Source organism: Levilactobacillus namurensis DSM 19117, from assembly GCF_001434785.1.
GTDB lineage: Bacteria > Bacillota > Bacilli > Lactobacillales > Lactobacillaceae > Levilactobacillus > Levilactobacillus namurensis.
In genome coordinates, this window is record NZ_AZDT01000064.1 from 1 (window position 1) to 57,470 (window position 57,470).

The 57,470-nt window shown below is 53.0% G+C and carries 58 protein-coding genes and 1 tRNA gene (1 of these 59 running past the window's edge); 40 read left to right on the plus strand and 19 right to left on the minus strand.

The window, feature by feature from the left end:
* Positions 1-2,304, minus strand: a 2,304-nt coding sequence (locus FD30_RS10005; protein ID WP_156652562.1) for a glycoside hydrolase family 3 C-terminal domain-containing protein, incomplete at its 3' end; no start/stop codon positions are given.
* A 535-nt stretch (positions 2,305-2,839) separates the two neighbouring features.
* Here FD30_RS10005 and FD30_RS10010 point away from each other — a divergent pair.
* The 7 genes from FD30_RS10010 (at position 2,840) to FD30_RS10040 (ending at position 10,064) form a co-directional block, all read left to right on the plus strand.
* Positions 2,840-4,480 (plus strand): peptide ABC transporter substrate-binding protein, encoded by a 1,641-nt coding sequence (locus tag FD30_RS10010; protein ID WP_056944910.1) that lies wholly within the window; start codon positions 2,840-2,842, stop codon positions 4,478-4,480.
* 42 nt (positions 4,481-4,522) lie between these two features.
* Complete coding sequence (locus FD30_RS10015) at positions 4,523-5,077, plus strand: DNA-3-methyladenine glycosylase I (protein ID WP_056944911.1); 555 nt, start codon at positions 4,523-4,525, stop codon at positions 5,075-5,077.
* A 499-nt stretch (positions 5,078-5,576) separates the two neighbouring features.
* Entirely contained in the window at positions 5,577-6,398 is an 822-nt protein-coding gene (locus FD30_RS10020; protein WP_056944912.1) for a MetQ/NlpA family ABC transporter substrate-binding protein, read from the plus strand.
* A 56-nt stretch (positions 6,399-6,454) separates the two neighbouring features.
* Positions 6,455-7,504 (plus strand): methionine ABC transporter ATP-binding protein, encoded by a 1,050-nt coding sequence (locus FD30_RS10025; RefSeq protein ID WP_056944958.1) that lies wholly within the window; start codon positions 6,455-6,457, stop codon positions 7,502-7,504.
* On the plus strand, positions 7,505-8,188 hold the full coding sequence (locus tag FD30_RS10030; RefSeq protein ID WP_024746578.1) for a methionine ABC transporter permease: 684 nt from the start codon (positions 7,505-7,507) through the stop codon (positions 8,186-8,188).
* A 314-nt stretch (positions 8,189-8,502) separates the two neighbouring features.
* Positions 8,503-9,435 (plus strand): DMT family transporter, encoded by a 933-nt coding sequence (locus FD30_RS10035; RefSeq protein WP_056944959.1) that lies wholly within the window; start codon positions 8,503-8,505, stop codon positions 9,433-9,435.
* Between the two features lie 14 nt (positions 9,436-9,449).
* Positions 9,450-10,064: a histidine phosphatase family protein gene (locus FD30_RS10040; RefSeq protein ID WP_056944913.1), complete on the plus strand. Its 615-nt coding sequence runs from the start codon at positions 9,450-9,452 to the stop codon at positions 10,062-10,064.
* Positions 10,065-10,203: 139 nt separating this feature from the next.
* Here the strand turns inward: FD30_RS10040 and FD30_RS10045 are convergent, their stop codons facing one another.
* On the minus strand, positions 10,204-10,419 hold the full coding sequence (locus tag FD30_RS10045) for a P8 family protein (protein WP_024746581.1): 216 nt from the start codon (positions 10,417-10,419) through the stop codon (positions 10,204-10,206).
* Positions 10,420-10,559: 140 nt separating this feature from the next.
* Positions 10,560-10,943 carry a glycine cleavage system H family protein gene (locus FD30_RS10050; protein WP_056944914.1) on the minus strand — a complete coding sequence of 128 codons (384 nt, stop codon included), beginning with the start codon at positions 10,941-10,943 and terminating at the stop codon, positions 10,560-10,562.
* A 184-nt stretch (positions 10,944-11,127) separates the two neighbouring features.
* Here FD30_RS10050 and FD30_RS10055 point away from each other — a divergent pair, with 184 nt between their 5' ends.
* Both FD30_RS10055 and FD30_RS10060 read left to right on the plus strand, forming a co-directional pair.
* Entirely contained in the window at positions 11,128-12,174 is a 1,047-nt protein-coding gene (locus tag FD30_RS10055; RefSeq protein ID WP_056944915.1) for a lipoate--protein ligase, read from the plus strand.
* Positions 12,164-12,478: a DUF7671 family protein gene (locus FD30_RS10060; RefSeq protein WP_056944916.1), complete on the plus strand. Its 315-nt coding sequence runs from the start codon at positions 12,164-12,166 to the stop codon at positions 12,476-12,478. Before FD30_RS10055 ends, FD30_RS10060 begins: the two co-directional genes overlap by 11 nt.
* A gap of 146 nt (positions 12,479-12,624) precedes the next feature.
* Here the strand turns inward: FD30_RS10060 and FD30_RS10065 are convergent, their stop codons facing one another.
* A complete protein-coding gene (locus FD30_RS10065; RefSeq protein ID WP_225426457.1) occupies positions 12,625-14,265 on the minus strand; it encodes a peptide ABC transporter substrate-binding protein in 1,641 nt (546 codons plus the stop codon).
* Positions 14,266-14,406: 141 nt separating this feature from the next.
* On the opposite strand from FD30_RS10065, the gene mutY reads away from it, so the two are divergent.
* The 5 genes from mutY (at position 14,407) to FD30_RS10090 (ending at position 18,450) form a co-directional block, all read left to right on the plus strand.
* Positions 14,407-15,528 (plus strand): A/G-specific adenine glycosylase, encoded by a 1,122-nt coding sequence (gene mutY, locus FD30_RS10070; protein ID WP_056944917.1) that lies wholly within the window; start codon positions 14,407-14,409, stop codon positions 15,526-15,528.
* A 13-nt stretch (positions 15,529-15,541) separates the two neighbouring features.
* Positions 15,542-15,862: a hypothetical protein gene (locus FD30_RS10075; protein ID WP_056944918.1), complete on the plus strand. Its 321-nt coding sequence runs from the start codon at positions 15,542-15,544 to the stop codon at positions 15,860-15,862.
* Positions 15,863-15,876: 14 nt separating this feature from the next.
* Positions 15,877-16,497, plus strand: coding sequence for an alpha/beta hydrolase (locus FD30_RS10080; RefSeq protein ID WP_056944919.1), 621 nt, complete (start codon positions 15,877-15,879; stop codon positions 16,495-16,497).
* 255 nt (positions 16,498-16,752) lie between these two features.
* Positions 16,753-16,956, plus strand: coding sequence for a cold-shock protein (locus tag FD30_RS10085; protein WP_024746588.1), 204 nt, complete (start codon positions 16,753-16,755; stop codon positions 16,954-16,956).
* A gap of 156 nt (positions 16,957-17,112) precedes the next feature.
* A complete protein-coding gene (locus FD30_RS10090; RefSeq protein ID WP_056944920.1) occupies positions 17,113-18,450 on the plus strand; it encodes an MATE family efflux transporter in 1,338 nt (445 codons plus the stop codon).
* Between the two features lie 76 nt (positions 18,451-18,526).
* Here the strand turns inward: FD30_RS10090 and FD30_RS10095 are convergent, their stop codons facing one another.
* Entirely contained in the window at positions 18,527-20,317 is a 1,791-nt protein-coding gene (locus FD30_RS10095; RefSeq protein ID WP_056944921.1) for a heavy metal translocating P-type ATPase, read from the minus strand.
* Positions 20,318-20,478: 161 nt separating this feature from the next.
* Between FD30_RS10095 and FD30_RS10100 the strand changes: the two genes are divergently transcribed.
* On the plus strand, positions 20,479-21,060 hold the full coding sequence (locus FD30_RS10100) for a TetR/AcrR family transcriptional regulator (RefSeq protein WP_056944922.1): 582 nt from the start codon (positions 20,479-20,481) through the stop codon (positions 21,058-21,060).
* Between the two features lie 79 nt (positions 21,061-21,139).
* On the opposite strand, the gene FD30_RS10105 is transcribed toward FD30_RS10100, so the two are convergent.
* A tRNA-Arg gene (locus FD30_RS10105) sits at positions 21,140-21,213 on the minus strand.
* 124 nt (positions 21,214-21,337) lie between these two features.
* Here FD30_RS10105 and FD30_RS10110 point away from each other — a divergent pair.
* From FD30_RS10110 to FD30_RS11685, 4 genes are all read left to right on the plus strand, one after another.
* On the plus strand, positions 21,338-21,649 hold the full coding sequence (locus FD30_RS10110; protein WP_024746637.1) for a hypothetical protein: 312 nt from the start codon (positions 21,338-21,340) through the stop codon (positions 21,647-21,649).
* A 108-nt stretch (positions 21,650-21,757) separates the two neighbouring features.
* Positions 21,758-21,907, plus strand: a complete 150-nt coding sequence (locus FD30_RS11680) for a hypothetical protein (RefSeq protein ID WP_170206920.1) — start codon at positions 21,758-21,760, stop codon at positions 21,905-21,907.
* A gap of 88 nt (positions 21,908-21,995) precedes the next feature.
* On the plus strand, positions 21,996-22,691 hold the full coding sequence (locus tag FD30_RS10115; protein ID WP_056944923.1) for an NAD(P)H-dependent oxidoreductase: 696 nt from the start codon (positions 21,996-21,998) through the stop codon (positions 22,689-22,691).
* Complete coding sequence (locus FD30_RS11685) at positions 22,684-22,860, plus strand: hypothetical protein (protein WP_170206923.1); 177 nt, start codon at positions 22,684-22,686, stop codon at positions 22,858-22,860. Before FD30_RS10115 ends, FD30_RS11685 begins: the two co-directional genes overlap by 8 nt.
* A 318-nt stretch (positions 22,861-23,178) precedes the next feature.
* Here FD30_RS11685 and thiD read toward each other — a convergent pair whose 3' ends face one another.
* Complete coding sequence (gene thiD, locus FD30_RS10120; protein ID WP_056944924.1) at positions 23,179-24,009, minus strand: bifunctional hydroxymethylpyrimidine kinase/phosphomethylpyrimidine kinase; 831 nt, start codon at positions 24,007-24,009, stop codon at positions 23,179-23,181.
* Between the two features lie 286 nt (positions 24,010-24,295).
* Here thiD and FD30_RS10125 point away from each other — a divergent pair, with 286 nt between their 5' ends.
* Complete coding sequence (locus FD30_RS10125) at positions 24,296-24,592, plus strand: hypothetical protein (protein ID WP_056944925.1); 297 nt, start codon at positions 24,296-24,298, stop codon at positions 24,590-24,592.
* 43 nt (positions 24,593-24,635) lie between these two features.
* The gene (codA, locus tag FD30_RS10130) at positions 24,636-25,874 is read left to right on the plus strand and encodes a cytosine deaminase (protein WP_056944926.1); all 1,239 of its coding nucleotides are present in this window, start codon (positions 24,636-24,638) and stop codon (positions 25,872-25,874) included.
* A gap of 226 nt (positions 25,875-26,100) precedes the next feature.
* Here codA and FD30_RS10135 read toward each other — a convergent pair whose 3' ends face one another.
* Together FD30_RS10135 and FD30_RS10140 are read right to left on the minus strand one after the other, a co-directional pair.
* Complete coding sequence (locus FD30_RS10135) at positions 26,101-26,739, minus strand: LysM peptidoglycan-binding domain-containing protein (RefSeq protein ID WP_056944927.1); 639 nt, start codon at positions 26,737-26,739, stop codon at positions 26,101-26,103.
* 567 nt (positions 26,740-27,306) lie between these two features.
* Positions 27,307-27,795 carry a hypothetical protein gene (locus FD30_RS10140; RefSeq protein ID WP_056944928.1) on the minus strand — a complete coding sequence of 163 codons (489 nt, stop codon included), beginning with the start codon at positions 27,793-27,795 and terminating at the stop codon, positions 27,307-27,309.
* Between the two features lie 281 nt (positions 27,796-28,076).
* Between FD30_RS10140 and FD30_RS10145 the strand changes: the two genes are divergently transcribed.
* The 6 genes from FD30_RS10145 (at position 28,077) to FD30_RS10170 (ending at position 33,483) form a co-directional block, all read left to right on the plus strand.
* Positions 28,077-28,934, plus strand: coding sequence for a ribonuclease H family protein (locus FD30_RS10145; protein ID WP_056944929.1), 858 nt, complete (start codon positions 28,077-28,079; stop codon positions 28,932-28,934).
* A 34-nt stretch (positions 28,935-28,968) separates the two neighbouring features.
* Positions 28,969-29,469 (plus strand): VOC family protein, encoded by a 501-nt coding sequence (locus FD30_RS10150; RefSeq protein ID WP_307724575.1) that lies wholly within the window; start codon positions 28,969-28,971, stop codon positions 29,467-29,469.
* Between the two features lie 74 nt (positions 29,470-29,543).
* A complete protein-coding gene (locus tag FD30_RS10155; RefSeq protein ID WP_056944930.1) occupies positions 29,544-30,161 on the plus strand; it encodes a sugar O-acetyltransferase in 618 nt (205 codons plus the stop codon).
* Between the two features lie 324 nt (positions 30,162-30,485).
* Positions 30,486-32,066, plus strand: coding sequence for a BCCT family transporter (locus tag FD30_RS10160; RefSeq protein WP_056944931.1), 1,581 nt, complete (start codon positions 30,486-30,488; stop codon positions 32,064-32,066).
* Positions 32,067-32,238: 172 nt separating this feature from the next.
* On the plus strand, positions 32,239-32,697 hold the full coding sequence (locus FD30_RS10165) for a universal stress protein (RefSeq protein WP_056944932.1): 459 nt from the start codon (positions 32,239-32,241) through the stop codon (positions 32,695-32,697).
* Positions 32,698-32,790: 93 nt separating this feature from the next.
* Positions 32,791-33,483 (plus strand): HAD-IA family hydrolase, encoded by a 693-nt coding sequence (locus tag FD30_RS10170; RefSeq protein ID WP_056944933.1) that lies wholly within the window; start codon positions 32,791-32,793, stop codon positions 33,481-33,483.
* Here the strand turns inward: FD30_RS10170 and FD30_RS10175 are convergent.
* On the minus strand, positions 33,422-33,814 hold the full coding sequence (locus FD30_RS10175; RefSeq protein ID WP_056944934.1) for a DUF488 domain-containing protein: 393 nt from the start codon (positions 33,812-33,814) through the stop codon (positions 33,422-33,424). The two genes, FD30_RS10170 and FD30_RS10175, sit on opposite strands and share 62 nt — an antisense overlap.
* A 74-nt stretch (positions 33,815-33,888) precedes the next feature.
* On the opposite strand from FD30_RS10175, the gene FD30_RS10180 reads away from it, so the two are divergent.
* A complete protein-coding gene (locus FD30_RS10180; RefSeq protein ID WP_056944935.1) occupies positions 33,889-34,518 on the plus strand; it encodes a DNA-3-methyladenine glycosylase in 630 nt (209 codons plus the stop codon).
* Positions 34,519-34,635: 117 nt separating this feature from the next.
* Here the strand turns inward: FD30_RS10180 and FD30_RS10185 are convergent, their stop codons facing one another.
* The 3 genes from FD30_RS10185 to FD30_RS11645 all read right to left on the minus strand — a co-directional run bounded on the left by FD30_RS10185 (position 34,636) and on the right by FD30_RS11645 (position 36,510).
* Positions 34,636-35,355 (minus strand): demethylmenaquinone methyltransferase, encoded by a 720-nt coding sequence (locus tag FD30_RS10185; RefSeq protein WP_056944936.1) that lies wholly within the window; start codon positions 35,353-35,355, stop codon positions 34,636-34,638.
* 15 nt (positions 35,356-35,370) lie between these two features.
* Positions 35,371-36,165: a type I methionyl aminopeptidase gene (map, locus tag FD30_RS10190; RefSeq protein ID WP_024746656.1), complete on the minus strand. Its 795-nt coding sequence runs from the start codon at positions 36,163-36,165 to the stop codon at positions 35,371-35,373.
* A gap of 171 nt (positions 36,166-36,336) precedes the next feature.
* Complete coding sequence (locus FD30_RS11645; RefSeq protein ID WP_146155101.1) at positions 36,337-36,510, minus strand: ATP-dependent DNA helicase RecQ; 174 nt, start codon at positions 36,508-36,510, stop codon at positions 36,337-36,339.
* A gap of 198 nt (positions 36,511-36,708) precedes the next feature.
* Here FD30_RS11645 and FD30_RS10195 point away from each other — a divergent pair, with 198 nt between their 5' ends.
* Positions 36,709-38,124, plus strand: a complete 1,416-nt coding sequence (locus tag FD30_RS10195) for an MFS transporter (protein ID WP_056944937.1) — start codon at positions 36,709-36,711, stop codon at positions 38,122-38,124.
* Between the two features lie 88 nt (positions 38,125-38,212).
* On the opposite strand, the gene FD30_RS10200 is transcribed toward FD30_RS10195, so the two are convergent.
* Genes FD30_RS10200 through FD30_RS10210 form a run of 3 tightly spaced genes read right to left on the minus strand, consistent with a single transcriptional unit; the run spans position 38,213 to position 41,137 of the window.
* Positions 38,213-39,034: an SDR family NAD(P)-dependent oxidoreductase gene (locus tag FD30_RS10200; protein ID WP_056944938.1), complete on the minus strand. Its 822-nt coding sequence runs from the start codon at positions 39,032-39,034 to the stop codon at positions 38,213-38,215.
* Between the two features lie 36 nt (positions 39,035-39,070).
* On the minus strand, positions 39,071-39,904 hold the full coding sequence (locus tag FD30_RS10205; RefSeq protein ID WP_056944939.1) for a shikimate dehydrogenase: 834 nt from the start codon (positions 39,902-39,904) through the stop codon (positions 39,071-39,073).
* Positions 39,905-39,907: 3 nt separating this feature from the next.
* On the minus strand, positions 39,908-41,137 hold the full coding sequence (locus tag FD30_RS10210) for an MFS transporter (protein ID WP_056944940.1): 1,230 nt from the start codon (positions 41,135-41,137) through the stop codon (positions 39,908-39,910).
* Positions 41,138-41,301: 164 nt separating this feature from the next.
* Between FD30_RS10210 and FD30_RS10215 the strand changes: the two genes are divergently transcribed.
* From FD30_RS10215 to FD30_RS10230, 4 genes are all read left to right on the plus strand, one after another.
* Entirely contained in the window at positions 41,302-42,186 is an 885-nt protein-coding gene (locus FD30_RS10215; protein WP_056944941.1) for a LysR family transcriptional regulator, read from the plus strand.
* A 71-nt stretch (positions 42,187-42,257) separates the two neighbouring features.
* Positions 42,258-43,982 (plus strand): hypothetical protein, encoded by a 1,725-nt coding sequence (locus FD30_RS10220; protein ID WP_056944942.1) that lies wholly within the window; start codon positions 42,258-42,260, stop codon positions 43,980-43,982.
* An 18-nt stretch (positions 43,983-44,000) separates the two neighbouring features.
* The gene (locus FD30_RS10225) at positions 44,001-44,243 is read left to right on the plus strand and encodes a hypothetical protein (protein WP_056944943.1); all 243 of its coding nucleotides are present in this window, start codon (positions 44,001-44,003) and stop codon (positions 44,241-44,243) included.
* A 996-nt stretch (positions 44,244-45,239) separates the two neighbouring features.
* Positions 45,240-46,523, plus strand: a complete 1,284-nt coding sequence (locus FD30_RS10230) for an MFS transporter (protein WP_056944944.1) — start codon at positions 45,240-45,242, stop codon at positions 46,521-46,523.
* Positions 46,524-46,618: 95 nt separating this feature from the next.
* Here the strand turns inward: FD30_RS10230 and FD30_RS10235 are convergent, their stop codons facing one another.
* From FD30_RS10235 to FD30_RS10245, 3 genes are read right to left on the minus strand one after another with little or no spacing between them, the layout of a single operon-like run.
* Positions 46,619-47,584, minus strand: a complete 966-nt coding sequence (locus tag FD30_RS10235; protein WP_056944945.1) for an electron transfer flavoprotein subunit alpha/FixB family protein — start codon at positions 47,582-47,584, stop codon at positions 46,619-46,621.
* A 13-nt stretch (positions 47,585-47,597) separates the two neighbouring features.
* Positions 47,598-48,386: an electron transfer flavoprotein subunit beta/FixA family protein gene (locus FD30_RS10240; RefSeq protein WP_056944946.1), complete on the minus strand. Its 789-nt coding sequence runs from the start codon at positions 48,384-48,386 to the stop codon at positions 47,598-47,600.
* A 12-nt stretch (positions 48,387-48,398) separates the two neighbouring features.
* Positions 48,399-49,520 (minus strand): acyl-CoA dehydrogenase family protein, encoded by a 1,122-nt coding sequence (locus FD30_RS10245; RefSeq protein ID WP_056944947.1) that lies wholly within the window; start codon positions 49,518-49,520, stop codon positions 48,399-48,401.
* Positions 49,521-49,921: 401 nt separating this feature from the next.
* Between FD30_RS10245 and FD30_RS10250 the strand changes: the two genes are divergently transcribed.
* From FD30_RS10250 to FD30_RS10280, 7 genes are all read left to right on the plus strand, one after another.
* Positions 49,922-50,950 (plus strand): aldose epimerase family protein, encoded by a 1,029-nt coding sequence (locus FD30_RS10250; RefSeq protein WP_056944948.1) that lies wholly within the window; start codon positions 49,922-49,924, stop codon positions 50,948-50,950.
* Positions 50,951-50,971: 21 nt separating this feature from the next.
* Positions 50,972-52,705, plus strand: coding sequence for a phospho-sugar mutase (locus FD30_RS10255; RefSeq protein WP_056944949.1), 1,734 nt, complete (start codon positions 50,972-50,974; stop codon positions 52,703-52,705).
* A gap of 319 nt (positions 52,706-53,024) precedes the next feature.
* A complete protein-coding gene (locus FD30_RS10260) occupies positions 53,025-53,264 on the plus strand; it encodes a hypothetical protein (protein ID WP_024746669.1) in 240 nt (79 codons plus the stop codon).
* Positions 53,265-53,313: 49 nt separating this feature from the next.
* Entirely contained in the window at positions 53,314-54,819 is a 1,506-nt protein-coding gene (locus FD30_RS10265; RefSeq protein WP_082604898.1) for a glycoside-pentoside-hexuronide (GPH):cation symporter, read from the plus strand.
* A 228-nt stretch (positions 54,820-55,047) separates the two neighbouring features.
* Positions 55,048-56,217: a galactokinase gene (locus FD30_RS10270; protein ID WP_024746671.1), complete on the plus strand. Its 1,170-nt coding sequence runs from the start codon at positions 55,048-55,050 to the stop codon at positions 56,215-56,217.
* A gap of 83 nt (positions 56,218-56,300) precedes the next feature.
* The gene (gene galE / locus FD30_RS10275) at positions 56,301-57,305 is read left to right on the plus strand and encodes a UDP-glucose 4-epimerase GalE (protein WP_056944950.1); all 1,005 of its coding nucleotides are present in this window, start codon (positions 56,301-56,303) and stop codon (positions 57,303-57,305) included.
* Positions 57,305-57,470, plus strand: the beginning of a protein-coding gene (locus FD30_RS10280) for a UDP-glucose--hexose-1-phosphate uridylyltransferase (protein ID WP_056944951.1). Its footprint extends 1,301 nt past the window's final position; 166 of the gene's 1,467 nt are visible here — the first part of the coding sequence; it begins with the start codon at positions 57,305-57,307; its stop codon lies beyond the right edge, outside the window. Before galE ends, FD30_RS10280 begins: the two co-directional genes overlap by 1 nt.

Here is a 57,470-nt window from a genome sequence, read left to right on the forward strand (position 1 = left end):
TGGGAACAGATGAGGTTCTAATAAGTGTTCGGATAATTCTTGCAATCTCCCGTTTTGATTAGCAGTTTGGATAAAGTCGTGAATGAGACTTTGAGGGGTTCCTAACGCAACTACGGCTCGTAACGGCATGTTCAAGAACATCCGGTTTTGGAGCGCAGCGACTTCCCCGTTTTCGTCGGTTGCCACGAAGGGGTTCCCGCTTTGGTCGCCATTGGCTAACGGCTTGATCACCGTTTGCTTGAAGACCGCGAGTAATTCGGGGTCCTTAACGATAGTGGTCAGGTAAGTTTCTGGTGAGACCTGACTTGGACGGTTCTGGAAGTCCATAGTCAGCTTGGTCTGCAAGCGCATATCGCGTGAGGACTCGCCGAGCATGACTTCGTAGTCACCGCTGTCAGCCCGCCAACGGTGATCCTTTTCGCACCACCAGCTGAAGTCGCGCCGGTTCAAGGACAAAGTGACCGGCTTGGTTTCACCGGGAGCCACGGCAACCTTAGTGAAGGCCCGCAGTTCCTTGGTCGGCATTGGGACGTGGGACGCGTGGTTGGCCACGTAGAGTTGTGGAACGGCTTGGCCCGCAACGTCGCCAGTGTTGGTAACGTTGAACGTGACTTGAGCTCCCTTAGCGTCGCTGGTGACGTTTAAGTCGGTGTATTCGAATGTGGTGTAACTTAAGCCGTGTCCGAATGGGAAGAGAACGTGCATCTCGTGGGTGTCGTAGTACCGGTACCCCATGAAGATCCCTTCAGCGTAGTCTTCGTGGTGGGGGTCCTGACCAAAGGTCGGCGCCATTGGGGTGTCGGTCAGACGGATTGGGAAGGTTTCGGTCAGGTGACCGGAAGGGTTAACTTTCCCCGTTAAGACGTCCCAAGTGGCTTCACCCACCGCTTCGCCGGCCAGGTAAGTTTCAACAACGGCCGGTACGGTGTTGATCCAAGGCATTTCGACCGCAGAACCATTTTGCAAGACGATGGTGGTGTGCGGGTTAACCTTGGCCAGGCTGCCAATTAAGTCAGTCTGATTTTCGGGTAACATCAGCGAGTTCTTGTCAAACCCTTCGGATTCGGCACTAGCCGGATAACCGGCGAATACGATCACGTGGTCGGCGTCCTTAGCTGCTGTTAAGGCTTGTTGAACCAGGTCATCTGAGGTTTCGTCTTCGTTCAAGTGGTATCCCGGATAGTAATCCGCAGTCAGCCCACTAGCTGTTAAGGCTTCCAGTGGCGTTACCAGCTCGCTAGGGTTGACGTGTGAACTCCCCGCGCCTTGGTAGCGTGGCTTTTCCGCTAATTCACCAATGATGACGACCTTGCCCGCCGTCTTAGGGGTCAGTGGCAATTCGTGGTGGTCGTTCTTCAAGAGAATAATTCCATCATCGGCCAGTTTCCGCGCGAATTCGTGGTGGGCGTGGTGGTCGTAAGTCCCAGGTTCCTGAGCTGCCGGCCAGTCGCGTAAGAGGTGCAACATGTGGCGGACGGCCTTGTCCAGAGTGCCTTCATCCAACTCACCGTTTTCAACCGCCTGAATGATCTCGTCCACCGAAGCCTGGCCTTTACCGGGCATCTCAAGGTCCAGACCGGCACGAAGCGCTGCGGCATGGTCAGCGACGGCGCCCCAGTCGGACATGACCGTTCCGTGGAAGCCCCATTCATCACGCAGGATGCTCCGTAAGAGCCGCCGATTCTGTGAGTTCAAGACACCGTTGATTCGGTTATAAGACGTCATCAGGGTGGCTGGGTGCGCCGTCTTGACGATGGTCTCGAACGTCCGTAAGTAGAGCTCACGGAGGGTCCGTTGGGACATATCGCTAGACGCCGTAAACCGTTGATTTTCACGGTTATTGGCCGCAAAGTGCTTGACGGAGACCCCCACGTGTTGGGATTGGACCCCCTGAACGTAGGCACTCCCTAACTTACCGGCCACTAACGGGTCTTCAGAGAGGTACTCGAAGTTTCGACCGCCCAGTGGTGAGCGCTTCAGGTTCACTCCGGGGCCTAACAAAAGGCTGACCTGTTCGGCGCGAGCTTCAGCACCCAAGTGTTCACCCAATTGGTGCATCAACGGTTGATTCCAGGTGCTGGCACTCAGAGCGGCCGCGGGGTAGGTAATGGCTTTAACGGAGTTGTTTAAGTCGTTAGCGCCCGCACTCTGGTCTTGCTTCCGGAGTCCGGAAGGCCCATCCGTCATCATTAACGTGGGGAGACCCAGACGATCAATTGTAGCAGTGTACCAATTATGTTTACCTGAAACTAAAGCGGCCTTTTCCGGCAATGTCAGAGCGGCCAGTGTCTTTTCGATGTCCATACGTTCAAATCCTTTCTACTAAGTCAACTTACTACTAGTATACCGTTTTCAATTCTGAGATGTCACCGCTTTATCGGAATTATTTTGACACGCAAAACATTGTTTTTGACAAATAGCCGTAATTGGGTTACTTTAAAAAAGTACCGTTTGTAATGAAATTAATGACCGAAGGAGGGAAATGACGATGATGACCAACGCAAGTCAATCAGTTCAAGTTATGGTTGCCGCATGTTGCGAATGTAACGTGTGCCTTTTTGCGTTGCGTTCATCCGTGATTTCCCAGCCAAGCTAGGTCTACATAACTAGACGATTTAATCAGTTGGCGGGTATTCTTTCACGTATTGAGCGTGAGGGAATACCCGCTTTTTGTCGTCTAGCGGGGCTATTTTTCCTAATCAAAGAGGGCACTTGAGCGGGACGGACACCCGGTTAGGTGCTGTTCAATCATGGCGACGACCCGTCCAGTCGGCGCCGGTTAGGGGAATTCGGGCAGGATGAGCAGTACACAATTTTGATTAAAAGAGGAGAAATCGTTATGAGAAAATGGACCGGTATTGGATTGGTGGCAGCAGTGATGGTGTTAGGGTTAGGCCTCGCTGCTTGCGGTCAGTCCAGCTCAACGGCAAAGCCCAAGCAGGACTTAAACCTGCCGGCCACTGCCGCTCTAGACACGATTGATTTAGCCAAAGCCACGGGATACGGCCAGACGGGGAACGTCTTCGAAAGCTTTTACCGGCTGGGAAAGGGGGGCAAGGTGGCTCCCGGATTAGCGGATTCCGCCAAGGTCTCTCAAGACCAGAAGACCTGGACGTTCCATATTCGGGACAACGCGAAGTGGAGTAACGGTGACAAGATTACCGCACAAGACTTTGTTTATTCCTGGCGGCGGACGTTGACGCCAGCGACCAAGTCGACCTACACGTACTTATTTTCCGGAATCAAGGGCGCTAACCAGATCATCGCGGGTAAGGCGCGACCGTCAACTTTAGGGATTCACGCAAAGGACCGGCAGACGGTGGTCATCCAGTTGACTAAGCCGATGGCCTACTTCAAGATTCTGATGGCTTACCCCCTGTTCGCACCGCAGAACCAGAAGGTCGTGGACCGCTACGGTAAGAAGTATGCGACCAAGTCCCAGTACATGGTCTACAGCGGACCGTTTAAGATCTCGGGTTGGTCCGGGACGGGCAACACCTGGTCGTTCGTCAAGAACAACCAGTATTGGGACCATAAAGTCGTCAAGTTGCACCGGATCAACTACCAAGTGGTCTCCAACCCACAGACAGGCTTGGGGCTCTACCAGAGTAAGAAACTCGACTTCGCCCAACTTTCGAACGAGCAGGTGAAAAATTATAAGAATAACGCGGCGTTTAAAGAGTACCCGTATTCCATCATGATTCACTTGAAGTACAATTTCCAAAATGCCGATGCGCAAAAGCGGCGGGAACTCAGCAACCAGAACCTGCGGCAAGCCATCTCCCTGTCGCTGGACCGCGCCCAGTTGACTAAGAAAGTCTTGGGGGATGGTTCCGTGACACCAACGGGGTTCGTCACCAGCGGCTTGGCCAAGGATCCCAAGACGGGAGAAGACTTTGCGAGTCAGCAGGCCGTGAAGAATACTACGACCTATAACTCTAAGCTGGCCAAGCAAAAGTGGGCCGCAGCGCAAAAGCAGCTGGGAACCAAGACCGTGACACTAGACATCATGGCCGGCAATGATGACCCGGCCGCAAGTACCGTGACCCAGTATCTGAAGGGACAACTGGAAAAGACGTTACCGGGCTTTAAGCTGAAGATTCAAAACGTACCGGCACAGGTGGCGCAACAGCGGTCGCAAAACGGTGATTTTGATATCTACCTTTCCCATTGGGGGGCCGACTTCAACGATCCAATCTCCTTCATGCAGATTCCCCTCAGTTCGAATTCGTTGAACTACGGTAAGTGGTCCAACAAGACCTACGACCGGTTAATTGACCGTGCGCAGAACCAAGATGCGGCCAACCCAGAGCAACGGTGGCAGGACATGGTTCAAGCGGCCAAGTTAATCAACAAGACGCAAAGCTTCACGCCGCTGTACCAGGCTGACTACGCCTACCTGCAACGGCCGAACGTTAAGGGCGTTATTCACAACACCGCAGGGACGCAATGGAGTTACAAGTACGCCTCTTTAAACTAACGGCCAACATGGTACACTTAGACCGTGAAAGGGGGCAATCAGATGACGATTGCAGCGGATGATGGGCGTGACTGGCAGACCGATGGCGTGCAAGAATACCACGCCTACTTCGGGACGCCCACGCACGATGACCATATCTTATTTGAACTCATGACGGTGGGGGTCTTCCAAGTCGGGCTGAGTTGGCAGGCAGCCGCTAGTAAGCTGCCGGTCTTCCGGCGGGTCTTCGTCGGAATGGCGATTCCGCGGGTCGCCCAGCTGGACCTTGAAGCGGATGTCGACCGTATTGCGGGGGACGCCCAGATGATTGGGAACGTTCGCAAGATTCGAGCGACGATTCAAAATGCCCGGGCGATTCAGCAGATTCAAGCGGAGTTTGGCAGCTTTGCGACCTATCTCTGGTCCTTCGTTCACGGCACACCGCTTCTATTGCCGGTGGTGACCCGTGATGAGATCGTGAACCAGTCGACGATTGGCTCCGCGGTCGCCCGAGACCTAAAACGACGCGAGTGCAAGTTTGTGGGCCCGGTGGTCACGCATATGTTTCTAAAGGCCGCGGGAATCTTGCGCGATGAAATTCTTGATCAAACGGACTAAGAAATTGATGAGTGATGCCGGAAACTTGCGATTAGCGGGGGAACGGTCTTTAGTGAAGGTCGGCACGAACGCCGATTTGACGGGTTTTATATAAATAAATTTATTGTGACTTATGCTTGACAGTGCATTAACATTGCATTAGACTTACTTGTAAATTAAGCGATTGAAAACAATGTGATCAGGAGAGTAACCGGACGTCACGCTTCTAGAGAGCCCACGAAATGCTGAAAGTGGGTAGCGGTGATTAAGGCGAAGATGGCCTGAAATGAATTGGCATTACCGAGTCTGCGGATTAGGCAATGATGACCGGCACTCATTATCGTGCACGCACTTCTGGCTTCAGGCCACGAGTGTTAATGAGGGGTCGGTTTACGCCGATTTGAATTAGAATGGTACCACGACAAAGTTCGTTTCTATTAAGTTAGGAGCGGACTTTTTCTTTTGGTCACAGATCAATTGCTGAAAATCATAAGAATAGTAATGAGGGGGATTTTGAATCATGAAAAAATTTAAACGATTTGCTTGGTTATTTCTATTATTACTGCCACTTTTAATTGTCTCCGGTTGTGGCAAGTCAGCTAGCAGCTCCAAGACGGTGAAGGTCGGTATCATGGGGACTGATGAAAAAATCTGGAACCCAATCAAGACCAAGCTGGCGAAGCAGGGCATCAACATTAAGCTGGTCACCTTTACGGATTACAATCAACCTAACGCGGCATTGTCTAATCACGAAGTTGACTTAAACTCGTTCCAACACCGGTACTTTATGAACACTTGGAACAAGGCCCACAAGACCCACATCGTGGCCTTAGCCAACACGTACTTGGCGCCACTGCGGTTGTATTCTAAGAAGATCAAGAATGTGTCCGACATTAAGAAGGGTGACCAGATCACCATTCCTAACGACGCGACCAACGAAGGTCGGGCTTTGCACCTCTTGGAATCGGCAGGCTTGATCAAGGTCAACGACAAGGTGGCCTTACCAACGCCTAAGAACATCACGCAGAACAAGTTGAACTTGAAGATTACGCCAATGGATGCGGCCCAGACACCTCGTTCGTTGTCTGACGCAACGGCGGCCGTGATCAACAACGAGTTTGCGGCGAGTGCTAAACTAAATGCTAAGACGGCGCTGGCCCGCGAAAAGGTCAACAAGGCCTCCAAGCCGTACATCAACATCATTGCGGCGAACAAGTCGGATAAGAACAACGCCACGTTCAAGAAGATCATCAAGGCTTACCAGACGGAAGCCACGAAGAAGAACATTGAGAAAGCTTACGATGGCCTGTCCATTCCAGCTTGGAATTTGAAATTAAAGTAAGCCCTCGTTGACGGCAGCGGGGAGATAGGAGAACGAAGACTGTGACGAAAGAACCTATTATTCAGTTAAACCATATCGACGTGACCTTCCATAATAAGGGGCAGACGGTCAAGGCCGTTCAGGACGTCTCATTAGAGGTAGCGCGCGGCGACATTTACGGTGTCGTGGGTTACTCAGGCGCGGGGAAGAGTACCCTGGTCCGGGTAATCAACCGGCTGCAGCGGCCTACCGCTGGCACGGTTACGGTCAACGGGCAGAATATCTTAGCACTGCGGTCCAGCGAGTTACGCGCAGCCCGGAAGAAGATTGGGATGATCTTCCAACACTTCAACCTGATGAATGCGCGGACCATTGCGGACAACGTGGATTACCCTCTAAAGGGATCCGGATTATCGCGCAAGGAGCGGCATGACAAGGTCGCTCGGCTCTTGGATCTGGTCGGACTGAGCGAGAAGGCCCAGGATTATCCGGCGCAATTGTCGGGTGGTCAGAAGCAACGGGTCGCCATTGCGCGAGCCCTGGCCAACGACCCTGAGATTCTGATCAGTGATGAAGCCACGAGTGCTTTGGACCCCAAGACCACTTCGGCGATTCTGGAACTTTTGAAGCGATTGAACAAAGAATTGGGCCTGACCGTGGTGTTGATCACGCACGAAATGGACGCCGTCAAGGAGATCTGTAATAAGGTCGCCGTGATGGAAGACGGTGCGATTATCGAACGGGGCGACTTGGTCTCCATCTTTAGTAATCCGCAAAAGCCACTGACACGCGACTTCATCAATACGGCAACCCAGATCGATCAAGCGTTGGAAAAGATTTACAAGCAGGCCAAGGGCTTGGGCTTAGACGATCATCACCAACTGGTACAACTCAAGTATGTGGGTGCCAGCACCGATGCACCGCTGATCACGGAGCTGTTCAAGCGGTATCAGGTGGTCTCCAACATTCTTTACGGGAACGTGGAGATTTTGCAAGATACGCCTTTGGGGAACTTGGTGGTCGTGATGGCCGGCGAACCCGACCAATTGGAGCAGGCTTGGCAGTACTGCCGCGATGCGGGTATCCAGTTGACGTTCTTGAAGCCTAAAGATCCGGAGGTGGCCTAGTTGAGTATTTTTGCGAAGTATTTTCCAAACGCGGTCACGATGAAGAGTGACTTCTTACAGGCGACTTGGGAAACCATTTATATGACGTTGATTACGGCAATCGTTGCCGGTGTGATTGGGATGGCCATTGGGATTGGGTTGATTGTGACCCAACCCGGCGGTATCCTGGAGAACCGGGTCGTGTATAACATCTTGGATAAGGTGGTCAACCTGTTCCGGTCGATTCCGTTCGTCATCTTACTGGCGGTGATTGCCCCAGTGACGCGGATCATTGTAGGGACGGCGATTGGAACCACGGCGGCTATCGTACCGCTGGTGATCGGGTCCGCACCGTTCTACGCCCGGCAGATTCAAAATGCGTTGACGGAAGTCGACCACGGGATCATTGAAGCCGCTGAAGCGGTGGGGTCTGGTCCGATTGCGATTATTTTTCGGGTGTACTTGCGCGAAGGACTGGCCGATATCATCCGGTCGTCCGTTCTTACGTTGATCAGTCTGATTGATTTGACCGCGATGGCCGGGGCCATCGGGGGTGGTGGCCTGGGGAACTTGGCCATCAACGTGGGATACAGTCGCTTTGAAAGTGACGTCACTTTCCTGGCTATGCTGATTATCCTGGTACTGGTCTTTGCCATCCAATTACTGGGTGACTTATGGGCCCGGCGAGTCGACCATACAGCTTAAAAGCGAAACAACGAAGCGTCGTTACCTTGACCAAAATGGTCGGGATAACGACGTTTTTCCGTTGGGCGAGCACTTAACAGGCTTAACGCCTTAACCGGCAAAATAAAAAAAGTGAGTGGTTTGACGCAAAAAAGAGAAATTTGCCGCCAAATTTTAATGATGATTCGCTAAAATTGAAAAATTATGAGACTTCGGCACACCATAGTCGGCGAAACACCGACGCCGCCTGAGGACGGTGGCAAACGGGCTGAAGGGAAAGTTGAAAGTGAGGATTTGGTGCGTTGAAAACTTCTGGTGCAGCAACTGAAAATGTGATGAAGGGAATCTTCTGGGCGACCGTGGCGTCGGCGATGTTTGGGATTTCCGGGACCGTTTTACAGTTCATTTCTCAAGGCCAAAATATTCCGGCCAGTTGGTTTTTGTCCACGCGAACGTTAGGCGCGGGCGTGGTGTTATTGGTGATTAGCTTAATCCTGTATGGTAAGAAGACGTTTGCCGTCTTTCGAAGCTGGGCAGAGATCGGGTGGTTGCTCGCCTACGCCTTTATTGGCTTGGGGGCCAACCTGTTGACCTTCTACCTCGCCGTCCAGACGGGGAATGCCGCCGCGGCTACGATTCTTCAATATTTGAGCCCCTTATTCATTGTGCTGGGGAGCTTGCTGTTTAAGCACGAGCATCCCCTCCGGAGCGACATGATTGCCTTCATCGTGGCGTTACTCGGGGTCTTTCTGGCAATCACGCGGGGGAACCTCGCGCAGTTGGCGATTCCGCTGAGCTCCCTGCTTTGGGGAATCGGTTCCGGGATTACCGCCGCAGGTTACGTGGTACTGCCCCGGAACCTGATTCGGGACCACGGGCATGCGCCGGTCACGGTGCTAGGTTGGGGAACCTTCTTGGCCAGCATCGGCTTCAACCTGGTGCACCCGGTCTGGGTCAACATGCCCCCAATTACGGGGACCTTGGTAGGCTCGATGAGTACGGTCATCCTGGTGGGGACGATTCTCCCGTTCGGCCTATTGCTCTACAGTAGTCACTTTGCGCCTTCCGACGTGATCAGTATCGTGGATGCGACGCAACCCGTGATTACGTTCGTCTTGTCGATTCTCTTCTTGAGCCTTAAAATAACCCTAGCGGAAGTGATTGGGTCGGTCCTGGTGATTGTGGCCATTTACCTGTTACAACGGGGACGACGCCAGTTAGAACCGCCGTTCGAACGGGAAGTTAGTCCGAACCAAAAGGTTGAGTAAGGGAGGCGGTGGCTGTGACCACCATTGATTGGATCCGCCACGGGCAGACCTATGCGAACACGCTGGGCGTGATCCAAGGTCAGCTCGATACGGCCGTGACTTGGTTGACGCCAACGGGGGAACGTCAGGCCCAACGGCGGCACCAACAGCTGGACCTCACCCCCTACGACCGGGTCCTGGTCAGCCCGTTGCACCGTGCTCAGCAGACCGCGACGTGGTTGGCGGCCGACTACGCGGGTCCCGTGACCACCGACCCGCGGTTGATGGAATCGGCCTACGGGACCTGGACGGGGCAAGAGACGGCGACTTTGTTGGCCCAGTTTCCCACGGCCTTTGATCCGCTGACCCGAGAAGTCCGCCCCCCGGTCCTGTCCCGGATCGGCGGCGAAAGCTATTTGCAAGTACAGCGGCGTCTGGGGCAGGTCATCGCAGAACTGGTGGTGGACCACCCGCACGAGCATGTGTTGGTGGTTAGCCATGGGTTGACCATCAAGAATGCGGCGTTATTAATGTTGGCTGCGCCGGCGACCTTAGCGTTGCCCGAACCGACCAATCTGAGCCTGACGCGAACCACGGTCGATCCCGTCACGGGACACCGCTACCTGAACAGTTACAGTGAACCCGTTTAATCAGTTGTTGAATTTGAAAAGGACCGCTTAGCCCGTGAATGTGGGGTGAGCGGTCCTTTTTAGAACGGTCGGCAGCGTCAAAAATGGCAAAAAAAAATAATGCCGTCGGTTAGGGCGGCATTATTTTTGGTTGAGCCGGTTACTTCTTCAGATTTTCTTCAACGTAAGCCTTAACTTCATCGTCAGACTTCGCATCGATCTTCTGCATAGAAGCTTCAGTTTCATCGGTGTTGTGACCATTAGATTCCATGAAGTGATCCCAAAGGGCGTCACGAACAGGAATTGCATCCTTAGACCAATCGAATACTTCTTCCATCTTTTCATCTAACAAAGCGGTCTTTTCTACAACAGCCATAACCATTACCTCCAATTAAAAATTGGTCAGTGTAGCTCAGTTGATTGGCATGGGTACCACCGGCTTCAATTCTCATGATAGTTCATTTTGCCGAAAATGGAAATTATTTTATCGACATTATTTTTGGTCAATAAGGCGACTTACGCAACTTGGAGTTCCAGAATCCAGTTGGCGGCTTGTGCGTTGTGGTTGATGGTGGCGGGATCGACGACTAGGTCTTGGTTGACTTTGGTCACGGTTCCCGCAAAGGGGGTCTTGAAATTTTCGACCGCCTTATCGCTTTCGACTTCGAGAATATCGTCCCCGGCGGCAAGCTGGTCATCGGTCATGATGGGCAGGTCGGCGAAACTAATATCCCCAATTTGTTCTAAGGCGTCACTGGAGAGGCCCAAGCGGTAGTGGCCTTGGTCCCGTTGTTCCAGCCAAACGCCGTCTTTAATGGTAATTTCGGGGGCAGCGGTGGCGTGGCGGCCGTGCCACCAAGCAACTAGGCGTTGCCAAAAAGTGTGTGGTTGTTCAGTCATCATGATTCCTCCCAAATGTCAGTCTATCTTACTAACCAGTATACCCTTTTCTTGGAAACGCTGACAATCAATTGCTTGTGGGATTCCTCACTGGGATTGTTGCCAACCGAGGCTTATGCTACACTGAAAATAATTTGGTAGGGCGCCAGAGTGACCTACCGGGGAACGAAGGGAGAAATTGGACATGTTCTTAATTGATACCAATCGCCAGGGACGGGTCGTGACGGATGCCATTGTCAACCAGTCGATCGATAATTACCTGGTCAACGATTTAAAGTTACCGGGCCACGGCCTGATGATGTACGTCAATCAACCAGCCGTTATTTTGGGAATCAACCAAAACGTGATGGCGGAGGTCAACTTTCCATACCTTGCTGAAAATCAGGTCCAGCTGGTGCGGCGAACCTCCGGCGGTGGGGCCGTATATCACGACAAGCGAAACTTGATCTTTGAACACATCATCAACGGTGACCCACAGGACGGGTCAAAGTTTGGCGATTACAGCGTCTTTGCGGCACCGATTCTCCGGGCGCTGAAGGACATGGGCGTGGCCGACTTAGCCATCAGTGGTAAGAGCAACTTGGTCGTGGCTGGTCGGAAGTTCTCCGGCATGACCATGTTTAAGAACGGCGACGGGTACGCAGCCGGGGGCACCATCATGTATGATCTGAACGTAGATGCGGCCCACCAAGCGCTATTGCCCAGCAGTCAGCGGCAACATAAAGGCGTGGCCTCGAACCGCGTGCCGATTACCAATCTCCGGCAATACCTGGCACCGGCGTATCGCGACCTGGATATCCAGGCGTTTAAGGAAGCCCTGCTGTGCCACATCTTTAACGTAGACCGGTTGGACCAGATTGAGACCTACCACTTGAATGACCGGGATTGGGAGATTATCGATCAGCGCTTGGACGACAAATACCGGACGGATGCTTGGAACTACGGGGCTAATCCGGGTTACCGGGAATACCGGGCCGTAGTCCTGCCGCAGGGTCGGCTCCACCTGAACTTTACCATCCACCAGGGAACCTTCCGGAACATGGCGTTGTTTGGAACGGTCGCCCCGGCTGAGCAGTTGAGCGCGGTAGCGGATCGGCTGGTCGGGCTACCGGTCACAGCCGAAGCCTTAACGGCGGTGTTACGGGATGAGGCGGTCCTCCAGGTTCTAGGCAACGCCGCAGTGACGCCCATCGTGACGGCGTTGACCACGGAGGCTCCCGATGAAGGCTAAGTATGAAGTGAACCAGTACGTGGGAGTTCCCGTGGCACCAGATGCGTCGGGACATTACCAGATCAAGCGCGAACCGGATGGTGACTTTAAGCTGCATTCTTGGCGGACCGGACGTCACAGCAAGGGCAAGTACCGGGGCGTGGGTCAGATCTTCTTGACGGAAAACAACCTTAAGGTGGCCGTCGTCGCTGCTTACCCGGTCAACTATAAGGAACGGCACGCGTATACGCCCATGCAGCGGTTGACCAGTGAATTCGTCACCGATGACGTGGTAGCCTTGGCTCAGACTCACTTGGACGCGTAACCCTTTAAGACGAGCAAAGACAGCGGGGAAAGTTGAGTAACTGCCCCAGACAAACTGAATCAACCTACAAAAGCGACTGCCGTTACCTGGCAAAAACAGGTGACGGCAGTCGCTTTAATTTGGGGATGTTGCGGATAATCGGCCAGCTATTTCACAAAATAGGCCTGTTTAAAGTTGGATTGGGTCCCAATGGTGTTGAACTGAACGCCATTGAGGTGGGGGTTCACCAGGTACGTGCTAGCAGGTTGAATCAGGGGGGTGACGCCCTGCTCGCGCATCAGAATGCCTTCCGCCTTCAAGAGGGTGCGCCACCGAGCCGCGTTGAAGGTGGGCGCGTAACTGGCAGTTTCTACCAGGCGGTCATAGTCGGCGTTGAGCCAGTCCCCCGTGTTGGTGGTGTTGTTGCTAGTGAAGAGCGATAGCATGGCCAAGGGGTCCGCGTATTGCGCCCGTTGGTTGTTGAGAACCAGGTCACTCTTCAGAGGTTGGATCCGCTGCGGTGACCGGGAACGGGGCCGGAGTTTAATGGTTAAGCCGGGTAAGTGTTTTGTCAATTGCTTTCGTAGATTCTGGGCCATTAGTTGCTGGTAAGTTTCGGGCGAGTAGCCTAGAGTCAGGGTGATCCGCTTGAGGTGGCTATGGTCTAGGGCTCGTTGCCATTCGGTCGCTGCTTGCTTGGGGCGATAGGCCAGAGCCCGTTGTTCCGGCTGGGCGTTGGCGAAGTCCGCCGTTCCCCGTAGCCCGCGACTGAGTCCGGCGGGGACGATGCCCTGAGCGGGAAGGGACGTACTGCCATAAGTCATTCGGGACAGTGTCTTACGGTCGACGGCGTGGGAGATGGCTAAGCGGGCGTTCTTCTGGTTCAGGAGACTCGCGGCAGCGTAGTTGGGACCCATGCGCCGGTAAGTCAGGATCGCCATCTGAGAATAGGGGCGAGCCGTGTAGTCGGCTTGGTGCTCGTAGCGTTGGATGTTCTTGAGAATGCGGACCTCATCGAGTTTGCCCGCCTGGTAAGCGCGCCAGGCCTTATGGCGGTCACGGTAGACCGTGACGTTGATGCGCTTTAAGTAGACGTGTTGGCGGTCCCAGTAATGGGGATTGGGGACCATGTGCCAATGGTTGGCGGTCCCGTTTCGGCTGACCATGAAGGGCCCTGCGTAGACTTGGTATTCCGGCTTGGTGGCGTATTTGGCGCCATACTTGCGGGCGACCCGGCGGCTTTGGGGGCCGAAGAGCGGGTAGGCCAAGCGTTGGGGCAGTTCGGCCATGGGATGGTCGAGCTGGACCACCAGCTTAAATTTACCGACGGCGTGAACACCCAACTGGGAAGGGGGTAAGCTGCCGGCTAAGATCTTGTGCGCGTTTTTGATTCCCCGGAAGAGGTCGGCTTGACTGGCCGTAGTCCGGGGGTCGAGGGCCCGACGCCAGGAGTAGACGAAGTCGTGTGCCGTGATTACCGACCCGTCGCTCCAGTAGGAATCTTTCCAGAGCGTAAAGGTATAGGTGGTTTTAGCGGCATTGATCGAGACTTTCTTGGCTAAGGCCAGCGCGGCCTGCCCGTCGCGATTGGTCTGATAGAGCCCCTCGATGGCGTTGTTGAGCCGGCCAAAGGAAGTCATGCGATCCACGTCCAAAGTGGTCAGGGGATGCCGGGTCGCCAGGTTCAAGACTTGATTTTTAGTCATGACCCCTTTGCTGTCACTGGTGGTCTTGACCGCCTGGGGTCGGGTACAACCGGTCAAGCCGCAACTGCAGACCACCATTAGTAAAATTATCCAGCGTTTCACGTTTACCCCTCCGTTAATCCTGTTTGTCTTTTCTGATAATAGGGGAGTGGCCGGGGGGCGTCAAGTCTGAGTCACGGTCATGACTTGTGGTTCTGGAGGGAATTCGCTAAAATTGAGAAAATGATAAACGGAGGGACACCCATGGAACAGTGGTCAGCAACAACGATTCAGGCGTTTCGCCAGACCCTCTTAGCGTGGTATGACCAGTCCGGTCGCGACCTACCTTGGCGCCGCGATCAGGACCCCTACCATGTTTGGGTCAGTGAAATCATGCTTCAGCAGACGCAGGTCAATACCGTGATTCCCTATTACCAGCGGTTCATGGCGGCGTTTCCGACCGTTACGGCATTAGCCGAAGCGGACCAAGCCGACCTCTTGAAGGCCTGGCAGGGATTAGGGTATTATTCACGGGCGCGGAACCTACAACGGGCCGCCCAACAGTTGGTCCACGACTATCATGGCGTTTGGCCCCGTACCGCCGCCGAATTACAGGACTTAGTTGGTGTAGGACCCTATACGGCTTGCGCGATTGCCAGCATTGCGTTTGGAGAAGTGGTTCCCGCGGTCGATGGCAACGCCTTTCGGGTCTTTGCCCGGCTCCTACTGATTGACGCCGATATTGCCCAACCCAAGACCCGGCAACTCTTTATGAAGATCATTCAACCAATCGTGGACCCGCAGCGACCTGGGGCCTTCAATCAGGCGATTATGGACCTGGGGTCGAGTTATATGACGGCCAAGAACCCGGACCCGGAACATTCGCCGGTCCGAGCGTTTGACGCCTCTTACCGGGAAGGTCGGGTACTGGACTATCCCGTGAAGACCAAGAAACCCCGGCCTAAAATTGTGCCATACTATGGCCTGGTAATCACGTCACCGGCCGGGTACTTGCTGGTTCAACGGACGGCGCAACAGATGTTGGCTGGGTACTGGAGTTATCCACTGATCCCGCAAGACCAGCTGCGCGAATCAGGGACGGCGTCTGCGACGTTGGCCGCTGATATGGCGACGCTGACACAGCGGTGGGCGACGGACCACCACTTAGCGCTGACCTTGACGCCGGTGGCCGGGAAGCCCATCCAGCACACCTACACCCATCAACGGTGGCGGGTGACCTTGTTGAGTGCCCACTTTGAGCAGACGCCGTCACTGGCACTTTACCCGGGAAAGTGGGTCCCGGCAGCGCAGATCGACCAATTACCGTTACCCAAGATTCAAGAGAAAATGATGCAGCGGTGGGCCACGTTAGACCGTGAGAAATAGGGGGAAGTAAACCATGACAGATATTTTTACGATTTTAAAGAACGTTTCGGTGAATCACCAACCCGTTGCGGGGACCGAAATCGTGGTGACGGATGTGCAAGGTAAGCCCAACGGCCTGTTGACGGACCTGGTCCACGACCTGATCAATGACGCCTTGCTCTTCGTTAACCTGGCGGAGATTGCGACGGCTGATGACCTGATTGCCCGCTTACACGCCCATACGCCGCTCCCGGATGATGTCTTGGAGGAATACGCGAAGATCTTAGCCGAGCGCTGTTACGGCCTGAATTTTGCGCCACAGAAGGGCCAGATTGAGATCATTGTGCATCGCTAAAAGGGGGCCCCACTATGGGAGAATCAGAGCTGATTGAGACCATGCCAGGTGCGAATACGGCGCCACCGGTGTTGCTGTTGCAGGGAACCGGCGGCACCAACCAAGAGATGCTTACTTTCGGCCGCCGGTTGGCTCCCCAGAGTCCGTTGATCACGATTGCCGGCCGGCAGGGCGTGGGATCACAACGTCAATATTTTCGGCAAACGGCGAGTACGCCAGCCGATCCGCAGCAATTGGAAACGGAGGCGCGGTGGCTGGCTGAACAGGTCACGGCGATTTGTCGCAACCATCGCTGGAATCGTGACCACTTGATCACGGTGGGGTACTCCAACGGGGCTGCGATGGCGGCATACGGGCTCCAGACGGGATGCTTGCCAGGCGCCACCGCGCTACTGTTTCACCCCTTATGGGTTCCGGTGGCGCGGCCACAAAACCAGCAACATCGGCAGGTCTGGCTCTCGGCGGGGCGGCATGACCCGTTGGTCTCGGTGGCGACGGTCCAGCGTGTGGCTGACGCGTGTGCGGCAACGGGGATGCAGACCACGGTCACGGTGACCGGGGGGACCCACCACATGACCCCCGGAGAAGTTCTTCAGGCTTATCAGTGGTTGGCACCGCGGTTGACCACGGATTAAATTGATTTGAAAAGATTGTTGAAGGGGCGCAAGGCGCCGGATTGACCGGGATACGCGCCCGCAATTTTCGAAGAATTCATCGAATTTAGGAACATCTCATTTGCTATTTTCGAAAATACCTGTTATCCTGTTGTTAATGTATTTATGGTTCGGAAGTTTTAAAGGCTCGACGTTCTTTAAGAATGGCTCCTTTTTACCCCAGCTTTCAAATGCAAATATTATATTGCGCTATGCGCACACGGAGGTTTCATTCTTATGGAACAAGGTACTGTTAAATGGTTCAACGCTGATAAAGGTTACGGCTTCATTACTCTTGAAAACGGCTCAGACGTGTTCGTTCACTTCTCTGCTATCAACAGTGAAGGTTTCAAGACGCTTGAAGAAGGCCAACATGTATCCCTTGACGTAGAACAAGGCGATCGTGGCCCACAAGCTGCTAACGTTACGGTTGTTGACTAATTTACTTTAGCCTATAGCCTGAAAAGTCACCATCTGCGGATGGTGGCTTTTTTGCGTCTTCAAGGCGTTGAAGGCGGGTGGGCAGCAAATTTCCCTCGTATCTGGGTTGGTAAAAAGTGTATACTAACCTTATTCTAAAAATTTAGAGGGATTATCTTGGAAAACTTATTCGAACAGGCCCCGATTCGGCAGGCCTACTTTAAACTCGCCATGCCCGTGGTCCTGAGCATGCTCGCTAGTATGATTTACAACTTGGCCGACACCTTCTTCGTCTCGATGACCCAAAATACCGCCTTGGTCGCGGGGGTCTCGCTGTGTACGCCACTGTTCAACCTGATGATTGCCTTGGGGGACGTCTTCGGGTTGGGGGGAAGTGCCTACGTCTCCCGGTTACTGGGACAGCAGAAGAATCAGTTAGCCCGCCACGTCAGTAGCTGGTGCTTCTACGGCGGTATCTTCAGTAGTATTGGGTTAGCCGTGTTGATGCTGATCTTCGAACGGCCAATTCTAATGGCGCTAGGCGCGACCAGTGCAACTTACGGTTACGCGGCTCAGTTCTACCGGATCTTCAACATTGGGGCGGCCCTGGTCACGATTTCCATCGTTCCGGGGAACCTAATGCGGACCGAGGGACGGGCTAAGGAAAACATGATTGGGACCGTGGGAGGCATCGTCCTGAACGTGATTTGTGATCCCATCTTCATCTTAGTCTTACATATGGGGGCCGCAGGGGCGGCCTTAGCGAACCTGATTGGGTACACGCTGACCGATATCATCTTGATTCAATACGTTCGGCGGCGGTGTCACGTGATCAACGTGAACTGGCACGAGGTCTCCTTGAAGCATTCCGACGTCTGGCAGGTCCTGGTCATCGGAATTCCCGCTTCGATCACGAACCTGATGATCAGTTACCAGACGGCGCTGTTCAATAACTACTTGGCCCGGTATGGTGCGGACCGGGTGGCGGCCTTAGGGATTGCCACCAAGGTCTCCCAAGTCGTCAACGCCATCATGGTTGGGTTCGCGTTTGGGGCCCAGCCGCTGATTGGGTATAACTACGGTGCGGAGAACCATGACCGGTTACGTAAAATCATCCGGTTTGACCTCCTAGTCGAGGTGGTCTGGTCGTTGGTCATGGCCACGTTAATGATCCTGGTCGCACCTTGGATCGTGGCGTTGTTCTTAAAGAACCCGGCCGTTATCCATTACGGGGCGCAGCTGTTGCGGGTTCTGCTGATCACCACGCCGTTTGCGGGAGCCATCCTGGTCTACACCACGGTCTTCCAGTCCACGGCGAAGGCGTTAAACGCGTTGCTGATGTCGGTGTCCCGGCAAGGGGTCATCTTCACCATCGCGATTGTGGTCGGGAGCCTTCTGTTCGGCTACACGGGAATCATTTGGTCGCAAGCTGTCGCGGATGTCTTAACGGCGCTACTGGGCTGGGGCTTATACCGGCGCCAGGTCGCTAAGGCCAACCAACAGTTGACGGCTTAGGAATTTTAGGATATATACAGACAGCACAAAGCCGCCAGAACGGTAAATTCTGGCGGCTTTGTTGTGGTTAATCAGTTTAACGGTCGGTCCGGGCACGAAGGGCATACAGGATGGTGATGGTATCTACGGCCTCCTGGAACAGGGCCCCGATGATGGCGGGGATGATGCCGAAGCTGGCGATGAGCATCAGGCCGGTACAGATGGCGATACCGATCAAGACCGCTTGCCGGGCGACGCGCATGGTGTCCCGGGAGATCTTGACGGCGGTGCTGACCCGGGTCAGGTCGTCCTTTAAGACCACGGCGTCCGCTGATTCACTGGCCGCAGTGGCTCCGTGAGCGCCCATGGCGATGCCCACGTCGGCGACGGCTAGGGAAGGAGCGTCGTTGACCCCGTCCCCGACCATGGCCACCGGTGTCAGGTCGGCGGGAAGTTGTTTTAAGACGTTGATCTTATCGGTAGGTAAACAGTCGGCGTGAATCCGGTCGATACCGACTTCCTGGGCAATCTGTTCCGCAATGGGTTGGCGGTCGCCGGAAATCATGATCAGGTGGTCGATTTTCAGGTCGTGCAGGGCCGCCATGGTCTCAGCGGCTTCAGGCCGAACGCGGTCGGTGAAGGTCACGCACCCTACGTAATCGCCGTTGACGGCAACGTAAACGGCGGTCTGATCGACCTTGGTGATGGGCTGGTCGGTCACGTAGCTGGCCTTCCCCGCCCGCACAGTCTGACCGTCGATCGTAGCCTGAACACCGGCTGCGGTGGCTTCGACGACGTGATTAGCGGTGAGGAGGGTCGTGGGGTTCGCGGCCACTAGGGACCGGGCCAGTACGTGGTTGGACTGTTGCTCGGCACTAGCGGCGAGTTCTAGGAGTCGACTGGCCGTGGTACCGGGTTCGGGAAGCAGTTGGTCGACCACTAGATGACCTTGCGTAATTGTTCCCGTTTTATCGAAGGCGAAGCTGCGCACCTTGGCCAGCTTTTCTAGGGTCGTCCCGGTCTTCACGATGATCCCGTTACGACTGGACCGACTCATTCCCGAGACCAGGGCAATTGGCGCGGCCAGAATCAGGGGACAGGGGGACGCGACCACCAGGACCTCGGCGACCCGGACGGGGTCGCCGGAGAGCCACCAGGCAACACCCGCAATTAAGTAGGCGCCCAGGGTGAACGGTACGGCGTAGCGGTCGGCCATCCGCACGAAGTGGGCGGGCTGATTCTCAGCTTGCCGGACTAGCCGGACGATGTTTTGGTACTGACTATTGGCGGCTGTCTGGTCCGCTTGAATCTGGATGGCAGTACTCCCGTTAATGGCGCCAGACATCACGGGGTCGTCCGGGTGTTTGTCGACTGGGCGAGATTCACCGGTCAGTGAAGATTCATCGACAGTGGTGGTCCCAGTTAAGACGGTCCCGTCAACGGGAATGACCTCGCCAGGCTTGACCAGTAGGTGTTGGCCAACTTGAACCTGGTCAATGGGAATAGCGGTAACGGTGTCGTCGGTCACCAGGTGGGCGTTTTGAGGGGAATTGGCCAGGAGACTCTGGAGCTCTGAGTTTGCCCGGTTGGCGGCAAAGTCTTCTAAGGCGTCGCCCCCGGTCAGCATCAGTAAGACGATCAGTGCAGCCCAGTATTCGCCCACGGCTAAAGTGGCGATGACCGCCGTAATGGCCAGGAGGTCGACCCCGAATTTACCAGAGCGGAGAGTCTTGATCATGTCGACGAACATCAGGAGGGCGATCAGGGCCCCCAGAATCGTGACCAGCCAGGCCGCCCATTGTTGTTCGTGTAGGATGAATTGACAGATCAGCGCAATGGCCCCAATCGTGAGGACCCCCCAAAGACGTTTGTAATTGGTTAGTTTCATCGTGGAATCCCTCCTTAAGTTTTAGAATGATTCTCAACTAGAGTATACCAAATTTAGCTTAAAAAGAAAGCGCTTAATTCAGGAAAGCAGATTCTAAGGACTCGAAGGAAAGCTATGGTAGAATTGAGCCAACGAAGCAGTATGAAAGGGCACGATGGATAATGGAAACCAATCAAACAACTGATGAACGGATCCTCGCAGCGTTTTCGGCACTGATCTTAAAGTACGGTTACCAAGGCGCCACGACCCGCAAAATTGCGGCAACGGCGGGTATTAACGAAAGCACGGTCTTTCGGCACTATCAAGACAAGCACAGTATTTTAACGGAACTCGTGGCCACGTATCTGCAGGATATCGACCAGATCGACGCGACGTTCTGTCCCACTGGCGATATTGAGGTGGATCTGCAACACATTGCGGACCTCTATGCGACTTTCGTCCGGAACCACCAGGCGGTCTTCTTGTTAGGGTTACGGGATGCTTACCGCTTTCCGGAAATTAGTCACGCGGTCAAGCAGTTACCGATGCGCTTAAAGGATCGATTAACGGCATCTTTTCAGGAGATGGTGCGGATTGGCGAAATTAACGCCCGGGTGGACGTCAAGCACGAAGTCAGCAACTTTATCCTGATCAATTATGGGAACGTGGTGTTCAACGCGATTTATCCGCATGATGATATGGGCGTCCCCACGGCGCAGTTCGTAGCTGAAAACGTGAAGACGTTTGCCCAGCACTTAAAGTAACGATGGGGGTTAGCGGAATGGCCCATCAAAAAAGCAGGCTTACCAAGGGATTGGCAAGCCTGCTTTAAAGTTTAAATGATGTCGCAAGAGAGGTTCGAACCCTCGACCTACGGTTTAGAAGACCGTTGCTCTATCCAGCTGAGCTATTGCGACAGCATAACAACTCTTTCATTATAAAGAAGCACTGGGGCCGTGTCAATCGCGTTTCGCCCGAGTTGACGGGGATGGCTGGATTCGGTACAGTAGTGATAATGTTAACTTAAGGAGGGCGTTACTTGTGACCTTTATTCATATCGGCGCCGAAGTCGTGGTCTTTTTTGCGGCGATTACGCTGATCTATTACTTTTTCCAGATCACCCAGGCACTGGGGGAGCGGAAACAGAACATTAAGTACTTAATCATTGCCGCTGTGGTCTTATTTGTGGCGTACCCCGTCTCCAATCTTTCGGGAAAGAAGAACGTGAGCCCCACCACACAAGTCTCTAACCAGGTGAAGAAGGCCCAAAAGCACCATCAGTCTAAGAAAGAGTCCGCTAAAAAGGCTTCTAAGCAGGAGTCACAGAAGCAGCAGTCGGGTGAGAATCACTAAAAGTAAGGATTTTTCAAAGCTTTGGCAAAAGTTAGTGGTTTTCGCTTGCAATATTCCTGTAACATTAAGATAATGTAATTGTAACTTGATGTAACGGGGGGATTTCAGATGACTGCTATTTTTGTGATTTTATTGATTATCGTATTCGCCGGACTGGGGCAATTATATCTTGATAACCGGGAAAATTTCCGCAAAAAGAGTAAGCACCTGGCGACGCACGATCGATTCAGCAATAATTCGAACCAACGTTTCAGTTAATTTTGCGCCCGCTGGCAGTTGTCAGCGGGTTTTTTGGACCCAAAGTGATACAGTAAGGGGCAACAAGGTAAAAAAGGAGTGATGGCCGATGACCACTTTGATTCTGGTGGCCCATCCGCAACTAGCCGATTCGACAAGCCAACAATTTTTTAAAGCCAGCTTACCGCCAGAGGCGTCCATCGTCTGGGAACACCTAGACGCACAGGAAAACTTTGACGTGGCGCAAGAGCAAGCCCAGCTCCGCCAAGCTGATCGTATCATTCTTCAGTTTCCACTCTATTGGTACGCAGCTCCGGCCAGCCTAAAGGCGTGGGAGGATACCGTATTGACCCGCAGCTTCGTCTACGGGGATCATCGTTACCCCTTAGCTGATAAGGAATTAGGGGTGGTCGTGACCACGGGCATGCCGGCCAAAGCCTTTCAACGGGGCGGCGCGGAAGGGCTAACGCTCGATGCAAGCCTGGCGCCGCTAGCGGCGGTGGCCCAGCGTGCTCATATACGGTGGCTGCCCACGTTTGCCGTGCATCAATTCGGCTACTTAACGGAGACGCAGAAATTACAGTTAGTGGTCGATTACCAGCGGTATCTGACCCAGCCACAACCGGATAGCCTGACGAACCGCCAGGCCTGGTTCGCCCAACGTCTCGAACAAATGGTGGCGAAGTTGCCGGCGGACCAGCAAGCAACTGGCCGGCTGATTGCGACGACTTTTGACCAGTCGCGTGCCGATTTGGACCAGTTGGCCGATACGTTAGCGATGATTAAGGAGACCGAAGATGACTAATGACGCATGGCTTCATCAACAAATTCAGGATTTGGCACAACGCCAACCCCAGTTCACCGACCGGGCCTTTTGGGTCGCGTTGGACCAGATGGTTGCTGAGCAGGCCCAACGACGCGACCAGTTACAGGGGGAAATCGATGGTCGAACTTGGCGACCGGATCGGTGGTAATTGGCCCCAGCGACCGCAAAGAGCCCGGGACTAGATGTCCCGGGCTCTTTCTCACGTTTAGTTGAGGGGCAGACTGTGCGCATCACCCGCCTTGCCGGTTGGGCCTGAAGAGGCTGGCGTGTGGTGGGCACGACGTAAGCCCTGAAAGTGCCAGGTCTTCAAGCTCGGCCTTGGGGTAAGAAGCTCAAAACGCTGATTAACCCCAACGACACCACTGAGCCTCTTCAGTGCCAGATAGGCCGCTGTCAGTTAAAAAAGCTTTGTAAAACTGTTTGAGTTTTACAGAGCTCATCTTAGGATGTTTGGCTGAACGATCTGTTATTCTGGCAGGTCATCGTAATCACGGTTTTGAGCAGCCCAGTGATTGATGGGGCCGAACTTGTGGCCCACTTCGATGGGGTGGCCGATAGCCGTGTTCACGAAGGACTTGGCCAGCGTAATAGCTTGGCGCATTGGCGTACCCTTGGCCAGTTCCGCGGTGATGCAAGCGGAGAGCGAGTCCCCGGTTCCGTTGACCCGGTCCGTGGCGTGGTAGGGTTGACTGAGCCAGAAGTGGTCGCCGTTGGCCAGGAGCACCAGGTCGCGGACAGTGGTCTGGTTGGGTAGAGCGTGACTGCCCTTAGCAATGATGTTTTTGGCCCCCATGCGTTGCATATTCTGCGCGGCGGTAACCATATCCGCGTCACTAGTGATGGTCATTTCGGCGATCTTTTGGACTTCAAAGAAGTTCGGCGTCAAGACGGTTGCTAGTGGGAGAAGCTTGGTGCGCAGGGTCTCGAAGGCACTCTCTTCCAAAAGCTGGTTCCCGTGCTTGGTCATGATCACGGGGTCGACTACCAGGGGCCCAAAATCGTGCGCTTGATAGTTCTGGACCACGTCTTCGATCAACTCGGAGTCGGCCAGCATCCCGGTCTTGGACGCCCGAATCTGGTAGTCGTCCGCTAGGTCTTTGAACTCTTGATCAATAAAGTCGGTCGGCATGGGCACACTCGCGTGAATCCCGTAAGAATTGCCGGCCACGCACGCGGTGATCACGGACGCCCCGTAGACCCCGCGGGTGAAAAAGGTATGCAAATCAGCCTGCATGCCGGCACTTCCATCGCTGTCGGACCCGGCGATGGTCAGTGCTTGTGGAAACGTATTTGTCATTTCATCAACCTCCAGATCCCCGCCACATCTGGGTGGTGGGATGATTACAGTAACTTTAGCTGGACCAGCGACGTGGGTCACTGGCTTTCTCTCCCCTGAAGCTCAGGTTGAAACCATTAACGTTAAGGATAGCATGGACGCGCTGAAAATACGACCAGACAGCTTAAAGATTGGTCGAAAAGTTCAGGGGAGCGACGATTAGTAGCTAGGGGTGGCGGATGGTTCAAAAAACACTTAAAATCAGACATTAATTGAGTTGAAGGTTCCCGTAAAGAAGGCGAGAAAGATGACGAAGCAACAGCGGCACGGTCTTATCTGGGGCGGTATCGGTGTGATTTTTAGCGCGTATGCGTTAGTGGGATCCTTCAGTTGGGCCTATCGGTTAATTCCGTACCAACCGGTAAATTTATCGCTCGGCTTGGTGGGATGTGTGATAAGCTTAATTGGAATCGTGCGGACAGCCCGCCAAGCGACGGGATGGTCGACGGCCTGGCTGGTGTTGGCCTTTTGGTTGGCATTGGTTGGGGCGGCGGTCGACGGTCTCTTGTTGTGGTTTGGCCAAACGGTGACGGGATTCTATTGAATCCGGCGCGAATTAAAAATATTACGGGAGGTATTATTGGCGCATGTTAATTCAACAAGGATTTATCGAGAACGCGACGAAGCCGCAAGATATTCGGATCGAGGATGGTCAGTTTACGGCGATTGCTGACCACCTGACCCCTAAGGATCACGAAGAGGTCATCGATGCGACGGGAAAATTGATCTTACCACCGTTCGTTGATCCCCACGTTCACTTGGACAGTACCATGACAGCGGGAGATCCCGAGTGGAACCAGTCTGGTACTTTGTTTGACGGGATTCGCATCTGGGGTGAACGGAAGAAGACGCTGAGTCACCAAGATGTTAAGGAACGGGCGCACAAGGCTCTGGCTTTACAAGCTAGTCACGGGATTCAGTTCGTCCGGTCCCACGTGGACGTCACGGACCCCAACCTCACGGCTTTAAAGGCGTTACTGGAAGTGCGAGATGAGGTCAAGGGTTTCATCGAGTTACAATTAGTAGCCTTCCCACAAGACGGCATTCTCTCCTTCCCCCACGGGAAAGAGCTGATGGAAGAAGCCGCTAAGATGGGGGTTGACGTGATTGGGGCCATTCCTCACTTTGAATTCACCCGAGAATACAGTGTGGAGTCCTTACACTTTGCCGTGGACCTCGCCGAGAAATACGGGAAGTTAGTGGATGCTCACTGTGATGAGATCGACGATCCGGCTTCCCGTGGCTTGGAAACGTTGGCCACGCTGGCTTACGAGACGGGCTTGGGCGACAAGGTCACGGCAAGTCATACCACGGCGATGGGGTCTTACAATAACGCGTACGCCTACAAGCTGATGCGCTTATTGAAGTTATCCCACATCAACATGATTTCTAACCCGTTGATCAACACCCACTTAGGGGGCCGGTTCGACACGTATCCTAAGCGGCGTGGCTTGACCCGGGTCAAAGAATTGAACGAAGCGGGCGTCAACGTGGCGTTCGGTGAAGACGACATCAAGGATCCTTGGTACCCAATGGGCGACGGGAATATGCTGGATGCGCTACATACCGGGATTCACGTGACCCAGATGATGGGGTACGATGATATCTTGAATTCGTACCAGTTCGTCACCACTCATGGGGCTAAGGCTATGCACGTGACCGACCACTACGGGATTGCTACGGGCAAGCCAGCTAACTTGGTCATCATGAATAACAACAACTTCTACAACGCGTTGAATGAACGCTCCGAAGTGCTGTACTCAATTCACCAGGGTCGAATCGTTGAGAAGACGGACCCCAAGCAGGTTCACTTGAACTTAGATTAAAGGCAGTTAACGCCCAAAACGCACTCGACCATAAGTTGGTCGGGTGCGTTTTTTGGACCATCAAGAAAGTGAATCTGGCTACCTTGGAGCGCCGGGTTCAGAACCGAATCGTTATCGTCAAGAACAAACCAAGTCTAGGTGGTCTGTTCCAGGTACAATAAAAGCGCAGAGGCCGAAGCCCCTGCGCTTTTATCTCAACTGTTCAGGTTGGTGTTGGGCGTTAGCTTTAACCTAAAGCCCAAGCTTGCATCCCTTGTGCCTTGTACAGGCTAACGGCAGCGTTCACTTGGTCCTCAACGGAACCGCCGGAGATGTGCATGTTTTGGAATAATCCGTAGGCACCACTCGTGGAGTTTACCACGTTAGCTTGCCAGTTGGATTCACGTTGGATGATGGCGTTCCAAGTTGAAGCGGAAACACCAGTCCGGGAAGCCATTTGGCTCAATACGTAGCTCTTCATGTTGCTCCCAGTGTAGCTAGAGTTGGATGAAGAAGTCGACGTTGAAGCAGCTTGGTTGTTGTTAGTCGTTGCTGCTTGTTGCGTGTTTGATGATGCTTGTTGGTTGTAAGTCGTCGTGGCTTGCGTGTTGGCCGTTTGTTGTTGCGTTGCGGCTTGCGAAGTCGTAGTAGTTGACGTGCCATCAGGAATCGTCAATTGTTGACCAGGTAAGATCAAGTGGCCTTGGATGTTGTTGGCATGTTCGATCGCGTTAATGGTTGAGTTGTACTTTTGGGAAATAGCCCAAACAGAGTCACCGGACTTAACCGTGTAGGTGGTAGCGGCGTCTGCGCTAACAGTGCCAGCGAAGAATAAACCTAAGGCAGCAGCTGAAGTTGCAAGAATCGTAGTTACTAATTTTTTCAAATATATACACTCCTATAGTAAAATCGGTCGGTCTCTCAATAAGTTGCGTTGTTCGTGTTGCGCTCTCAAACAACAAGACAGAGTTTAGCGGATAAGTATTACTAAGGAGTATCGGCAACTTTAAGAAAATAATGCAGAATGGCCTGTTAGTTAACAACTCTGTAATATTTGTAATATTATTGACCAATTTTGAAAGGGGGTTCGGCCCCTGTCTGGCTGGTCAAGCGGTATGATAATTGACTAGTTCGGGATGTTAAATTTATTACTGAATTAACTAGTCCTGCAATCTGATTTCAAAAAAATTAACCGCGAGTTTGATGATTTTGGGGCTGATTTTTCCCTAAAAATCCTCATTTTTCCTGCTTTAGTGGGTGGCTGGCGACAAAAAAAGGAAAGGTTAGGGGGCACAATCGTGGTGCACCTTTCCAATACTATAGTAATAATGATGATCAATTTTACGGCGAAACGGGCGGCCAACCCAGGTGGCACAAGGCTTTTTGGGAACTAAAGAAGCGACCAGTTAGGTGGTCGCGGGGAAACAAAAAGCGCTGAGGAGCCGCCTCAACGCTACTTCTTAGGATGTTTAACTTTTTGAACAGCGGCAACGGTCGCTGGTTTGGCCTTCTTCTTGGCGGGTTCCGCAACGGCTTTGTGCAAGTCTTTGTGTTGGGCCCGTAGTTGCGCCTTCAACTCTTCGATTTCGTCTAGGTGCTTGGTCTTCCATTCTTGGTAGGAACTGGTGGAGTCCGTATCGTTGGGCTTCAACCCGGTGTTCAACCAGAAGCAGGCCTCCGATAGACTGGAAAAGTTGTGAATCCACAGAGTCTGACCATTATCGGAATCAAAGGCCACGTAGGAACGGAAGTGCTTCTTCAAGAAGGTGTGGCGCCGAATCTTGAAGGCCTCACGCTTACGGGTCAGCCGATAGTCGGGGAGAATGTACTGACCGGAGCGGGCTAGGGATGGAAATGGTTCACTGCGTTGGTCACGCTGATCTTTCAACATGGCCCGCGCTTGATCGACGGTGATAAGTGATGCACGAATCGGATTCTTCATTAAAATTGGGCCTCCTAAAAATATGACAAGGTTAACGGTTTTTGAGCGCTACGGACAGACATCTCTACCTACTAGATTAGCATAATCCGTATATTATGAAAATGATTTCAGTCCGCAAATTAGGCTTTTTTAAACATCACGGGGCGAGCGGTTTAGCAAGGAAAGCTAACCAAGAAAGCCCCAGATGGTAACGTCTTCACGAATTTGGTAATACGCAATTTCGCCGATAAGCGGGTAAAGTATGGTAAACTAGCAAAGATTAGGTGAAAGTGGGTGTTCATTTGGCACAAAAATTCTATGCCGTGCGTGTGGGCCGGCACCCCGGGATTTATCGGACCTGGCCGGAGACCCAAAAGCAAGTCAGCGGGTTCCCGGGCGCGCAGTATAAGAGCTTTCCGACCGCTGATGCGGCCCAGGCCTTTATGACCGGACAGGCACCAGCGCGACAGGCTAAGGCGACGCGGACAACGGCAGCCACCCCGCAACGACCGGCCGAGATTACCGTCTACACGGATGGTGGTTCGCGGAATACCGGGAATGTGGCGGGCGGCCACGTGCGCGACAGCGATAAGGCTGCCTGGGCCTACCGGATTGAGTTACCCGAACAAGTCGTGACCGATTCGGGTGGCGAATGGGGTGCCAGCAATAACCGGATGGAAATCATGGCGTTTTTACGAGCCCTAGAGACCTTGAAACGGCTAGGCAAGACGCAGGCCACCATTCAGTTTGTGTTGGATTCCCGGTACGTTTTGAACGCGATTACCCAGAACTGGTTAGCCGGGTGGAAACGGCGGGGCTGGAAGCGCAGTGCGGGCCCCTTAGCGAACGCGGAGCTATGGCGCGACGTCGACGGGCTGTTAGCTCAGTTTCCCCAGCTAACGTTTAATTGGACCAAGGGGCACGCGACCAATCAGGGTAACGTGTTCGTGGACCACCTTTTGAATACCACCATGGACCAGATGCAAGCGGGACACGCCGTACCGCCACAGACAACGGCTGGTGCGGCGCCAACTCGTACAGCGTCCCCCAAGACCACCCAGCATGCGACTGCGGAGCCGGCCAGTCAAGCCACGATTGACCGTTCCGTTGCCGCGATTCGGCAGATTCTTCGTGACGCCGGCTTGCCGGATGATCAGTGAGTTAAAATAATGACTAAGTAGTGAGGTAGCAGTGATGCAAGCAAAAATGATTCCCTATCTGGAATTTGAGAACGCCAAGGAGGCCTTGGCCTATTACCAAGGCGTCTTCGGTGCGACCAACGTTTACCGTGTCAGTCCCACCGCGGATGAGGCGGAGCAGTATGGCCTAGAACCAGATGTTGATCTCGACCAATTGACCATGATTGGTGGCTTTCAGATTCTAGGCCTCGACGTTCAGTGTGCCGATGCCTTAATGGGTCGGCCCACCTCGTCAACTTTAATCTCATTGATGATTCAAGTTGATGAGGATGATTCCGAGGCGGTTAAGGCCTTGACGGGGCTGTACCAGCGATTGGTGAAGTCTGACGTTAAGGTGATCAGCCCGTTTACCACCCAACGACAGGGGGGGCAAGATGGGGCAGATCGTCGACGCCTACGGAATTACCTGGATCTTGCGCGAAGGGGCCAATCCGGCCACGGAGACTGCTACCCAAGATTAATCAAGATAATCAGCGTTTCTGGAGTTCGTCACTAGTGGCGATTCCGGGGGCGCTTTTTTGATACGGTGAAGAAAGTGGTATGATAGCCCTCAGAGGAGTGATTGATGTTATGGCAACAGAACGTGAGAAGATGTCAGCTGGCCAGCCCTATAATCAGTTTGATGCGGAGTTGATCAGTCGACGTGTAGCGGTACGGAAACACCTACGAGCCGTGAACCAACTAGACGATAACGCCCAACGGAATGGGGGTTACCGGAAGCTGATCACCGATACTGGTGATGACTTCTTTGTCGAAGCCGGCTTCAAATTCGATTATGGGTGGAATATCCATATCGGAGACCACTTTTATGGCAACTACGACATGACTTTCTTGGATACCTGTCCCATCACTATCGGGGCCCACTGTTACTTTGGCCCCAACATTGGCTTGTACACGCCAGTCCATCCGTTGAACGCGATGGCCCGGTTAGCGGATGTTGAGATGGGGGCGCCCATCACGATTGGCGACAATGCCTGGCTGGGTGGTCGGGTGACGATTCTCCCCGGTGTGACGTTGGGCAATAACGTGGTCGTCGGTGCAGGTTCCGTCGTGACCAAGTCGTTCGGCGATAACGTCGTGATTGCCGGGAACCCTGCCCGGGTGATCAAGACCATTGATAACGGGGCTAGTGGGGATGCTGCGGCTAAGCAACGGTGGCCGCAATTGAATCAGTCGTCACTGGATTAATTGCCCACAACTAAAATTCTCATCAAATTCTTAGATTCCTAACAACATAGGGATTGAAAACGGTTTACTTTCAGCAGATTTTTCTTATCTATCCGCAAGATTTTACTAATCAGTGGAACTGCGTATAATGAACTGTGGATATTGCTTCGCAGGAACGCAGCCATTGTGGCTGTTAACCGGTTAGCGCTGGACTTCGTGGGACAACCCGTGTTCGGCGCTTTTTGTGTATCTTGAGGCGTGACGTCCGCTGACAGGTGACTGTCAGGAATCAAATGAGGAGGATTTACAATTTTAGCGCGTAAAAATATTGATAAGTTAGTCTTCGTGCCAACTTTCGTGTTATTCGTGATTGCATCCATCGTCTTTATTTTGGGCGGCGGTCAGTTGCAAAACACCCTGAGCACCATTCTTTCTTGGATTGATACCAAGATGGCTTGGGCTTACCTGTTGGTCTACGTTATCAACTTTCTGTTCTTTATGTATCTCGCTTTTGGTAAGTTTGGAAAAGTGAAGTTAGGTGATCCGGAAGACAAGCCCCATTACAGTAGTTTTCAATGGGGGAGCATGGTCTTCGCGACGGCGATCGATGCCAGTATCTTGATGCTGTCGATCGTTGATCCGCTCCGGTATCTCCAACACCCCGCTTTTGGGTTAAAACCCTTTTCCAGTGCGGCCTACGGGGCTGCGCATATGTACGGACAATTCAACTGGGGGCCCATGGCGTGGATGATGTTCGCGCCGGCTACGATTGCGATTGCCTACGTGTTGTACGTCAAGCACGGTAAAGTTCAACGGGTCAGTGCCGCCATCACCAGTTTGCAAGGTGACAGTCGCGGTAAGCGGATTGCCCGGCGAGTGATCGACTTCCTGGTGGTCTTCGGGATCATGGGCGGAATCGGGTCATCCGTAGGGATGGAAATCCCAATTATCTCCAAGGTCTTAAGCAGTTTGACCGGTATCCAAGATAATATGGCCCTCAAGATTGAGCTATTTTTGGTTTTATTTATTCTTTTTGCGGTCACGGTCTTCCATGGATTAAATGGTGGAATCGACCGCTTGAGTGCCGCCCATATCTGGACGGCCTTAGGGTTGTTGGCTCTGATCCTGGTGGTCGGACCAACCGTTTACATCTTGAATTCAGAAACGAATAGTTTGGGCTTAATGGCACAAAAGTTCATTTCGATGTCCACCAACACGTTACCGAACGGTGGGGATTCGACCGCTCAGCAGGAAACGATTTTCTACTGGGGCTGGTGGTTGTCTTACATGCCCGTCATGGGACTGTTCATCGCCCGGATCTCTAAGGGCCGGACCATTAAGCAGGTCTTAGTCGGCATGTTGACCTATGGGACCCTAGGGTGCATGAGCTTCTACGCCATCTTCGGGGGTTACTCCCTGTGGTTACAACGGACCGGGGCAGTCAACCTGGTTCACATCTTGAATACGCAGGGTCAAGCCGCCGTGGTTGCCACGGTGATTGGCACGTTGCCCTTTAAGATGATCGTGTTGGCACTGTATTGTATCTCGTGCTTCATCTTCTTGGCCACGACGATTTCGTCGTCCGCGTTCATCGTGTCGTCCTTTACCAGTCTGCACTTGGACGACGGTGAACAGCCAAGTCGCTGGAACCGGATGATCTGGGTCGTGGTCTTCATCTTCTTCTCCTTTGGGATCGTGATGGTCGGCGGCTTCAAGACCGTGCAGACGGTCTCGACGATTGCCGGCTTCCCGCTGATGTTGGTCTGCTTGTTACTCTTGCATTCCATCTGGCACTTGTTGACCGCCAAAGACAAGGTGGTCGCCCCAGTGGTTGTACCGAAGCCGGTCGTGATGCGCCGGATTACGGTTGAATTACCACGGGCAGTGCGGGGACCAATGATTTTATCACCAGATCACGCACGTTAAGTCATGAAAATAACGTAAGGCCGGGGCAATTGCCCCGGCCTTTTTGGAACTAGCAGGTCGTGTCCGAATCCATGAATGGCCGCCCTTAACCGTTAGGCGGAGGGTTGCGTTCACCCCATGACTTGTTATAATGAAGACCAGCAAGCAGCTCTCCAGGAGGGGATTGAATTTTATGGCAGATGAAAATTACCGACCACTGTTTTTCCACCGGATCTTAATCACGATTGATGAAGATGACCGGCCGTCAACTGCGCGGGCCTTTCGCTTCGCGCTGACCATGGCTCGTGATTACGGGGCCGAACTCGGCATCACGTCCGTGTTGGAGAACAATGATATCAGTATCTACGAATCCTTAATGCCCGCTAAGCTGAACCAGAAGCGAACGGAGCTTCAGAATATCGTGAAGGAATACGCTGACAAGGCCAAAGAATTCGGCGTTGAAAGTGTTCGAGCCATCGTTAGTGAAGGCGGCGACGTCGACGATGTGATCTTACAGCAGATTGTACCGGACTTTCAGCCGGATCTGATTGTCTGTGGGGCCGACGTGGACTTTGCGAGTCATGGTAAACCAGGGGCGATTGGGCTACGGTTAGCCCGTAAGTCCGACGTTTCCGTGATTGTGATTCGATAGTTGTGAAAAAGGCTTTCCTGGTCAGTGACCGGGAAAGCCTTTTTGGCGGTGGTATAATGAAAACATCCTAAGAAAGATTGTGGGGGCGGTCGTATGCAACTAGAAAAGGTTCAAGGGTTTTTGTTCGATCTACACGGGGTCATCGCAGATTCGTGGCAGTACCACTTGGCCTCGTGGCGGACGATTGCCGAAGAACTGGCGATTCCGTGGACGCCGGCGTTAGCGCAAGCGTTGCCCGGCATGAGCCGGCAAGCCTCCCTAGAAACGATTCTGGCTTCGGCTCAGGAAAGCGGGCGGCTCTTGCCGGACGAGTTCAAGGCGGTGACCGACCATGAGAACGCCCTGTACCGTCAATACGTGGCGGCCATGACGCCAGCCAATCGCTTACCGGGGATTACCGCGTTCTTGGACCAGCTGGTCGCGGCGGGCTATCCGCTGGCTCTAGCCTCGGCGTCGACCAACGCACGGGCCGAAATTGAACGGTTGGGGCTGCAGGATTACTTCTCCCGAATTGTGCCGGCGGAAAGCTTAGCCGCGGCGAAGCCCGCTCCCGACGTTTACCTAGCCGCCGCTCAGCTCCTAGATGCGGATCCACGCGCCTGCGTGGCGCTAGAAGACACCCTGACGGGGGTGGCGGCTGCGAAGGCGGCCGGCTGCATCACGATTGGCCTCAACCGTGACCCGTTACCAGCCGCGGATGCGCAATTAAGCAGTACCGCCGAGCTTAGTCTTGCAACCGTGCAGCGGGTACTTGGTCGGCTAACGCGGTCAACAGAAACGCTTTAAGAATCACCGCTTGATTATGGGTTTCATCCTTGGCGCCGTATAATAAGATGACGTCTTGGGTAGCCAATTGCGTTTTAAGCAGGGTCAAAAAGTCGGGGAGAGCCGGGTTGGCCTTGATTTCGGCTAAGTACCGGGTCTTGAACTCTGGGAACTTTTCGGGGTCGTGATTGAACCATTTACGTAGTTCCGTGGTTGGCCCCATTTCTTTTTCCCAGCTATCCAGGTGGGCGTTGACTTTGGAAATGCCCCGGGGCCATAAGCGGTCAACTAAGACCCGGTAGCCTTTAAGGTCAGCGGGCTTGGTGTAGATTCGTTCGAGTTTTAATGCCATAACGCTATCATCTCCTGTTTCCCATTCTAGCAGGGTGGGGAGATGGTGCCAAATTAAAGTGAGGGATTTTTTAAATGACTGAAGAGATTGGGGCGTTCTACACGGGACGACCAACGGAGCAGATTGCCCAGGAGTTGCTGGGCCACGAATTGGTGTATACCACACCGGCTGGAACCATGAGTGGGTGGATCGTGGAGACCGAGGCCTACCTTGGCCAGCAGGATACCGCGGCCCACGCGTTCAACGGCCGACACACGGCAGCCAACGCGGCGCTCTATGATGCGCCGGGGACGATTTACATCTACGTTCTGCGCGGGTTCTACATGTTCGATGTGGCGACGCAGGCAGCGGGGACCCCGCAAGGAATCTTGATTCGCGGCATCGAACCGCACCAGGGTCTAGACTTGATGCGACAACATCGCGATAAGCCGGATCCGGCAATCACTAATGGGCCGGGGAAATTGATGGCGGCTTTAGGAATTCAGAGTAAGGCCCTCAACCGGACCATGCTGGGCGCCAAGAACTTGACGATTACGCCCACGATGACCCGTCGGCCTAAGCAGATTACGGCGACCGCTCGGGTCGGGGTCAGTGATGGCAGCTGGCACGACCGACCGTTGCGTTACCTGGTGGCGGGCAATCCCTATGTGTCGGCCAGTCGGAAACGTGACTGGGACCGGGAACACCACGGGTGGCAAGCTTAGGGACTAGCCGTTGGCTTGCGGGTATCCAGCCAATCCGACATAAAATTCAGAAAATCAAAGAGCCGTTTTCCAAATGGGGTTTCACTTGGAAAACGGCTCTTTCGTTTGTTCAAAATCTTAGTAGGGTTTCCGGCCAAAGTGGGCCGCCGCCGCACCCAGGTTAAATCGCTCGAAGTGCACGGCGGTTAATCCCGCGGCGGTAAACATGGCGGCGAGTTGTTCAGCCGACACGAATTGGTGCGTGGTCCGTTGCAGGTAATTGTACGCCTGATAATGGTGGGCCACCACGCGGCCCATCAAGGGAACCAGGTGACCGAAGTATAGTTGCCAGCCCGCGTGAACCACGGGATTCGTGGGTTGCGAAGTCTCCAGGCAGACCACCTGACCGCCGGGCTTGACCACCCGCACCATCTCGGACAGAACTTGTTGGGCGTCCGGGACGTTGCGTAGGCCGAAGCCGATGGTGACCACGTCGAAGGTGTTGTCGGGATAGTTGAGGTGCATCGCATCACCTTGATGTAACGCGATTTGCCCCTGCAAATGAGTTGCCCGGACTTTCTGGTCCGCCACGGCTAACATCTCTTGACTGAGGTCTAAGCCGACCACGTGGCCAGCCGGTCCGGCCGCTTGGGACAAAGCAATCGTCCAGTCGCCAGTGCCGCAACACAGGTCCAAGGCAAAGCTACCGGGGGACACCTGCATGGCGTCCATGACCCGGCGACGCCAGAGCTGGTGGGTCCCTAGGCTGATCAGGCGGTTCATCTGGTCATACTGCGGGGCAATGTGGTCAAAGAGCTGAGCGACCGTTTTTTCCGGAGTGCGATTGGTCAGAGACATGGCAAACCCTCCTCACTAGAGCAGATACTTGGCGTCGAATTCTGGGTCCTGCGAGGTCAAAATCTTGGGACCGTCCTTGGTGATGACCAGGGTGTGTTCGTATTGGCAAGACAGGGAGCCATCAGCGGAGACGTAGTATTCCCACGACTTGTCCGCCGTTGGCTTCGACTTGATCTCCCAGGTACCCAGGTTGACCATGGGTTCGATGGTGATGGTCATGCCTTCGCGTAACCGCAGGCCATGACCGGCTTCACCGTAGTGGGGCACGTTAGGCTGTTCGTGCATGGTCGGGCCGATGCCGTGGCCAATCAATTCGCGCACGTCGCCCATGTGGTTCTGGACTTCGACGTAGTCTTGAATGGCGTGGCCGATGTCACCGATGCGGTTGCCCACCACGGCTTGGTCGATTCCCAAATACAGGGCCTTGTGGGTCACGTCCATCAGGTGTTGGGCTTCGGGACTGATATTCCCCACAGCGTAGGCCCAGCAAGAGTCACTTTCGAAGCCGTCGAGGTTGACGGTCATGTCGACCTTGACCACGTCGCCGTTCTTTAGGAGCAGGTTGTGCCGGGGAATGGCGTGGGCCACTTCGTCGTTAACGCTGACGCAGGTCGCATACTTGTAACCTTCAAAACCCTTTTCAGAGGGGCGGGCACCGTGTTCTTCGATGTACTTGTTGGCGAATTCTTCGATTTCCCAGCTTGAGATACCGGGCTTGATGATCTTCCGGAGACCTTTATGGACGCCAGCTAAAACGGCGCCGGATTCGGCCATTTTTTCAATTTCACGAGGTGATTTAATGGTTATCAACGTGGTTCCTCCTTCAAAGTTCTTACATAACTAATTTACACCTAAATGACTTAGACGGCGAATGGTCTGGTTGAATTTATCAGATTCGGGGGCTAAAGTTCCCCAAGTCAGTCGTCTCGACCGTCGTGGGTAAAAGAAAAGACCGAACACCGGGGATGTTCAGTCTGACCCTTAAGGCTTGAGCTTGGTAATCTTGCCAGCATCGATCTGTTTTAAGATGTGCTTGGCTTCTTCGATTCGGGAATCACACAGGAAGCGCATGGAACTATTGTGGTCCGCTTCCGCCTGCTTCATCTGGTCGGTCAGAAACTCAATTTCATCCTTTAAATACGCGACTAAATCCATGATTTGCCCCCATCTTTGTTAGTGTTACGAACGGCCTGCAAGCGACCGTTGGCGTTAGATTCATTGTACCAGAGATTGCGTGATAAGTAACTTGATTGGTGCGGGGCCAATGTGTTTACAGCTTGCTTAAAAAGCGGTAGCATGGATACCAGTTAAGAATGTTTCTAAATGGGAGAGATATTTGAGGGAGTGGATTAGATGAACGAACAATCAGTCGACTTACAGGGTCGACCATACCATCGGATGGCGTTTATTTGGACCTTACTAGCGGGGACCTTCACCATGTCGATCAGTCAATCGTCACTGTCAACGGCTTATCCCACGTTGATGAAGTACTTTGGCGTTCCCGCCTCAACGATCCAATGGTTGACCACCGGGTTCATGTTGGTGATGGTGGTCATGATGCCGGTTAGTCCGTGGCTGTTGAATAATTTACGTTTTCCGGTGCTATTTATCAGTATGCTGGCCTTATTCGATGTCGGGACGTTTATTATTTACTTAGCCACGAGTTTCCCCATGATGATGGTCGGCCGGGTCATGGAAGCCATGGCCGTCGGGGTCATGTTCCCGTCGTATCAATCCGTGATGCTACAGATCACGCCGGAGGCAAAACGGGGTGGCGTGATGGGTCTCGCCGGGCTGGTCATGGGGTCCGCGTTAGCCGTGGGACCAATCATCTCGGGGATCGTGTTGCGCTACACCACCTGGCAGGGACTGTTCGTGGTCTTCATGGCCATTATTACGGTCGTGTTCTTGGTGGCCTGGAAGACCATTAAGAACGTGATGCCGCAAAAGACGTCGCGCCTGGATTACCTGTCCGTGATCGGAAGCCTAGGTTTCATTGGGATTCTCTATGTCGTCAACCAGATCGGTAAGACGGGGGTCAACTGGGGCCTAGAAGGCGCAATCTTAGTAGTCAGCGTCCTTCTAGTGGCTTACTTTGTTTGGCGGCAATTCCACGTGGCGGAACCGCTCTTGGAGTTACGGGTCCTTAAGACGTTTAACTTTGACTTAGCTGCACTCTTAACGGGGACGTCGTACATCGCGTTGATCGTGGTCACGATTATCTTCCCGTTGTACTACCAGACGGTGCTGGGCCTATCGCCCTTTGCGTCCGGAATGTCGCTGGTTCCCGGGGCCGTTCTCTTAAGCCTGTTGAACCCGTTAACGGGGCGGTTGGCGGATAAGATTGGCTTCAAGGCCACCATGCTCACCGGGATGGGCATGATCGTCCTAGGCTGGGCGCTACTGGCCGGAATTGGCGGGAAGCAGCCACTAGTCATCATGATTCTGATTGCTGCACTGATTGAAGGCGGGAACGCCTTCGTGATGATGCCAGCGGTCACGTTAGGGGCCAACTCCTTGCCGGATCATCTGATTCCCCACGGAACAGCCGTGATTACCACGGTCCGGCAAATTGCCGGGTCTACCGGGGTTGCGGTGGCCACGTTGATTTTGGCCATGGTGACCCAGAGTCATCTGTCCTTGGGTAGCATGTCTGCTCGGTTAGCCGGGTATCGGGCCGTCTTCATCACGTTTTTAGCCGTGTCCATTGTCGGCTTTATCTTTGCGGCGATGTTACGGGATGGTCGGAAGACCAAGTCTCAAGCTTAAACTTCTTAAACCTTTAATTACGCAAAATCACCACTAAGCGCTTGTCTGTGCTTAGTGGTGATTTTTAAGTTCTGATGATACATCGAAATCAGTGGGTCTCCGCAAAACCGCGCCGGCCGCCGGGCTTAGGAATCTGGTTCTGCATCATCACGCTGAAACCACCGTCGATAGCCAGACTCGTGGCGTTCACGTAACTGGACCGGTCACTAGCTAGGAATAAGATGGCGTTGGCGATATCATCCGTGGTGCCAATGCGCTTGCTGGCGGTCAGGGCCTTTCGCCCGTTTTCTACGGCCGGGTCGGCGTAGAAGGCTGCGGACATCGGTGTCTTGACCAGGCAAGGTTCGAGGACGTTGCTCCGGATGCCGAACATCCCCCATTCAGCGGCGACCTGCTTGGAGAGCATGTTCACCCCAGCCTTACTGGTACTGTAAGCACCGCTGTAAGTTTCGGGGATGTCGCTGGCCACCGTTGAGATATGGACGAAGGTGCCGTGTTTTTGCTGGATCATCAGTTTACCGAACTCATGGGTGATGAGGTAGTAGCCGTTGAGGTTCACGTCTAAGACTTGTTTCCAAGTCGCGTAGTCGAGGTCTTCGAGGGGGTCGAACTTAAGGATGCCGGCCGTATTGATGACCACGTCGACCCGGCCAAAGGTGGCTTGGACTTGTTGAACGGCTTGTTGGACGCTACTTTCCTTGGTGACGTCACAATTGATCGCCAGTGCGGCGATGTGGTCGTCGTTCATCAACTTGGTGACCAGTTCGGCCGTTTTGTCGGGGTCTTGATCCAACGCGACCACGGTAGCTTGGTGGGCGGCGAGGGCTTCACAGATTTTGGCCCCCATTCCCCCAATAGCCCCGGTAACCACGCAGACCTTATCTTTTAATTCCAGCCAATCAGCTGTCATTTTAGAGAACTTCCTTTCTGATTTATGATTCGTAACTTAAGGCATCGGCACGCCGGTCCAGAGCTTAAAGGCGGCGGCTCCTTGATTATGGAGCATGCCTTGTCCGTTGATGATGTGGGCGACCTGAGCGTGTTGGGCCACAGTCATTAGCTTGGTCGTGGCGGGAGCGTAGACGGTATCGAAGACGGTCATGTTCGGGTGGAACCAGGTGGGGTCATCGACTAGCGTCTGGTCGATCAACTTCCCCATGCCTAGGCCGGTCGCGTCCGCGTAAATGTCCGATTCAGCGATGGCGGCTTGGAATTGGTCCCGGTCTTCTAGTGGGTAGAAGGTGGCGTGACAGGTCGTCTGATCGTTAATGACCTGGACGATGTGTTTTGCGTTGGCGACGGAGGGGTCGTTGATATTGAAGACGTTGAGGGTCTGGACCCCGGTTAGAGCTGCTTGGATGGCAATGGGGGTCCCCGCACCGCCAATCCCAGCTAGAGTCATGGTCGTGCCGGTCAAGTCAACCTGATTGTCGGCCAATGAATCTACGAAGCCGATACCGTCGGTGGTGTAGCCGGTTAAGCTGCCATCGTGGTTGACGATGGTGTTGACAGCACCCACTAATTTCGCCGTCTGATCAAGATGGTCGAGGAGCGGAATCACAGCCTGTTTGAAGGGCATGGAGACACTGGCGCCTAACATCTTGAAAGCGCGGATGGCTTGGACGGCAGCGGCCAATTGGTCGGGTTCCACATCGAAGGCCAAGAAGCGTGCGTTGAGTTTTGCCGCATCAAAAGCGGTGTTGTGCAGGGCTGGTGATTTAGAATGACCAGCCGGGTGAGCGATGAGGCCCACTAATTTAGTATGTCCATCAATTTCCATAAGTTAATGACCTCCATTTTCAGTGTGTCGACCAATTCCTTGATGCATCAGGTAAAGGTCGATTAGGATACCGACCACCGCAACACCGATTGCGACCAGATAGGAGCCGTAATAGGCGTGCGCGCCGGCGTTGGCGTGCATGGTGAGCGTGGCAATCTGTGGACCAATCAGCGCCCCAATGGCGTAGCCAAAGAACATGATGCCGTAATTGGTCCCAGAGAACTTAGCGCCAAAGGTTTTACCAGTCAGGGTCGGGAAGACCACCAAGACCCCGCCGAAGGATGCGCCTAGGATGATCAGAAAGACCGTGAACAGGGCGATTCCGGTAGCCAAACGCAGTCCCGCTAGACCGATGATGGTTAGGCAGAGGATGAGGAAGAGGGTCTTGGTCTCGCCTAAATGGTCAACGGCCCGACCGGTAATCATACGGCCAAAGAAGTTGGCTAAGGTGTTGACCACCACGAAGTTAGCCGCCACGATGGGGGTCAGCGCTAACTGGACTTGAGCAATCGCTGAGAGGGACCCAATCAACATGATGCCGGCCGTGCACGCGATAGCGAACAACGCGAGAAGTAACCAGAAGGTTAGGGACCGCATCATTTCTTTAGGGGATTTCCCGGTCTGTGCGGGTTCGGCCGTGGTTGTGGTTGGCGTCTCGGGTGAAGCCATCAACCAGCCGACTAACCAGACTAAGACTAAGTAAGTGGCGCCAATTGGCATGAGACCAGCGGCGCCCATAGTGGCACAGAGCCAGGCGCCGGCTTTGGCTAAGACCAGTGGTCCTAAGGAAGCGGCTCCGAGGAGTAATCCGGAAATCGTTCCCCGTTTTTCGGGAAACCACTTCAAGGTGGTCAGCAAAGCGGGGTTATAGAGTAGCCCGTTCCCGGTTCCCGCTAGGATACCGATGGAAAAATACAGAAACCAGAGACTGTGGGCGAAGGCCCCCAGGAACCATCCCAGACCAAAGATGGCACCGCCGACGTACATGAGTTTTTTAGGGGAAGAGTGGTCGATGATCCGACCGGAAATAATACCAAAAGCGGCCATAAAGAATTGATAAATGGTCAAGGTCAGGGCAACTTGGGAAGCCGTTGCGCCAGTGGCTTGAACCAGAGTATTGGCGAAGACCGAAAAGGCGGCCGAAGCCGAGCAACAGAAGATGATGATAAACGCTGCGGTAAAGACTAAGCGCCGTTGTCCGGAGACTTGAGTCGGGAGATGAGTTGTTTCCATTAAAATGCACCACCTAATTGAATTGACAAGATTTATTCCAATGAGAAAGCGCTCTCTTCACAGATTATGGTAGGCTAGACTTAAGCTAAAAACCAATACCGATTTGGAAACATCTATAGCCTGAAGCTATCAGTGGTCGAAAAGCCAATAGGGGGGATCCACCCGTGAATTTAAACCAATTACGTTATTTTGTCTGTATCGGTCAGCTGGAGAATTACACCCAAGCCGCCGCAAGGTTACACGTGAGTCAGCCGAGTCTTAGTAAAGCTATGGCACGGCTGGAAGAAGAATTACAACTGGTCTTGTTTCGTAAGCAGGGGCGGCACGTGACCCTGACGGCGACGGGACAACAGCTGTTAAAGGTGGTAACCCAAAGCCTGCATGGGTTAGACACGGGGATTGCTGACTTGCAAGCTCAACAGGCCCACCAACCGATTACGCTTCGGGTGGGGTGTATTCCCACCGTGATTGGGACCTACTTACCCCGGGTTTTACATCAGTTTGAAGAACAACGGACCGGTCAGGTGCGCTTCGAGCTCCACAGCGTCCCTAGTGAAGCCGTTCAGCAGGGGTTGCAGGCGGGAACCTATGATTTGGGGATTGCGGCGATCGACAAGCACCGTTCGGGATACCACGACCTCCCCCTCTTAAAGCAAGCCTTCATCGTGATTGTGGCGCCCAATCATCCATTGGCCCAAAAAACGACGGTGACCTTAGCAGATCTAGCGTCTCAGCACGTGTTGACGTACGACCCCCAACTTTTGATTGGTCAGAAGGTCCAGCGAATCTTAGCGGAAGCTGACTTACCCCACCCCTTAGATGTCACGGCGGTGTATCCCGATGAATTGTCGATTGCGGGGATGGTGCAAGCCTCTCAAGATGTGGGATTGGTGGCCGATACATTATATTTGGCAGCTTTTGATGTGAAGAAGTTAGCGGTCACGATTCCGGCTGATTTACGGGTCATCTCGGCCAGTTATCGGACCGATAATCCCCACCGAGAAGTGCTCCGGGACCTGTTTACACTTTTCCAGCAGTCAACGCCGTGAGAAGTCGCTTTCATCTGACGACGAAATGGGCTAAAATCATGACAAGGAAACGATAAGAGAGGGGCTTTTCTATGACAGAACCAGCAGCAATTGATTTACCAGCGTTTTACGCGAACCCAGACCGAAATGTTGCCGTGTTGAATTATAATGCACGGTTTATCACGAGTATCTTTGACCTGGTCAATAGCGATGAGCTGGCTGCATTTATCAAACTTTTCTTGGATGAACAACAGACGCGAGTTCCCGAAGACGCCGATCCCGCTACCACCTTTAACCGGGTCGACGCGACGACCTATGTCGCAACGTTAAAGGGAATCTTGACCAATCAGCCCAACGTCTATGACCGTTATCCGGCTGCTGAGATTCTGGCTAGTATCGAAGACTTGTACTCGTACTACCGGTCCTATCTCCGGGTGGCCACGATGTCGACACAACATAACGACGTGGTCTCAGCCGAGTTCATGACCATCGACCAGCACTTCAACGAGTTAGTGATTCGGCTGTACCGGACAATCGAAGAGAAGCTGCAAGGCCACGCCAACCACGTTTACCGGCAGACCAGTGCCGCTTCGAGCGCCTGTGTCCTCTTGCAAAAGTTAGCTTGGCCGATGCCAGCGGGGTATGAAGCGTTAGGCAATATTCGCTTCTTGACCCGCTTGATGTTGCGGCCACCAATGATGTTGCACACCAAGAGTAATAAACGTAAGGGGCGTTTCACGGCCAGTCAGGTCAACCCGCTGACCAACTTTACCGGGGATGCGCGTGACTGGTACTGCTACCCCGCTAAGATTGGGACCAGCTTGGCTTACCTGTACTTCCACCGGGACTACCTGGCTTCGGGGTTAGCTTTAGCCAACTTGTTCCAGCTAGCTGATGAGTCTGAAGTAACCGGGCAAAAACCGGACCTGATTCTGCTGTTCGGGTCTCCTAGTGCACAAGGCGATACCGATCCCGAGAACGGGCATTATTACTACGATGCCGCTAACCAGTTATACGTGGGTCAGGTTCCGTACAACGACCAGACCACGTACTTCGGATACATGAAGAAGATTTGCCTGACGTTGCACAACCTGCACCAGATCGACCAAGGGCGCTTGCCGATTCACGGGTCCATGGTCAAGATTACCTTTGCTAACGGGGTGGAGAAGACGGTGGTCTTCTTCGGCGACTCCGGAGCGGGGAAGTCGGAATCCATCGAGGCCTTACAGACGGTGGCTGACGAAAAGATTGCCAATATTGAAACGATTTTTGATGACATGGGCAGCTTCACGTTACAGCCGGGCGGCCAAGGCATCTATGCGCAAGGCACTGAAACGGGGGCCTTCGTTCGGTTGGATGATTTGAGTAGTGAAGTGGCCTTTAATAACATGGACCGGGGGATCTACATGAACCCGGAACAGAAGAACGCACGGGTCATCATCCCGGCCAACACCTGGAAACGGGTCGTGGCCCATCACGAGATCGATATGTGGGTCTACGCGAACAACTACGATGACGCGGTGGGTATTCACCGGTTCACGGACCAAGCCGCAGCCAAGGCAACGTTCATTGCCGGCAAGCGTAAGGCATTGGGAACCACGGATGAAGTGGGGATGAGTACCACCTTCTTCGCCAACCCGTTTGGCCCCGTTCAAGAAGAAGCGGCGACCCGGCCAATCATTGATGCGGTCTTTGACCAACTCTTTAAGGACCAAGTCTATGTAGGAGAAATCTACACACATTTAGGCAACGACAAGTCCCAAGACAAGTTGAATGAGTCGGCCAAGGAACTCTTAGATGTCTTGATGAACCACTAGTAAAAAGGGGGGCGCGCCATGGCTTACCTATCGACCCAAGATCAAGATTTGATTTTGCATATTCTTTTGCAGATCGACGACCCGGCCTACTTGGCCCATTTTCAAGATCCTAGTACGGAAGAGGCTTGGCTACAAGCCAATGAAGCGTTTATCCAGCACGACTTACAACGCTTCTTTCCCGCGACCATCGACACCGCAGATCCGGAGACCTGGCGCTATATTCGGGGCCAGCTCCTGCACGTGGCGGAGCGTGGTCATTAACGATTTTAGTCATTAGTAAACATAAAGGCATAGAAGTTACCTGTGAAGGTGCTTCCATGCCTTTATGTTTAGACTGGGTTAACGCGTTAATAACTCGGACGTTGAATCTTTTAAACGGACCTTTTTAGAATGGTTATTCTAACTTAACTATAATCATTCTTTCATTTTGTAACGTTTAAATCTTTAAGCTTGGAAAATTGCAAATTAGTTATAAACAGTGATAGTCATGGGATTTTTGGATGATATATATAAGAATACGTCACTTTGAGATTAAACATTTTCTCATCTAACAAATGGATGATACTAACTTTATGCAGTTCATTGACATTATAATCTAATGAAACTATAGTTTAAGCTATTGAGAGCAAATTGCCAACGATTTAAGACCTTAGAGAAGGTGCTCATGTGAGAAGATTGAGACGATACTTTGTTAATTTAATACGAGGGACGTTAGCTTTATTGCTAATTTTCTTATGGAATATTCGAAGGGATGGTTCTCATTGGGTGATTCCAGTAACCTTCTTTACGGGATGGCTGATTATTAGCTGGCTGTTGTTCCCCGTATTACGAGAACGTTTTTCGAAATTATATGTTAAAAATGATACGAGGATGACTTCCTAATAAGACCGCTGCATTAGTTGCCCATCAGGATGATATGCGGCAAAGTCACAAGGATAGAAGATGGACCTCGAACGGTGTAACGGTTAATCCTTGGGCGTATCAGTCAGGAAATACGCAGAGTACGGATGATATTTTGAATCCGATATATTTGTTTTGTGAACACCTTCTGATTTCAGTGGTTTTTATGTTGCTGGGGCCAGTGATACTGGTCGTGTCTATTCTGGTGAAGCAGGTGAGAAGAGGCTTCCTTCATACGAAATAGTGAATTGCCGTTTCCGAGTGTTCTTTGAATTTAGATTGTCCCGGAGCCTGTCGTGACGTTAGACAACAAGTGATGGCCTTGTAACTTATGTCAGAGAGAAGGGGACAATAATTATGGAAGTTTTCATTCGTAATTTTAACTATCGTATTTTCATGATTGCCAATATCGTAAGCGCGTTAGGGTCTACGTTGTTTAGCATTGTTTTTGTGATTTACGCAAGGCATATGCCTAACCCTACTTTAGCCATTAGTCTGGCATCATTTGTGGGTGTCTTTCCAATGTTTTTGGATATTCTTATCGGGTATTTATCTGACCAAGTTTGCAATCATTATCAACAACAGATGGTAAATAGGCTGATTCAAGGTTTACTCTTTTTGGTGATGGGCGTGCTCTTGATGGGAAATGTTGGTTGGGTAACCTTTATTGCCCTGCTACTAATGAATGCGCTTTGTAGTTTAATTGGTACTTATAATGGGTATGGGGCCTTTGCCATTATTAAGGATATTGTTTCTTCATCAGATATAGCAGAGGCCGAAGGGTTTGAAACGGGTATCAGCTCCACGCTTGAGATTACGGGAGGTTTAATTGGGGCAGCGTTGTTATCCGTTTTTAATTATCACTACAGCTTATTTGCATTCTTAAATTCAGTATCGTTTTTCATGGCTTCCATGTTACTGTTTTGGGTCCGTAAGAATTTTTCAGTAATTCCAAGCAGCCACGTTTTAGTCGAGAAATATACGGGTCTCACGCCTAACATTAGTAAATTTTTTCATCAGATGCGATTAGATTTTGCGACGCTCAAAACATTTCCGGAAATTACAAAATTTATAGGCGTTTTCTCCGCAATAAATTTATTTGACGCAGGTCAAGAGGTCTTGTTGAATCTTTCCTTGGTGAAGCAACAGCAGTTGATCTTTGTAAACTATGGCTATACCGTGGCTTTAGTGGGAATGGTTGGCTCGATTGGTGCAATTCTTGGTTCCTTTTTACCTGGAAGAATCACAAAGCATTTAAAAATTACCGTGGAAATTTTCTTCATATACGGGGCTTACGGCCTTTTGATACCTAACATATTATTTTTAAAGAATAAATATCTTTTACTAGTCCTAATCGCTGTTTCTTCGCTTTTGTTAGGGGTCCTTAATCCACAGGTCCAGTCGGTGATGGTCACAAAATTACCCGAGAATATGATTGGGTCAATTATGGGTTCTTTTTACACAATTATTCAAGCAACGATTCCGCTGGGGTCCGCAATTTTCTCAGCGGTTGCCAACGTCTTATCACTAAATATTTCTTGGTGGTCTTTATTGGCCTTTGATATGGTGACGTTGTTTGTTTGGATTGCTCAAGTCTATGGAGCTTCTAAAAGAGCAAAGAGTCAACTAAGACGTTCTTAGCCGGGTAGTGTAAAGGGCACATCTTCAATTGAAGATGTGCCCTTTACAAGTTGGTTAGATTTTATCTCAACGTTTAATTTGTTATGAATAGTGATTTAAGCAAATTGACCCAATAAAGCCGTCATGAAGGCTTGGGCGTCTCCCACGTAGCCGTAATCGGAAGCGGCGAAGATTGGGGCGTTCGGGTCACTGTTAACGGACACGATGGTCTGGGAGTCCTGCATCCCCACCAGGTATTGCACGGCACCGCTGATCCCGAAGTTTAGGATCAAGTCGGGGTGAATGGTGTTCCCACTTTGGCCGATCTGGTCGTCGTGGGTGAACCGGTCCTGGTCGGTCAACGGCCGGGAGACACCGATGCGTCCGCCTAGTCGTTCGGCCAATTGGGTCGCAGCGTCGATGGTGGCGGCACTAGCCGCACCACGGCCTAGAGCGACCACGCGACTTGCGTCCCCCACGGTCGTAGCCGTGTTGACGACGGGCGTCGCAGCGGTCACGTGCAGGCGGGTAACGGGGTGGAAGTCGACCTTAGCCGTGGTCAGCTCAGCCCCGTTGGGTGTGGGTTGGGCCGCGAAGGTGTTAGGCCGCACCGTTGCCATCTGGGGCCGCCGGTCAGGACAAATAATCTCACACATGATGTTATCCCCGTAAGATGGTTTGGTGGCCACCAGGGTGTCGTCATCGAAACGCAGGTCCAGGCAGTCGGCGGTCAGTCCCGTCTGTAACTTAGCCTGTAGCCGTGGTGCGATGGATCGGCCGGTGATGGTGGCGCCAAATAAGACCGTGTTGGGCTGGGCCGCATCGACCAACTGCTTTAAGGCGTCCGCTAATTCGGCGTCAGTTGCCGTCGGGAAGCGGTCGTCGCGGACCACCCGAATCTCGTCGGGACCGTAAGTGGTCAGTTCGTCTTCGAGGTGGTCAGTCGTGGCTTCCAAGAGGACGGCAACCACGTGGAACCGGTCACCAGCTAATTGGTTAGCTTTTGTAATGAGTTGTTGTGTAGTGGGTTCGATGTGGTCTAAGCGACGTTCAGCCACGACCCAGAGTTCTGGTTTAGACATTAACGGTTCCTCCTTAAAGTAATTGACGGTCCTTGAGGGCCTTAATCAGTTGACTAGCGGCTTCTTGAGGCGTCCCAGTCAGTGGCGTCAGTTCCCGCTTGACTGGCTTAGGGGCGTAGACCTTGGTAACGATGGTTGGCGACCCCGCTTGACCTAACCGACTGTCGTCGAGGTCTAAGTCATCGTGGTGCCAGATCGTCAGGGGCTTTTCGAAGCTCAGTTGAATATTGCGGGGCGTTGGGTAGCGGGGGGGGTTAAGCTCACTACGAACGCTGACCACAGCGGGTAATTGGGCGACTAAGGTCTGCTTGGTATCTTCTAGTAGCCGTTCGGCGGTCACTTCGTTGGGGCCGCTCAACCGCAACGTGGCTGCGTAAGTAATCTGAGGTTGTTGCAAGAATTCAGCGACGATGGGGCCCACTTGCCCGGTATCGGCATCGACGGCCTGACGACCGAAGATGACCAGGTCCACGTCACCGATTTTTTCGATGGCTTTGGCGATTACGTATCCGGTCGCGAGGGTGTCGGCTCCGGCGAAGGCCCGGTCAGAGAGCAGCACACCGGAGTCGGCGCCCATGGCCATCCCTTCACGCAGGGATTGGGCGTAGTCGTCGGGTCCCATACTCAGGAGGACCACTTGGGCGTCGGTGGTTGCTTTGAACTGTAAGGCTTGTTCAACGGCGTTCTTATCGAAGGGATTCATTACGCCAGCCAAGCCCCGCCGATCCAAGTTGTGGGTCTTAGGGTCGATAGTGACGTCGTTGGTTTCGGGAACTTGTTTGATGCAGACAACAATTTTCAAAGGGAAGACCTCCTATTTCTGAAATTCGGCAGTGGCGATGGCGGAACGCATCTTTTCGACGGTCCCTTCGGCGATTTCCATCGCCCGAGCATCCCGGATCAAGTGTTCAACGGGATATTCGCGACTGTAGCCGTAACCAGCTAAGATCTGCAGGGCGTCGTCGCCGGCAGCCACGGCCGCACGGGAGCCGTGGGCCTTAGCCATGGCGGCTTCCTCACTGTAAGGTTGACCAGCGGCCTTTAATTGGGCGGCCCGTTGGTATAGGAGCTTGGTGGTCTCCTTGCGCATCGCGATATCGGCGACCTTGCGGTGGGTGACCTGGAGTTCGGTCAACGGCTTGTCGCCAGCCTTCCGCTCCTTGGCGTAGTCGGTAGCGATCTTCAACTCGTGTTCCATGATACCGGTCAGGACCGCGCCCATTAAGATCCGGGCGTCGTCATGAGCGGAGTCCCCAATCAGGCCACCGTCACCCAGGTGCCCCAATAAGTGGTCGTCGTCGACGATGATGTGGTCCATCATGATTTCACCCACGGGCGTCCCCCGCAAGCCGATGAAGTCTTCCCGTTTACCGAAGGAGAAGCCCGGCATGTCTTGGTCGACCACGAAGACGGAGAGTTGGTCCGGAGCGGTCTTGACCAGCACACAGTAGACCTGGGCGAGGCCGCCGTTGGTAATCATGATCTTATCCCCGTTGATGACCCAGTGGTCGCCTTCCCGGGTCGCCGTTGAGCTGATGCCCATCGGGTTCGAGCCGCCGCTAGCTTCGGTCATAGAAAAGGCGAAGATTCGCTGGTTTGCGGAAGGCAAGAGGGCTTGCTTAAGGGCGGGCGTACCGAACTTCAGGATCTGATCGATGGTCTTGAAGTGGCCTTCGAGAGTAACGGCCGTGCTGGCGTTGCCGCGAGCTAGGTGGTTCAGAACGGTGGCCGTCACTTCGGGACCGAATTCAGCACCACCAAATTCTTGGGGCAGCATGAGGCCTAAGAAACCAGTCTCCGTTAACTTCTTCATGAAACCTTCTGGGTAGTCTTGCGCGTGGTCAATGGCCATGTCGAGCGGGGCGACCTCCCGTGCCGTGTAATCGTCGACCATTTGTAAAAGCAGCTTTTCAGCCGCGGTATTCCGGGTAGACATTGAGCATCCTCCTTATCGGGTGATATTTGGTTGTGTAAAATTGAACAAAAACGCGTTGCTTAGTATACAGAATAATCGCGTGATAAGTCCAGTAAAAAATGCTAACTTTTTGTAAATAACTGGTGGGGTAGCCCCCTAAAATGCATACTAAGTGGTTAAGATAGCGATTTCATAGGATTCAATGGATTATTCTGATTAGTTAATACATATTAAAGGGTACTAGTGACCAAGGCTAGATTCCTTGATTTAAATCAAGAAGCGAAAAGATTGTGGCGAAATCGACAAATTCTGGTGGGGAATTCGCGTGATAAAAGTTTTAGTTAATTTAAGGAAAAAATGGTACTTCGGGGGCGATTATTATACAATGAAACCGGATTCTTAAATTTGGAGGTGTCATTGTTATGCAAATTACACAAGAGGTGGCGGGGGAACTACACCACCAGACGGTGACCAAGTACGTCTTGACTAATGACCAGGGGACGCGTGCGGCGATTCTGACCTGGGGGGCCACGCTGCAGGAGTTTAGTGCCTTAGAAGATGGCCAGCGGCACCAACTGATCGTTCAGGAGCAGGACTTGGCGGCTTACGACCACAACCCGTATTATTTGTGCCAAGCCTTAGGTCGGGTCGCCGGGCGGATCGCCGGTGCCCAATTTGACCTCAATGGGCGGACGGTTCACTTGGATCCCAATGAAGCGCCGAACGCTAGCCACGGGGGCCCCCACGGGTTTACCTTCGTGAACTGGGCGGCCACCACGCAACAGACCGCAACGGCAGTCAGCGTGCAGTTGACCCACACCACCACCGAAGCGGCGGATAAGTATCCCGGGACCATGGCCACCACGATCACCTATACGCTGACTAACGACAATCAGCTGACCATCACCTTTACGGCGAAGAGTGATGCGCCGACGCTGTTCAATCCCACGATTCATACTTACTTTAACGTCACGGATGACCAGCACGACCTGAAGAATCAGTGGCTCCAACTGAACAGCACCCACCGGTTGGCCTTAGATCAGGCCAAGATTCCAACGGGGGAAAAGGTGGCTTTGGCCGGAACCGGGTTTGATTTTCAGACCCCCCAAACGATTCAAGAAGGTTTAGCGAAATTGCGGAAGCATGGTATTGTAGAATATGATGACGCCTTTGAGGTCACGCCGAGTGCCACCACCCCGATTGCGACGGTGGGCGACACCACGGGTCACCGGGAAGTGCGGGTCTACTCTGACCGGAACGCGGTGGTGGTCTTTACGGCTAACCCGACTGACTCTAAACGCGCTGATCAGCGGGATTACAACGCCTTAGCGCTGGAGGCCCAGACGTTACCCGATGCGATTCACCACGCCGATTTTGGCGATGTGGTCTTACCCGCCAATCAGAGTGTGACGCATACGATTCGTTATCAATACGTTCGTCAATCAAATTAAACGTAAGGGAGAGATCTATTTATGAGTTGGCAAGAAAATTATGCCGTTTGGCAACAACAATCCCAGATGTTGCCGGAGGTTCGGCAGGCACTAGATGCCATGGCTGGGGATGACCAGGCCTTAGAGGCGGCCTTTAGTGGTCCTATGAGTTTTGGAACGGCTGGGATGCGGGGCGTCATGGGACCCGGAATCGGTCAAATGAACGTCTACACGGTTCGTCAGGCGACCGAAGGCGTGGCCCGTTACTTAGATACGTTGGACGACGCCACCAAGCAACGCGGGGTCGCCATCAGTTTCGACTCCCGCTACCATTCTACGGAATTCGCCCATGAAGCCGCTCGGGTCTTAGGGGCGCACCAGATTCCTAGCTACGTCTTCGATGACTTACGGCCAACGCCGGAACTGTCTTTTGCGGTCCGGCACTTGCACACGGCCATGGGGATCATGATCACGGCCAGCCACAATCCTAAGCAGTACAACGGGTACAAGATCTACGGTCCCGATGGGGGGCAGATGCCGCCTAAGGCTTCCGATATGATCACCAACTTCGTCCGTTCGGCCAAGGACGTCTTTGCCATCAAAGTGGCGGATGAGCAAGACTTACGGGCGGCTAAGGTCATGCACATCATCGGTGAGAACGTGGATCAGGCCTACTTGGAAAACGTCACCAGTGTGACCATCAACCACCAGTTGATCGACCAAGTGGGGAAGACCATGAAGTTGATCTACACACCGTTACACGGAACCGGGAAAGTGATCGGCGAACGGGCGTTGCGTAAAGCGGGCTTTGAGAACTTTACCATGGTGCCCGAACAGGCCATTGCGGACCCTGAGTTCCCCACGGTCGACTTCCCGAACCCCGAATTCCCCGAAGCCTTTGATATGGCCATTGCCTTAGGGAAGAAGGAAGGGGCCGACTTACTGGTCGCGACTGATCCCGATGCCGACCGGCTAGGGGCTGCGGTCCGGCAACCTAACGGTGATTACCAACTCTTGACCGGGAACCAGATTGCGTCGATTCTGCTGGCCTACATCTTGAAGGCCCGGAAGCAAGCGGGACAATTGCCAGCCAATGGGCGGGTCGTAAAGTCCATCGTGTCGACCGAACTGGCTACCAAGATTGCGGCGGCTTACGGGGTCGAGATGAAGAACGTGTTGACCGGGTTCAAGTTTATTGCTGAACAGATTCACCAATACGAGACCACCCACGACCACACCTTCTTGTTCGGGTTCGAAGAAAGCTATGGCTACCTGATCAAGCCGTTCGTCCGGGATAAGGACGCCATCCAATCCACGGTTCTGTTGGCGGAAGTCGCGGCTGACTATAAGCAACGGGGGCTGACCCTGTACGATGGGATTGAGGAACTGTACGCGACCTACGGCTACTACGCTGAGAAGACCACCTTCGAGCAGTTCGACGGGGTCGATGGGGCAGACCAGATGGCCCACCTGATGAGTGAGTTCCGGGAGAACGCACCGCAAGACTTCGCGGGTACCCAGATCGATGCTGTGGAAGACTTTTCAACCGGTGTGAAGACCACGGCGGCCGGCCAGACCAGTTCGATCGACCTGCCTAAGTCGAACGTCTTAAAGTACTGGCTCAGTGATGAGACCTGGATCTGCATCCGGCCTTCCGGGACCGAGCCTAAGGTCAAGTTCTACATCGGGACTAGTGACCAGACGGCGGACGCGGCCCAAGCCCGGTTAGCGAAGTACGAACAAGCCCTGAAGACTTACGTGGCTTCGGTCAACTAGGTTAAGGTTATCGCTAGCTAGTTAGAGTCGTTGAAAGTTAAGCGAAATCAAGGGTCATTTCAACGGATTTTCAAGTTGAAATGACCCTTTTTGTATGGTTAAATAATGGATTTACTAAAGTTTTTACCGTTAAATTGCAACCGGTTGCAATAGCTCGATAGCCCGTTTACAAAAGAATTTATGTAAACAATTGCACAATGAAAAAGGTTGCAACTCAGGGATAAGTCCCTTAGAATAGCATTTGTAAAGCGCTTACATTTACTTAAAATTTAGTAAGCCAGAACGATACCCATAAACTGATTGAGAAGAGGGATTTCAGATGGCAAACGATAAGATCATGTTGGACCCGGCAGCTTTTGCCGCGGCTGTTCTGGGGGGTAACGCCCAACGGCCAGATGAAGAAAACAAGTTGTACATCAAGCGGCAACTCACGTTATACTTAGAAGCCACGCTGTTGGCGCAAGATTTTAACAATCTAGAAGAGTCGCGCTTTGACATGGCGAAGACCCAGAAACGCAACGAGGTACTTTCTAAGATTATTGAACGGCGCTACCATTAAGTCTTTTGGCGGTGGGCGTTACGACTAGATGAAAGGTGTGACAAGGACCATGAATCAGATTAAACAGTATGCGTCTTATGCGTTTGGGGCGTTCGGCCATGATGCATTCTACGCAACATTAAGTACTTATTTTCCTATTTTTGTAACCAGTGTGCTTTTTACCTCGAAATCGAATTCGGCGACCATGATTGGGGCCGTCAGTGCGATGCTGGTGGTGATTCGGATTCTCGAAATTGCCTTTGATCCCATGATTGGTGGGGTCGTGGACAATACCCGGACCCGTTGGGGCAAGTTCAAGCCGTGGCTTTTAGGCGGTGGCTTGATTAGTGCCGTGGCCTTAATGCTGATCTTTACCAGCTTAGGTGGTTTAGCGGACCAGAACGATTTGGTTTACCTGATCGTCTTTGCGGTGATCTTCATCGTGTTGGATGTCTTCTATTCCTTTAAAGACATCGCGCTGTGGTCCATGTTGCCAGCGTTGAGTGTGGACTCGAATACACGGACCAAGTTCGGAACGATTGCCCGGTTTGGCTCTACGCTAGGGGCCCAAGGGGTCATCATTGTGGTGATGCCTCTGGTTTACTTCTTCTCCCAGAAGCTTTCTGGGACCACGGGGAACGGACAGACCCGGGCCGGTTGGTTAGGCTTCGCGGCGGTCATTGCGTTGATTTCCTTCTTAGGGGCCTGCACCGCAGCCTTCGGGACGCACGAGCAGAAGAACCTGATTCGTGAAAACACCGAAAAGACCCGGTTACGCGACGTCTTTAAAGCCATCGGTGAGAACGACCAGCTGATGTGGTTAGGGTTATCCTACTTTATGTTTGCGTTAGGTTATGTCATCACCAACTCGTTGTTGCTGTACTACTTCCGTTACGTGATTGGTCAACCTAAGGCCTACAGTATCGTGGGGGTCATCACCGCGATTTTAGGGATTGTTTCCGTAATCTCGTTCCCATTCTTAGTGAACCTGATCAAGCGGCGGGGCGTCTACATTGGCGGTATCTGCATGATGTTAGTCGGGTACCTCCTCTTCTTGTTCGCCGGAACCAACGTGCCACTGGTTCTGTTAGCCATCGCCATCTTCTTCTTCCCGTACCCATCCGTATTCTTGGCAGCGTTGATGACCATCACCGACAGTGTGGAATATGGACAATGGAAGAACGGGACGCGGAATGAATCCGTGACCCTAGCCGTTCGGCCGTTGATCGATAAGTTGGCCGGAGCATTTGCCAACGGTATTGTGATGTTGGCGGCCTTACAATCCGGGATGACGGGGAACGCGAAGCCGAGTGACATCACCAGCGGCGGCTTGTTACAGTTCAAGATGTTCATGTTCTATATTCCGATTATCCTGATTATCTTAGCTGCTGTGGTTTACGCCAAGAAGATTTCGTTATCCGAAAAGCGCCACGCCCAAATCGTGGACGATTTGGAAAAGAAGTTGCGGGCGGCTAAGGCGGCTGGTCAAGTGATTGGCGACCAGGACGAGCCACAAACGGCGACGCCTGCTCAGGCCAAGCTCACTACGGCTAACGGACTTAAGACGGACCACTAATGAGTGAAGAAAAGTTCCGGGACAGAGCGCCTGGAGCTTTTTTAAGTCAACGAAGACCGGGCTGCTTGGTGAACGTCCCGGGGATGATTAGGAGTAACCCGATAAGGAATGATCTAAAAGAGAACGTTTAAATGAAAACGGTTTATTTTTAATTGACAGGGGCCTATTCCGGCCGTATACTAAAACTACAGTAAAAGTTTACTAAAAAACTAGAAGGAGTTAATCGTCATGGACTTTGCGAGCCTTGCTACTGAATACCAACAACAATTTAACGCTAAACCAGAACGGGTTTTCTTTTCGCCCGGTCGGATCAACTTAATCGGTGAATATACCGACTTCAACGGTGGGCACGTCTTCCCGGCGGCCATCAGCCTGGGCACGTTCGCCGGCTTTACCAAGCGTTCTGACCGGACGGTGCGGATGTATTCCGCCAACCTGCCCCAAGCCGGCGTGATTGAATTTTCGTTAGATGATCTTAGCTTTGACAAAGCCGCCAACTGGACCAACTACTTTAAAGGGATGTTGTTCGAATTGGGTAAGCAGGGCAAGCAGATCGACCAAGGCTTTGACCTCTTCGTTCACGGTAACTTGCCTGACGGTTCCGGCTTGTCGTCCTCCGCGTCCGTCGAGATGTTGATGGGTGAAATCCTGTTGAAGGCTTACGGTATGGCGATTTCCCGGGTCGATTTGGTTAAAGTCGGCCAGCAAGTCGAAAACGATTACTTGGGGCTGAATACCGGAATCATGGACCAATTCGCCGTGGGGATGGGCAAGAAAGACCAGGCCATTCTCCTGGACACCAACACCTTAAAGTATGAATATGCGCCGGTGAAGATGGACGGCTACGTGGTGGTCATCATGAACACCAAGAAGCGGCGAGAACTCACGGACTCGAAGTATAACGAACGGCGGTCACAATGTGAAGAAGCCTTGCGGCGGTTGCAGACCAAGTTAGACATTCAGACCTTGGGTGACTTGGATCAAGACCAGTTCGACCAGAACAGCTATCTGATAAACGATGACGTGCTGATCAAGCGCGCCCGGCACGCGGTGATTGAAAACCAACGGACGCTGAAGGCTTACCAAGCCTTACAAGATAACGACCTGGTCACCTTCGGGAAGTTGATCAACGCCTCCCACGTTTCGCTCCATTACGACTTTGCCGTAACCGGAAAGGAACTGGACACGTTGGTCGAGACCGCTTGGCAACAGCCGGGTGTGTTGGGTGCTCGGATGACGGGAGCCGGCTTCGGTGGCTGTGCCATCGCCATTGTGAAGGAAGCCAACGTGGATGCCTTCGAACAAGCCGTGGGTCAGGTCTACCAAGACACTATCGGCCATCCTGCAGAATTCTACATTGCCCACTTAGACGATGGTCCACGGGAATTAACCAAGTAAAATTATTGTCCGGGTGCGCGTTGGGTCGCTAATCCTGGACGGTCAATGAAAATGTTTCGCAGAATAAGAGGAGGAATTGGATTATGGCAGTTTTAGTTTTAGGTGGCGCTGGTTACATTGGTTCCCACGCCGTTGATCGGTTGATTGCAAAGGGCTACGACGTGGCTGTCGTGGATAACTTAGTCACGGGTCACCGTGCAGCTGTGAACCCTAAGGCACGGTTCTATCAAGGCGACGTTCGGGATCAAGACTTCCTGAACCGAGTCTTTGACCAAGAGGATATCGAAGGGGTGATTCACTTTGCAGCCTTCTCCGTGGTTCCCGAATCCATGGAAAAGCCGTTGAAGTACTTTGATAACAACACGGCGGGCATGGTGTCCTTGCTGGAAGTCATGAATCAGCATAACGTTAAGAAGATCGTCTTCTCCTCGACGGCGGCAACCTATGGTGAACCCAAGCAGATTCCGATTAAGGAAACGGACCCCCAGATTCCAACCAACCCTTATGGCGAAAGCAAGTTAATGATGGAAAAGATCATGCACTGGGCGGACCTAGCTTACGGTATCAAGTTCATCGCACTGCGGTACTTCAACGTGGCTGGGGCCAAGCCAGATGGCAGCATTGGTGAAGACCACCATCCTGAGACCCACCTGGTTCCCATCATTTTACAAGTCGCTGCTGGTGAACGGGATGAGTTGTCCATCTTTGGTGACGATTACCCAACCAAGGACGGGACCAACGTCCGGGACTACGTTCACGTGGTCGACTTAGCGGATGCGCACATCTTAGCGCTCGAATACCTGAAGGCGGGTCATGACAGTGACGCCTTCAACTTAGGGTCCTCGACGGGCTTCTCCAACAAGGAAATGCTGGAAGCAGCCCGGAAAGTCACGGGTAAGCCGATTCCAGCCAAGATGGCTCCCCGCCGGGCGGGTGACCCAAGTACGCTGATTGCGGCCAGTGATAAGGCACGCAAGATCTTGAATTGGAAGCCACAGTTCGACAACGTGGAAGACATCATCGCCACGGCTTGGAACTGGAAGCAGACGCACCCAGAAGGCTACAATGATCGGCAGGCGACCAAGTAATGACACCGGATACCTTGCATAAGTTCTTAGCAGCAATCGTGGCGTCACCATCGCCGTACACCGCTCTGGACCGGCAGTACGTTGAGAACCGGATCTACGCGTTGATTGGTGACGGCGCGACCCAGCAGGCAACGGGGGAGGACCCCATTGACCTGGTCAACGCTT

Coding starts and splice junctions, on each gene's coding strand:
- FD30_RS10100 (WP_056944922.1), top strand. CDS start 20,479: ATGGAAACCAATCAAACAACTGATGAACGGATCCTCGCAGCGTTTTCG.
- thiD (WP_056944924.1), bottom strand. CDS start 24,009: ATGACAAATACGTTTCCACAAGCACTGACCATCGCCGGGTCCGACAGC.
- FD30_RS10055 (WP_056944915.1), top strand. CDS start 11,128: ATGTTCTTAATTGATACCAATCGCCAGGGACGGGTCGTGACGGATGCC.
- FD30_RS10270 (WP_024746671.1), top strand. CDS start 55,048: ATGGACTTTGCGAGCCTTGCTACTGAATACCAACAACAATTTAACGCT.
- codA (WP_056944926.1), top strand. CDS start 24,636: ATGTTAATTCAACAAGGATTTATCGAGAACGCGACGAAGCCGCAAGAT.
- mutY (WP_056944917.1), top strand. CDS start 14,407: ATGGAACAGTGGTCAGCAACAACGATTCAGGCGTTTCGCCAGACCCTC.
- FD30_RS10085 (WP_024746588.1), top strand. CDS start 16,753: ATGGAACAAGGTACTGTTAAATGGTTCAACGCTGATAAAGGTTACGGC.
- FD30_RS10170 (WP_056944933.1), top strand. CDS start 32,791: ATGCAACTAGAAAAGGTTCAAGGGTTTTTGTTCGATCTACACGGGGTC.
- FD30_RS10230 (WP_056944944.1), top strand. CDS start 45,240: ATGGAAGTTTTCATTCGTAATTTTAACTATCGTATTTTCATGATTGCC.
- FD30_RS10165 (WP_056944932.1), top strand. CDS start 32,239: ATGGCAGATGAAAATTACCGACCACTGTTTTTCCACCGGATCTTAATC.
- FD30_RS10205 (WP_056944939.1), bottom strand. CDS start 39,904: ATGGAAATTGATGGACATACTAAATTAGTGGGCCTCATCGCTCACCCG.
- FD30_RS10035 (WP_056944959.1), top strand. CDS start 8,503: ATGAAGGGAATCTTCTGGGCGACCGTGGCGTCGGCGATGTTTGGGATT.
- FD30_RS10185 (WP_056944936.1), bottom strand. CDS start 35,355: ATGTCTCTGACCAATCGCACTCCGGAAAAAACGGTCGCTCAGCTCTTT.
- FD30_RS10260 (WP_024746669.1), top strand. CDS start 53,025: ATGGCAAACGATAAGATCATGTTGGACCCGGCAGCTTTTGCCGCGGCT.
- FD30_RS10235 (WP_056944945.1), bottom strand. CDS start 47,584: ATGTCTAAACCAGAACTCTGGGTCGTGGCTGAACGTCGCTTAGACCAC.
- FD30_RS10115 (WP_056944923.1), top strand. CDS start 21,996: ATGACCACTTTGATTCTGGTGGCCCATCCGCAACTAGCCGATTCGACA.
- FD30_RS10020 (WP_056944912.1), top strand. CDS start 5,577: ATGAAAAAATTTAAACGATTTGCTTGGTTATTTCTATTATTACTGCCA.
- FD30_RS10150 (WP_307724575.1), top strand. CDS start 28,969: ATGCAAGCAAAAATGATTCCCTATCTGGAATTTGAGAACGCCAAGGAG.
- FD30_RS10155 (WP_056944930.1), top strand. CDS start 29,544: ATGGCAACAGAACGTGAGAAGATGTCAGCTGGCCAGCCCTATAATCAG.
- galE (WP_056944950.1), top strand. CDS start 56,301: ATGGCAGTTTTAGTTTTAGGTGGCGCTGGTTACATTGGTTCCCACGCC.
- FD30_RS11685 (WP_170206923.1), top strand. CDS start 22,684: ATGACTAATGACGCATGGCTTCATCAACAAATTCAGGATTTGGCACAA.
- FD30_RS10175 (WP_056944934.1), bottom strand. CDS start 33,814: ATGGCATTAAAACTCGAACGAATCTACACCAAGCCCGCTGACCTTAAA.
- FD30_RS10075 (WP_056944918.1), top strand. CDS start 15,542: ATGACAGATATTTTTACGATTTTAAAGAACGTTTCGGTGAATCACCAA.
- FD30_RS11680 (WP_170206920.1), top strand. CDS start 21,758: ATGACTGCTATTTTTGTGATTTTATTGATTATCGTATTCGCCGGACTG.
- FD30_RS10125 (WP_056944925.1), top strand. CDS start 24,296: ATGACGAAGCAACAGCGGCACGGTCTTATCTGGGGCGGTATCGGTGTG.
- FD30_RS10095 (WP_056944921.1), bottom strand. CDS start 20,317: ATGAAACTAACCAATTACAAACGTCTTTGGGGGGTCCTCACGATTGGG.
- FD30_RS10200 (WP_056944938.1), bottom strand. CDS start 39,034: ATGACAGCTGATTGGCTGGAATTAAAAGATAAGGTCTGCGTGGTTACC.
- FD30_RS10210 (WP_056944940.1), bottom strand. CDS start 41,137: ATGGAAACAACTCATCTCCCGACTCAAGTCTCCGGACAACGGCGCTTA.
- FD30_RS10220 (WP_056944942.1), top strand. CDS start 42,258: ATGACAGAACCAGCAGCAATTGATTTACCAGCGTTTTACGCGAACCCA.
- FD30_RS10015 (WP_056944911.1), top strand. CDS start 4,523: ATGACGATTGCAGCGGATGATGGGCGTGACTGGCAGACCGATGGCGTG.
- FD30_RS10050 (WP_056944914.1), bottom strand. CDS start 10,943: ATGACTGAACAACCACACACTTTTTGGCAACGCCTAGTTGCTTGGTGG.
- FD30_RS10225 (WP_056944943.1), top strand. CDS start 44,001: ATGGCTTACCTATCGACCCAAGATCAAGATTTGATTTTGCATATTCTT.
- FD30_RS10265 (WP_082604898.1), top strand. CDS start 53,314: ATGAATCAGATTAAACAGTATGCGTCTTATGCGTTTGGGGCGTTCGGC.
- FD30_RS10180 (WP_056944935.1), top strand. CDS start 33,889: ATGACTGAAGAGATTGGGGCGTTCTACACGGGACGACCAACGGAGCAG.
- FD30_RS10080 (WP_056944919.1), top strand. CDS start 15,877: ATGGGAGAATCAGAGCTGATTGAGACCATGCCAGGTGCGAATACGGCG.
- FD30_RS11645 (WP_146155101.1), bottom strand. CDS start 36,510: ATGGATTTAGTCGCGTATTTAAAGGATGAAATTGAGTTTCTGACCGAC.
- FD30_RS10255 (WP_056944949.1), top strand. CDS start 50,972: ATGAGTTGGCAAGAAAATTATGCCGTTTGGCAACAACAATCCCAGATG.
- FD30_RS10140 (WP_056944928.1), bottom strand. CDS start 27,795: ATGAAGAATCCGATTCGTGCATCACTTATCACCGTCGATCAAGCGCGG.
- FD30_RS10195 (WP_056944937.1), top strand. CDS start 36,709: ATGAACGAACAATCAGTCGACTTACAGGGTCGACCATACCATCGGATG.
- FD30_RS10010 (WP_056944910.1), top strand. CDS start 2,840: ATGAGAAAATGGACCGGTATTGGATTGGTGGCAGCAGTGATGGTGTTA.
- FD30_RS10060 (WP_056944916.1), top strand. CDS start 12,164: ATGAAGGCTAAGTATGAAGTGAACCAGTACGTGGGAGTTCCCGTGGCA.
- FD30_RS10245 (WP_056944947.1), bottom strand. CDS start 49,520: ATGTCTACCCGGAATACCGCGGCTGAAAAGCTGCTTTTACAAATGGTC.
- FD30_RS10045 (WP_024746581.1), bottom strand. CDS start 10,419: ATGGCTGTTGTAGAAAAGACCGCTTTGTTAGATGAAAAGATGGAAGAA.
- FD30_RS10250 (WP_056944948.1), top strand. CDS start 49,922: ATGCAAATTACACAAGAGGTGGCGGGGGAACTACACCACCAGACGGTG.